The sequence below is a fragment of the Ensifer sp. CCNWLY38 genome (genome assembly GCF_037120565.1).
In the GTDB taxonomy this organism is placed as follows: Bacteria; Pseudomonadota; Alphaproteobacteria; order Rhizobiales; family Rhizobiaceae; genus Ensifer; species Ensifer adhaerens_H.
The window spans coordinates 391,061-446,585 of the sequence record NZ_JBBBBO010000001.1 but is presented as its reverse complement, the minus strand read 5'-3'; the positions used below and the strand labels follow the sequence as shown (position 1 = coordinate 446,585).

Genomic DNA, 55,525 nt, shown 5'->3' with positions numbered 1-55,525 from the left:
ACATACTGCCCCCTTTCTTATGGCGAACGCCGTTCGCAAGGTTCAGCCAAATCGGGCTGGTCTGGCGCCAAGGCAGCGCGAACAACTGCCGTCAAGGATCGATGATTGGTGAGTTTGGCGGGGCTGGAGCCTCTGACGAAGCAAAAAGCCAAGCTGGCCTAAGAACGACGTTTAATCTGTATCCGATGATTGAGGCTTTACCAAGATATTTTGGGAGTATTAAGCGGACTCATGAAAAATTATGGAGAATTCGACGCTAGTTGATATATATAAATCCAGCGAAAGAGCAAGAATTATGTATTTCTATAAATATTAATATCAATAATTAAATATAGAATATTTCACATTAACATCGATTCTTGGTTGTTTACATTGACGTTTTTAAAGCGCAAACTGGAAAATCTGGATTGCCATTGGCTCATGGTCCGAGCGCGGGCCTGTAACGATCCCGATAATCACCTGATTAGAGGGAACAAAGTCATGACACTCGATCGAATTTTTGAATGGACAAGACCCTACGCCATTGGTTTAGGCGTTGGGCTTTTCGCAGCGCCGATTGTCGGTTTCAATGCTGGATGGCTTACGACCACGACTGCCAGCACGCGGGCGGCGGAAACCGCTCAGGTGGATGCGTTTGCGGGCATCTGTTCAAGCGCGGCAGGACGAATGGCTGCTGCCAGAAGCACGGACCTCGCTGCAATCAAAGGCTTCGACAATCGTGCGAAACGCGATGAATTCGTAGCCGCGATTATGACCGATATCCAAGTTCCGGCAGGTCTCGCAGGCAAGGTCGGTACGAATTGCAGTCGCTCATTGTCCTGAGTTGCCGTGGACGCCGTGCACTGGCATCGCAACCAAAATGAAAATTAGGAGGTCGCCGTGAGGAACTTTACACTCGCTCGATTCTATACGTACGATTTCACCCGACTGTTCGTCGCGCTTGCGTTTACGCTCGCGATAGCCGTGATTGTCTATTCCGCGCTGTTTGGAAGCATCTTTTAGTCGTGTGGATGGCACATGGGCCTTGGTTCCGTATGGAGCCCTGACTGGCACTTCTGGTCGTCTGCCGCGAGGACGCCATCCTCGAGCTAAGCTGGTGCGCGTCGACGTCTCGGCGAGCGCTAGCTGTCAGCGCAGGTGCGTGCGGTCGGCGAGCAGCGTGCGAATGATCGCGTCAGCATCGCCTTGGAGTGTTCTCATAGGCGGGGCGAGGGGGTGTGATTTTGCATAGTAGTTTGCACCGTAGATGATGCCGATGCACCTGATAAGCGTTTGAAATCTAGAGAACCTATCGCAGTGTCGTCCCCACGCAACCGTACCATTCTCCTTATTTCTTCTCTTTCTCGTTTGAAGCGCGTCGGTGCGCCGCTCCCGTTGATCGTGCTCGCCCGCCCCGCGGACGCGCCGTCTCTCGTGCAACCTGGCCCGGTCCGGTCTCAGATGAAGATCTGGTGCTCCGCTGTCACCAGTTCCTGCAGGAAGGCCACTACCGTACGCACGCGCACGAGGTCCCGGGCGCTTTCGTGATAGGTGGTCCAATAGGCGCGGCGGATCGTCGTTTCCGGCAGGATGCGTTTGAGCTCCGGCGTGTGGCGGGCGATATAGTTGTGCAGGATGCCGATGCCGGCGCTGGAGCGCACGGCTTCCGTCTGGCCGGTGGCGCTGGAGATCTCGAACGAGGCGTCCCAGCTTCGCATGATCTCGGCGGAGAAATTCAGAGATGGCGTGAAGATCAGGTCCTCGACATAGCCGATGCGGCGATGTTCCCTCAGATCGTCGATCGTCTGCGGCGTCCCGTGTTTTTCAAGATAATCGGACGAGGCATAGAGGCCGAGCGTGTAGTCGGTGAGTTTTGACGAGACCAGGCGCCCCTGTTCGGGCCGCTCGATGGTGATCGCGATATCGGCCTCGCGTTGCGACAGCGAAAAGGAACGCGGCACCGGTACGAGTTGCAGTTTCAGTTCCGGGTAGCGGGCGGTCAGCCGCCCGAGCCGGGGCGCCAGGAAGGAAACGCCGAAGCCGTCGGGCGCGCCGATGCGCACCGTGCCGGCGATCGCCGTGTCGATCCGGCCGATCTGGGATTGGGCCGCCAGCATCTCCGTCTCCATCCGCTCGGCCGCCGCGAGGAAGATCTCGCCCTCGGCGGTCAGTTCGCATCCGTTCGGCCGGCGCACAAGAAGCCGCGTCTTCAGGGTTTCCTCGAGCGCCGTCACCCGGCGGCTGAGCGTGGCGTGGTTGACACCCAGCCGTTTCGAGGCGGCCAGGATCTGCCCGGTGCGCGCCACGGCTAGAAACATTCTGACATCGTCCCAATTCATAGTGCTGAGGCCCTGTTCGCGCCGTTGGGCATTAATTTTTGCACAACGGTTGCTGAATATCGGAAATTGCTTTGTTGAAATCGTAGTGCGATCATGCCGCCACAATCAAGGTCTGGAGGAACCAACCATGTACGAACTCGGTCATTTCATCGATGGCAAGCGCGTTGCCGGCAAAAGCGGCCGCGTTGCCAACATCTTCAACCCGGCGACCGGCGAAGTGCAGGGCACCGTTGCGCTCGCAAGCGAGGCGGAACTCGCGGCAGCGGTTGAAAGCGCCAAGGCGGCGCAGCCGAAATGGGCGGCCACCAATCCGCAGCGTCGCGCCCGCGTTTTCATGAAGTTCGTCGAACTTCTGAACACGCACATGAACGAACTCGCCGAGATCCTCTCGCGTGAACACGGCAAGACCGTCGAAGACGCCAAGGGTGACCTCGTCCGCGGCCTCGAAGTCTGCGAATTCGTCATCGGCATTCCGCATCTGCAGAAGAGCGAGTTCACCGAAGGTGCGGGTCCCGGCATCGACATGTATTCGATCCGTCAGGCCGTCGGCATCGGCGCCGGCATCACGCCGTTCAACTTCCCGGCGATGATCCCGATGTGGATGTTCGCGCCGGCGATCGCCTGCGGCAACGCCTTCATCCTGAAGCCGTCCGAGCGTGACCCGTCCGTTCCGATCCGCCTCGCCGAACTGATGATCGAAGCCGGCCTGCCGGCAGGCATCCTCAACGTTGTCAATGGCGACAAGGGCGCCGTCGACGCGATCCTGACCCATCCGGATATTGCCGCCGTCACCTTCGTCGGCTCGACCCCGATTGCCCGCTACGTCTATGGCACGGCAGCGATGAACGGCAAGCGGGCCCAGTGCTTCGGTGGCGCCAAGAACCACATGATCATCATGCCCGATGCCGACATGGACCAGGCCGCCAATGCGCTGATGGGCGCTGGCTACGGCTCGGCCGGCGAGCGCTGCATGGCGATCTCGGTTGCCGTCCCGGTCGGTGAAGAAACCGCCAACCGCCTGATCCAGAAGCTGACCCCGATGGTCGAAAGCCTGCGCATCGGCCCCTACACCGACGAAAAGGCCGACATGGGTCCGGTCGTCACCAAGGAAGCCGAACAGCGCATCAGAAGCCTGATCGACAGCGGTGTCGAGCAGGGCGCGAAACTCGTCGTCGACGGCCGCGACTTCAAGCTGCAGGGCTATGAAAACGGTCACTTCATCGGCGGCTGCCTGTTCGACCATGTCACGCCCGACATGGACATCTACAAGACGGAAATCTTCGGACCGGTGCTCTCGGTCGTTCGCGCCAAGAACTACGAGGAAGCCCTCGACCTGCCGATGAAGCACGAATATGGCAACGGCGTCGCGATCTACACCCGTGACGGCGATGCGGCCCGCGACTTCGCCTCGCGCATCAACATCGGCATGGTTGGCGTCAACGTGCCGATCCCGGTTCCGCTCGCCTATCACTCCTTCGGTGGCTGGAAGTCCTCGTCCTTCGGCGACCTCAACCAGCATGGCCCGGACTCGATCAAGTTCTGGACCCGCACGAAGACCATCACCGAGCGCTGGCCCTCGGGCATCAAGGATGGTGCCGAGTTCGTCATGCCGACGATGAAGTAACGACGGGACAAAGATCCTCCCGCCTCCAGGGCCTCCTTCGGGAGGCCCTTTTTTGTGGCGCGCCGGGGACCTCCCTCGGGAGCTCCTTTCCTGTTGCATGCCATACTGCGCTGCAACTAATTTGATATCCCCGAGGCGCTGAAAATTGATTCGCGCCTCGGTCGAATATTGCAGGCATTTCGATCGTTCTTTTGCATGGAAGGCTCATCCGGGGGGATAGCCACAGTTCGCTGGGTTCACAAATGGCGTCATCCTGTCGCAACGCGGCGCCTGTCTGTTAGCGGGCGGCCGCAAGCTGATTTCACTGAGAGAGGTTCTATCATGGTCGTGGCCGAAACGGCGTCGATGCAAGGGACGTCGACGCAGGGTACCGGACAATTTCCACCGCCTGTCGTTCAGCGGTAGCGGAAAAGAGTATTTTGGCATCTGGATCGTCAACGTGTTGCTGACGATCATCACGCTCGGCATCTATTCCGCCTGGGCAAAAGTCCGCCGCAACCGCTATTTCTATGGCAATACTGTGCTGCTCGGGCGCGCCTTCGAATATCATGCGAAGGGCAAGCAGATCCTGATCGGCCGGGTGATCGTGTTCGCCTACCTGATTTTCTACAACGTCATGCTGACCTTCGTGCCGATCGCCGGCATCATCCTTGCGCTGCTGCTGGTGGTCTTCGTGCCGTGGCTGGTCGTCAGGGGCCTGCGTTTCAGCGCCCGCGTCACCAGCTATCGCAATGTGCGGTTCGATTTCGTCGGCGGCGTCGGCGGTGCGTTCCTCGCCTTTATCGTCGGTCCGATCATCTCGGTTCTGACGCTCGGAATCCTGGTGCCGCTCGCCAGCCGCTGGTCCTACCGCTACATCGGCAGCAACCTGCGTTACGGACAAAGGGCATTTACAACCGATCCTTCGGTCGGTGCGATCTACAAGTCCTGGTTCCTGTCGGCGGCCATCATCGTTGCTGGCCTGCTGATCATCGCCTTTATCGGTTTCCTCAACCTAGCCGTGATCATGACGCTGTTCGACGGTTCCTATGTGGCCACCCCGGAAATGCAGGTTTCGATGATTGCGTTGTTCGTCATCGGCTACATCGCGTTCTTCTCGATCTTCGGGGTCGCGACGCTGTTCTATCGTGCTGGCGTTCGCAACGTCGCCTGGTCGGCAACGACCTTCGACGGCAAGCATCAGCTGACGAGCGATCTGTCGCGGGGCCGTTACGCCTGGATCGCGATCACCAACGTGATCGTCACCCTCTTCACACTGGGCCTGATGCGTCCCTGGGCTGCGGTGCGCATGACGCGCTATGTCAATGAACATACGGGTGTACATTTCGAAGGTAATGTCGGCGAGATGTTCGACAAGATCGCCCAGGAAGGTTCGGCCGTTGGTTCGGAGTTCATGGATTTCGAAGGCTTCGACTTTGGCTTCTAGCGTCACAGGGATTGCTGTTGGCGAGTGGCATCCGGCCGGTTCCAGCCGGTCGGTGCCCTCGCGGCTGATCGAAGATGGCGGCGGCGTCAAGGCCTTGGGTGAGGACGGTGTCGAACTTGCAGGCGGCGTGCTTGCCGCCGTCGACATTTCCGCGCGTGTCGGCGCCATTCCGCGTCGTGTCGAGTTTCCCGACGGTTCGCTGTTCGAGACGACCGACAACGACGCCATGGATCGCTTCCTCAAACGGAAGGGAAAAACCAGTCTCGTCCACGAGTGGGAGCGTTTCCACCCGCGCCTGATCGCGGTCGTTTTGGCGACCGTGCTCTGCGGCGTGGCCATCTATCGTTATGCCGTGCCGGCGCTCGTCGAAGTCGCCGTGCTGGTGACGCCGCCGATCGTGCCGAAGATCATGTCGGCAAGCACCTTGGAAACAATGGATCGAACGCTGCTCGACACGTCGGCGCTTGCAGCTGAGCGGCAGAACAAGATCCGTGACGGGTTCAACGCGATCGCGCGCCAGTCCGATCGCGGCGAGGGCGGATATAGCCTCAACTTCCGCAAGGGTGGCACCATCGGCCCGAATGCCTTCGCGCTACCCGACGGCACGCTGATTGTCACCGATGAGCTGATCGAGCTTGCCGGCGACGATACCGAAATGATCGTCGGTGTGCTGGCGCACGAGATCGGTCACGTCGAGCTCGAGCATAGCCTGCGGCAGATCTACCGTGCCGCCGGCGTCGCCGGGCTGATCATGATGATTGGCGGCGACATCGGGTCCGGTGCTGAAGACATTCTGGTGCAGGGCGCTGGCCTCCTTACGCTCTCCTATTCGCGTAGCGCGGAAGGGGCGGCGGATCGGCATTCGGTGGAACTGATGCTGAAGGCCAAGCGTGACCCAACGGCGATCGCACGGTTCTTCGACCTGCTCGAAAAGGAGCTTGGCGACAGTTCCGATACCAGCATCTTGGCGACCCATCCCGGCACGCCGGAACGGCGCAAGGCGATCCTGGATTATGCCGGCGAACTGAGGGCGCAGGGTCAGTAGGCCTCTGCCCGTCGAGCCGCGTCGCCACATAAGGCGCGATGCTGTCATCAAAACGAAAACAGCGGGCACACGGCCCGCTGCTTCCAATTCATGCGATGGTTTTGATCAGTCCTGCGGGCCGTCGTTGTAGCCGACCTTGTCGACCAGTTCCGAAGCCTTCTTGCGGTTCGCTGCGATGTCGGCGAGCGGCAGTTCGTCCGGCTTGATCGTGCCGAAGGACTTCACGACGTCAGATGGCTCGGCGCCCGGAAGAACCGGATACTCGAACACCTGCTCGGCGTAGATCGTCTGGGCTTCGCCTTCCGACAGGAATTCCATCAGCTTCAGCGCGTTGTCCTTGTTCGGGGAATTCTTGGCGAGCGCCATGCCCGAGATGTTGACGTGCGTGCCGCGGTCCTTGGCGTTCGGGAAGAGCACCTTGATGGCGGCAGCCCAATCCTTCTGTTCCGGCTCCTTCTCGTTGGTCAGCATCAGACCGACATAGTAGGTGTTGCCGAGTGCGAGGTCGCATTCGCCGGCGAGGATCGCCTTGGCCTGGTCGCGGTCGCCGCCGTCGGGCTTCTTGGCGAGATTGTTCTTGAGGCCCGTCAGCCACTTCTCGGCTTCGGCTTCGCCATGGTGGGCGATCATCGAGGCGAACAGGCCGATGTTGTAGGAGTGCTGGCCGTCGCGGGTGCAGATCTTGCCCTTCCACTTCGGATCGGCAAGTTCTTCATAGGTGATGTCGTCCTGGGCGACGCGGTCCTTGGAGGCGTAGACGACGCGGCCGCGCGTGGTGAGGCCGAACCAGTTGCCGTCAGGATCGCGGAAATGTGCCGGGATGTCCTTGTTGATCGTCTCGTTGACGACCGGCTGGGTGACGCCTGCGTCCTTGGCTTCGGTCAGGCGGCTGATGTCGACCGTCAGGATCACATCGGCAGGCGAATTGGCGCCTTCGGCCTGGATGCGCTCGACCAGACCCTTGTCGAGGAAGAGCACGTTGGTGGTGATGCCGGTTTCCTTGGTGAAGGCGTCGAGCAGCGGCTTGATCAGATCGGGCTGCCGGTAGGAGTAGATATTGACCTCACCGTCGGCCCAGGCGGCGCTCGTCGTAAGCAGGGTTGCCGTCAGGGACAAAACGCCCATCGCTGCTCTTGAAACGGACATCGCTTCCTCCATTTTCTTGTTTGAGCTAAGTTAACAAAAATGCTCATCTTTCTTGACCTCAGCGCCCAGAACAGTCAATCGGGAAACGGTTAACACTCAACAAGAAGTGACTTTTCGAGCTTTTTGGAATTGTTCCAAACTACGATCCGTCCTATATGAAGAACTCGTGAACCTCTCGAATGCCGGAGTGAATGATGCGTCTGACGAAACAAACGAACTACGCGGTTCGCATGTTGATGTACTGCGCCGCCAACGGAGACAAGCTCAGCCGCATTCCCGAAATCGCCAGGGCCTATGGCGTTTCCGAGTTGTTTCTCTTCAAGATCCTGCAGCCGCTGACCAGGGCCGGCCTTGTCGAGACCGTCCGCGGCCGCAATGGCGGCGTGCGCCTGCCGAAGCCCGCATCCGCCATCACCCTGTTCGATGTCGTCAAGGTCACGGAAGACAGCTTCGCGATGGCGGAATGTTTCGAGGCGGGTGAGATCGATTGTCCGCTCGTCGACAGCTGCGGCCTCAATTCGGCACTGCGCAAGGCGCTCAACGCCTTCTTCGAGGTGCTTCAGGGCTATACGATCGACGACCTCGTCAAGGCCCGTCCCCAGATCAACTTCCTGCTCGGCCTCGAAGAGACGAAGCGTCCGCAGACCACGGCTGCCTGACGATCCAAGACCTACTGCATGTCTCCTTAAATCGACCTCGATTTAAGGACTAAGACGCGCAGAGGTCGCTGTAGCGGAGCTTCGCTGGGTTTCACCCCTGCGGCAGATATTCCCGCAATATGAAATCGATCGCGGTAGGGTCGATTTCCGCCTTGTCGATGCGGAAGTCCGCACCATACTCCTCCAGTTTCTGAAAATAGGGATCGGCGAGCGACGCAGAAATCACCCCGATCGGCCCGATGTAACCTTGGTGGCGAAGCGCCGGCACGGTCTCGCGGAAATCGAGCTGCGGGTGAAGTCGGTTGTCCAGAAGGATCATCGACACCGGCTTGCCCGAGCGCAGGAATTCCAACGCGCCTTCCATCGTCTGGCAGTAATGCAGCTCGATCTCGATATTGCTCACCTTGCGGATCAAGGCGCGCAGGATCAGATTTTCAGTCGGATCGTCGTCAACGAGCAGGATGTGAGCTTTTTGCGTCATGACCGATACCCTTGCTGATTTGCAGGCGTCCTGTTCGTTGGGCGTGGTGCAATGGGACACCACGCATCGGCTGTCACTGGATGATCTGTTCTCGGATCGCCTTCGCCACCATCTGGGTGCGGTTGACGACATCAAGCTTCTTCAGGATCGTTGCGGTGTGGGAATTCACGGTGTGCTCCGACACGGAAACGATGAGAGCGATCTCGCTTGCCGTCTTCCCGTGCGAGATCCACTTGAGGATTTCGGTCTCCCGCGGCGTCAGGCCCATGCCGGTCTTGTTGGCCAGCGCGATGCGATAGAAGTAGTCGAAGGCTGAGACCGCGTCATAGGCGACTTCGACATGCTCGGCGCGGCCGATGTCATCGCCATCGCCGAGAAAGAGAACGGCGTAGCGCGCGCCGGTGGCAGCCGCATGCACGGGTACGCTGAGCAGCAGCTCGAAACCGAGCTGCACGAGCAAATTCTGGCTGGTGTCGCAGCCCGGGTCGTCCGTCCGCCAGACGGAGGAAATCGCCGACCGGTGCAGCGTCTTGTAGAAGATGGAGTCGCCGAAGCGGTGGCGCTTGTCGTATTCCTCGGCAAGCCCGGACGGAAGATCATGCAGCACCAGGCGGGTTGACAGCATGCACGCGTCGTTCTCGTTGCCGAGCTGAAGAATGCCGAAATGGCTGAAGCCGAACCTGAGCGCCATCGTGTGGAAGATGCGAAAGAAGTCTACGCGGTTCAGCGCTTTCTCAAGTTCGTCGCGAAGATCGTATCGCCTGTGATTTTCCAGCAAAGCCGCCACGGAATGGCTATCCCCTTGTCGTCGCGCGGCAGTCTATCCGGCGCGCCGGAGCAATCAACCGGCAAAGATCGGTGCCGGCATTGCTGGCAGCAAGCATCATGCCCGTCCCTCGGCAAACCTGCCGAAAGACGGCAAACTGTAAAAGGCGGCTGCCGGTCCCTCCCAAGGACGTCTAGGCACGTCGATTGTCTCCCCCGAGTTTGTATACGTTGTATTGCACAATCCTGTTGGTGATTTCTACCATACTATCTTGGGATTGACGGAAACCTGTCGGTACTGAATTGCGCCCGCATGTGGTGAATGATCGTGTATTCCGCCGGCCGGCTGTTCGCGCTAGAATAGAGGCGGGCATCCGGGGCGAGACTAGCCCCGGTGGAGGGACGAACAAGGCGCGTTGCAAACCCTGCGGAAGCAGCCGGGAAGCCTTGGTTCGAAGGTGTTGCGCTGCACTGATTCGTCAGTCGATTCTAAAACAGTGGACAGATGTCCCGGCTCTACCTGAGGACGAATTTTTCGCATAGACAAATTTATGCGGCGACTTATTGCAATGCGACGCCAAATGTCGTTCCATCCGGCCTTGACCGGGGGGCAACGGCATTCCGCGTCAGGAAAACACGAGAACAAAAACAAATCTGGGAAGCAAAGCTCATGAAAAAGCTCACTACTCTCTTTGCAGCGACGGCGCTTGCCACGCTGATGGCCGGCTCTGCCTGGTCGAAGACGTTCGTCTATTGCTCGGAAGGTTCGCCTGAGGGTTTTGACCCGGGCCTGTACACCGCCGGCACGACGTTCGACGCGGCTGCGCACACGGTTTACAACCGCCTGCTCGAGTTCAAGAAGGGCACGACCGAAGTTGAGCCGGGTCTCGCCGAGAGCTGGACGATCTCCGATGATGGCCTGGAGTACACCTTCAAGCTGCGTCCGGGCGTCAAGTTCCAGACGACCGAGTTCTTCACGCCGACCCGCGAGCTCACCGCAGATGACGTGGTGTTCTCTTATGAGCGCCAGCTGAAGGCTGATAACCCCTGGAACAAATACATCGCCGGCACCTCGTGGGAATATGCCGCCGGCATGGGCTTCCCGGAAGTTATCAAGTCGGTCGAGAAGGTTGACGACCTGACGGTCAAGTTCACCCTGACGCGCAAGGAAGCTCCGTTCCTCGCCAACATCGCGATGCCGTTCGCTTCGATCCTGTCGAAGGAATATGCCGACAAGCTGCAGGCTGACGGCAAGATGGAGCAGATGAACCAGATGCCGCTCGGCACCGGTCCGTTCGCGTTCGTCGCCTACCAGCAGGACGCCGTCATCCGCTACAAGGCGAACCCGGACTACTGGGGTGGCAAGCAGAAGATCGACGACCTCGTCTTCGCGATCACTTCAGACGCTTCGGTCCGCTACCAGAAGCTTCAGGCCGGCGAATGCCACCTGATGCCGTTCCCGAACGCTGCCGACGTTGCAAAGATGAAGGCTGACCCGAACCTGAAGGTCATGGAACAGGCCGGCCTCAACGTCTCCTACCTCGCCTACAACACGACCCAGGCTCCGTTCGACAAGCCGGAAGTGCGCAAGGCGCTGAACAAGGCGATCAACAAGCAGGCAATCGTTGACGCCGTCTTCCAGGGCGCAGCCCAGCCGGCCGTCAACCCGATCCCGCCGACGATGTGGTCCTATAACGACAAGCTCGAAGACGATACCTACGAGCCGGAAGTCGCCAAGAAGATGCTTGAGGACGCAGGCGTCAAGGACCTGTCGATGAAGCTCTGGGCAATGCCGGTATCGCGTCCGTACATGCTGAACGCTCGTCGTGCGGCTGAACTGATGCAGTCGGACTTCGCCAAGATCGGCGTCAAGGTCGAGATCGTGTCCTACGAATGGGCCGAATACCTCGACAAGTCCAAGGCCAAGGATCGTGACGGTGCCGTCATCCTCGGCTGGACCGGCGACAACGGCGACCCGGACAACTTCCTCGACACGCTGCTCGGCTGCAACGCTGTCGGCGGCAACAACCGCGCGCAGTGGTGCAACCAGGAATTCGACGCCCTCGTGAAGAAGGCGAAGGAGACCTCCGATCTGGCAGAGCGCACCAAGCTCTACGAAGAAGCTCAGGCCGTCTTCAAGCGCGAAGCACCTTGGGCCACGATCGACCACTCGCTCTCGGTCGTGCCGATGCGCAAGAACGTTGAAGGCTTCGTTCAGAGCCCGCTCGGCGATTTTGCCTTCGACGGCGTGGACATCACCGAGTAATTTAGTTAACTGATCCTTAAGGGGGCGTTTGCCAAGGGCAAGCGCCCCTCTTTGCATCCACTATAGCGACCCGAGCTCCATCTGGAGCACACAAGGTCGCTGTGGCATTTCGACTTGCTGCATGCTTCGCCGTTAAGTGGGAAAGCATGCAGTGGTGCCAGCGGCGGGATACAATGCCGCGGCAACATGGCGCGGGGTTTAACATGTTCCGATTTCTCCTGGGGCGATTGGCTGTCCTGATACCGACATTTGTCGGGGTCTCCATCATCGCCTTCTCCTTCATTCGCATGCTTCCGGGCGATCCGGTTGCGCTGCTTTCGGGCGAGCGCGTCATGTCGCCGGAGCGACATGCGGAAATTTCACATGCGCTCGGTTTCGACCGGCCGATCGTGGTGCAATACCTCGACTATCTCTGGGGCGTGCTCCACGGTGATTTCGGCACGTCGATCGTGACCAAGAAGCCGGTGATCGACCAGTTCTTCGAACTGTTCCCGGCAACCGTCGAGCTTTCGCTCTGCGCGATCCTGTTTGCGGTCATCCTCGGCATACCCGCCGGCGTGATTGCTGCGATCAAGCGCGGCTCGGCGGTCGACCAGGCGATGATGGGGACCGCCCTTGTAGGCTTCTCCATGCCGATCTTCTGGTGGGGCCTGCTGCTGATCATGCTGGTCTCCGGCATGCTGCAGTGGACGCCGGTCTCCGGCCGCATCTCGCTGATGTTCTTCTTCCCGCCGGTCACCGGCTTCATGCTGATCGACTCGCTGCTGTCGGGTCAGGCCGGCGCCTTCAAGTCGGCGGTCAGCCACCTGATCCTGCCGACGATCGTGCTCGGTACCATCCCGCTCGCGGTCATCGCGCGCCAGACCCGCTCGGCGATGCTCGAAGTTCTCTCCGAAGACTACGTGCGCACGGCGCGCGCCAAGGGGCTTTCGACCTTCCGTGTGGTCGGTGTGCATGCGCTGCGCAATGCGATGATCCCGGTGGTCACCACCATCGGCCTGCAGGTGGGCGTCATGCTCGCCGGCGCGATCCTGACCGAAACGATCTTCTCCTGGCCGGGCATCGGCAAGTGGATGGTAGATTCGGTGTCGCGTCGTGACTACGCCGTCATCCAGGGCGGTCTCCTGGTCATCGCGGCGGTGATCATGCTGGTCAACCTCATCGTCGACCTGATGTACGGTCTCATCAATCCACGCATCCGGCACTAAGGAGGGCGTCATGTCTCAAGCTGCTGCAACAAGCACCGTTTCGACCGATCCGTCCCGCCGGGCGCGTCTGGCCGAGTTCTGGTACTATTTTTCCGAGAACCGTGGCGCCGTCATCGGCCTGGTTTTCTTTCTGATCCTCGTTCTGCTCGCGCTCTTCGCACCGTGGATCGCACCGCATGATCCGGTGGCGCAGTACCGCGATGCGGTGCTGGTTCCGCCGATCTGGCAGGAGGGCGGCCGTGCAGGCTTCCTGCTCGGCACCGATGCCGTCGGCCGCGACATGCTGTCCCGTCTGATCTACGGCACGCGTTTCTCGCTCTTCGTCGGCGTCATCGTCACGACGCTGTCGCTCGTCGGCGGCATCGCGCTCGGCGTCATTGCCGGCTACTTCCGTGGCTGGGTCGATACCGTCATCATGCGCGTGATGGACATCATCCTGGCGTTCCCGTCGCTGCTGCTCGCCCTCGTGCTGGTGGCGGTTCTTGGCCCGGGCCTCGTCAACGCCATGATCGCGATTGCGCTCGTCTTCCAGCCGCACTTCGTGCGCCTGACGCGTGCCGCCGTCATGAGCGAAAAGACCCGTGACTATGTGGTTGCCGCCAAGGTCGCGGGCGCTGGTCATGGCCGCCTGATGTTCAAGACGATCCTGCCCAACTGCATGGCGCCGCTGATCGTCCAGGCGACGCTCTCCTTCTCGAGCGCCATTCTCGACGCTGCGGCCCTCGGCTTCCTCGGCATGGGCGCCCAGCCGCCGACACCGGAATGGGGCACGATGCTCGCCGAAGCTCGCGAGTTCATCAGCAGCCACTGGTGGGTGGTCACGCTTCCGGGTATCGCGATCCTGATCACGGTGCTGGCGATCAACCTGATGGGTGACGGCCTGCGCGATGCTCTCGATCCCAAGCTGAAGAGGTCCTGATCATGGCGCTTCTCGAAATCGAAAACCTGGTCGTCGAATTCCAGACGGCCGCCGGTCCCTTCCGCGCCGTCAACGGCGTCTCCATGAAGGTCCACGAACGCGAGGTTCTGGCGATCGTCGGCGAGAGCGGCTCGGGCAAGTCCGTGTCGATGCTGGCGGCCATGGGACTTCTGCCCTGGACGGCGAAGGTCACCGCCGACAAGCTGACCTTCAACGGCCGCGACCTCTTGGGCATGTCGGCGAACGAACGACGCAAGATCGTCGGCAAAGACATTGCCATGATCTTCCAGGAGCCGATCGCCAGCCTCAACCCATGCTTCACCGTGGGCTTCCAGATCGAGGAAGTGCTGCGCATCCACATGGGTCTCGACAAGGCCGGCCGCCGCAAGCGCGCGATCGAACTGTTCGAGGCGGTCGGCATTCCCGATCCGGCCGAGCGGCTCGGTCACTTCCCGCATCAGATGTCGGGCGGCCAGTGCCAGCGTGTGATGATCGCGATCGCGATCGCCTGCAACCCGAAGCTTCTGATCGCCGACGAGCCGACCACCGCGCTCGATGTGACGATCCAGAAGCAGATCCTCGACCTGCTGATGAGGCTGCAGGCCGAGCACAAGATGGGCCTGATCATGATCACGCACAACATGGGCGTGGTCGCGGAGACCGCCGACCGGGTGGTCGTGCAGTACAAGGGCCGCAAGATGGAAGAGGCTGACGTGCTGACGCTCTTCGAAAATCCGAAGAGCAACTATACGCGCGCACTTCTGGCGGCGCTGCCTGACAATGCCACCGGCGATCGTCTGCCGACGATCTCCGAACTCTTCGTCGATGAAGGAGCGGCCCAATGAGCGTGATCCTCGAAGCGCGCAACCTGGTGCGCGACTACCATATCCCCGGCGGCCTTATAAAGAAGGCAAAGACCGTTCATGCCTTGAAGGGCGTGAGCTTCAGCGTCGAACAGGGCAAGACCCTGGCGATCGTCGGCGAGAGCGGCTGCGGCAAGTCCACGCTCGGCCGCATCCTCACCTTGATCGACCCGGCGACCTCGGGCGAACTCCTGATCGAAGGCAAGAAGATCGACATCGCCAAGGGCGATATGACGCCGGAGATGCGCCGCAAGGTGCAGATCGTCTTCCAGAACCCTTACGGCTCGCTCAACCCGCGTCAGAAGATCGGCGACATCCTGATGGAGCCGCTGCTCATCAACACCGACACGCCCGCCGACGAACGTCGCGACCGGGCGATGACGATGCTGAAGAAGGTTGGTCTCACCGAACTGCACTTCAACCGCTACCCGCACATGTTCTCCGGTGGTCAGCGCCAGCGTATCGCCATTGCGCGCGCGCTGATGCTGAACCCGAAGCTGCTGGTGCTCGACGAGCCGGTATCGGCGCTCGACCTTTCGGTTCAGGCACAGGTCTTGAACCTGCTCGCCGATCTGCAGGACGAGCTCAAGCTCACCTACGTCTTCATCAGCCATGACCTCTCGGTCGTGCGTTACATCGCCGACGACGTCATGGTGATGTATTTCGGCGAAGCCGTCGAATATGGCAGCCGTGATGAGGTCTTCGCCGACCCGAAGCACAGCTATACCAAGACGCTGTTTGCCGCGACGCCGCGTGCGGACGTGGAGAGCATCAAGGCACGATTGGCGAAGAAGAAGCAGGCGGCCTGATCCACCACCGCTGATTTTCGCCGAGGAAACAAGAGAAGCCGGGCAGCCACTGCCCGGCTTCTTTGACTTCAAGACATGATGGTGTAGAGGTGTCGCGCCGCCTTCACTTCTCGCCTCTGGGCGGCGGGCAGCCGCTTTTCGGCCGGACGACCGTTCGGCCCAACCTCAGGAACACGATCATGGAAATCAAGCGTTTCGAAACCGGCCCCCGTATGAGCCAGGCCGTGGTCTACAACAACACCGTTTACCTCGCCGGCCAGGTCGGCAACGCCGGTGACGATGTCGTGACGCAGACGAAGCAGGCGCTTGCCGAAGTCGACCGTCTTCTGGCGCTCGCCGGCACCGACAAGACCCGCATCCTCTCGGCCACCATCTGGCTCGCCGATATGGCGGACTTCCCGAAGATGAACTCCGTCTGGGATGCCTGGGCTCCGCAGGGCCATACCCCCGCGCGCGCTACCGGCGAAGCCAAGCTTGCGACCCCGGAATACCTCGTCGAGGTCATCGTCGTCGCTGCTGCCTAAGCCCTGCGGTACGGGCTTTTCCGCATCACGCTTTCAGCGCCGTCGGACCTCCTGTCCGGCGGCGTTTTTCGTGGCGCCGCTTGGGTCGTGCAGGGAACCAATCGGCGAGCCCGAACGTTTAAAGTCCGAACCAAGAATCTGGCCAAAAAACCGGGCCAACTTTGGGAGGACTGTCTATGCTCTATTGGCTGCCACGGGTCTGTGTCCTTCTTTTTGCGGGCGTCCTGATCGCTTTCGGTCTCATTCCTGACACCGCCGCGGGTGTCGCCAACACCTTGCTCGTCATCATTCTCGGCCTCGGTCTGCTCTCGCTGACCCTGCATATCTTTCCACCGGAACGTCATTGATCGAGCGCGATCCAGGCGGCGTGCCGCAATCTGAGGCGAAGCGTGCGGCGGGGCAGTTCGATGTCCTGCCCGCAAGACCGGACGCCAGTCGCGCGTCCGTGCCTGAAGGACAGCGAGGCGTGATCTTGGAAACCTTGCGGCGAGTTGGCACCTCCCACGAGCGGAAGCGCGCGAGACGCATTGTCGACGAGGAGGCGGCGGTTGCGACGGCGGCGCCGTCGACCGCGCCGCGGCGTGACGGTATCGATCTGATGGTTGCCTGGAGCATCGTCGGCCTCTTCGTCATTGCCGGATCCGCTGCCATCTACACCATGGAGACGATCCTGCTGCCCATCACGTTCGCGATCGTTGTCGGCATCGTCCTCGGGCGCACGGCCGACGCGCTGGCGCGCTATGGTTTGCCGCCGATCTTCGGCGGCCTGCTGCTGGCGATGATTTTCGTGATCGGTCTATCCTTCCTCGTCAACGCATTGCTCGGCCCGCTGACGACGCTCGCCTCCGAAGCGCCGAAGCTTGCCGAAGGCGTCGTGGCGCGCATCATGCCCTTTGTCGACCGGTTTGAATGGTTGCGGCTGGCGGTCGCGCGGAGCGTAGGGAACGATGCAATTGCCGATACCGTTATGAAGAACGCCGGCCCGATGCTCGCTGCCACCGTCGGGGGGCTGACGCCGGCCCTCGTACAGACTTTGATCTTTCTCGCAGCGCTCGGTTTGTTTCTGCTTGGCCGGCTGGAACTGCGCAAAGCCATCATTCTCGCCTTTGCCGGCCGCGAGCAGCGCCTCAGCGCCATTCGCATCATGAATGCCATTGAAGATGCGCTGGCGCGGTACTTCTCCATCGCCAGCCTGATCTATCTGGCGCTCGGAACTGTGACGATGGTCATCGCACTCGTCGGTGGCCTCGCCATGCCGCCGCTCTGGGGCCTGTTTGCTTTTGTCTCGAGCTTCATTCCCTATCTCGGCGTGACGGTGATGACGCTGAGCCTCGTCGTCGGCGGGCTGATGACGCACGAGGTGCTGTGGCTGGCGCTGGCGCCGGCCGTGGCTTTCTTCGTCGTTCACCTCGCCATGGAAAATCTCGCCATTCCGGCCATCCTCGGCAGTGAACTCGAGGTGAATCCGTTCCTGGTGTTCATTGCGATCGTTTTCTGGACCTGGATGTGGGGCGCGGTCGGCGCCATGCTGGCGCTGCCGCTTTCTCTCATCGTCCTTGCAATCGTCGAAGAAATCCGTGAGCAGCCGCCGGAACGGCAACTGCCTGGCTGAAGGGGAAAGATCAGCGCCGCGCCGAGCGGGCGTGCTCGTCGAAGAACAACGCCTGGCTGATCAGAGCCTTCACCATGTCCGGATTGAACGGCTTGGTGACGAGGAAGGCCGGTTCCGGCCGCTTGCCGGTGAGCAGTCGCTCGGGGAAGGCGGTGATGAAGATCACCGGCACCGTCGCCTGAGTGAGGATTTCGTTGACGGCATCGATGCCCGAGCTGCCATCGGCGAGCTGGATGTCGGCGAGCACCATCCTCGGGGATGTCTTGCGATAGAGATCCAACGCCTCCGTATGGGTGCGGGCGATGCCCGTGACCCTGTGGCCGAGGCTTGTCACCATGTCTTCGATGTCGAGCGCGATCAGCGGCTCGTCCTCGATGATCAAGACGTCGGTGGCGACCTGGCGCGAGATGTCTTCCGAGGCAACCGTCAAGAGCTTCGAAAATTCGCCCTGGCTCAGACCCATGATCTCCGCCGCATCGGCGATCGAGAAGCCTTCGACCGAGACGAGCAGGAAGGCTTGGCGCGGCGCAGGCGCGATCAGCGAGAGGTTCGCGGCCGCCTGTTGTTCCCAGGCAAAGGGCGAGGCGTTTTCCGTCCGATCGATCGAGATTTTCTCGAACTGCGAGCAGAATAGCTTGTAGAGGCTGATTCGATCGTTCGACGTATCCGGGAAGAGGCCGATGTCTTCGATGAGGGCTTCGAGAACGGCGGCCACATATCCGTCACCCGCGGCCTGCGAACCGGTGACGGCGCGGGCGTAGCGGCGCAGGAAGGGCAGGTGTGGCGCGATCCGGGTCGAAAGTGACATCAACGACTTCCTTAGGTGCAATACGATTCGTTTGTTTTCTGAGGATAGGGGACATCTGGCGGAATACGTGAATGGTTTTGAACACGTTTTTCGGCCTAGAGCAAATCCGGCAAACTTGCGAAGCGGTCTTCTTTGCAGGTGGGTAGAAAACAACGGGAATACCGCAAGCGGCGGTAGATGCAGAACATGGACGACGGGACCGAAAGACGAGAAGGGCAGGGCGGTGGACCGGGTGTGGCCGCGGAAAATTCGGATGCCCACGGGCTGATCGGCGCCGGATTGAAGGCGCTCTATCAAGCGCTGGAACAGGAGCCGGTTCCTGACCTCTTCGTCGATCTTTTTGAAAAGCTGGAGAAAGCGGAAGCGGCGGCGGCTGACCGCAGGCCCCGCGCCTAACCCGCCTCAACGGAAGAAACGGGCCAAGGCCCGTTTCTCCCTTGCTGGTGCCGATCAGCAGGCGGCCTCATAGCGGCGGCCGTAGCGGTCGCGATAGATGCAGCGACCCGGTTCGTTGGCATTCCCGATGAGTGCACCGGCAACGCCGCCGATCGCTGCGCCCACGGCAGCACCTCTGACATTGCCCGTTGCTGCGCCGCCGACGATGGCGCCACCGGTTGCGCCGATTGCCGCCCCCTTTTCTGTTTGCGTGCAGGCGGCCAGCGGGAGAATGAGGCTTGCTACGATCAGTATCTTCTTCATGACGCGTTCCTATCCGGTTGCTCTGTTGAACATAGAATCGGTTACTCGAAATTGATTTGTCGGGACTGATGACGAACAGAATGACGACAATGAGGCATCTGTCGCACCCGGTGCCGCGTCATTGGCCAGCGTTGACTTGCTCGCAATGGGCGAGCTACGTGTGGTGTGTCCTTGCCTCCCAGCATCTCCTCCATCGCTCGGCCGCAGTCGCAGCACTTGTTATCGTTGCGAAAACGACGACTGCTGCGTTTTGTTCCATAGCCGCCGGTCGGGCATGGCATCTCTCGCCGGCAGCGACGGCTGCCGGGACGGCGTCCATGCGCATCTGAAGCGCGAGGTATGGGCGCGGCGAACGCGCTACGTGGGCAAAGGTTCCAACAAAAATTAGATCTCGTCCGGTGGAACAGGAGGGCAGTCGTCCCCGTTTTGCCGTTCTCAAGTTTGATGTTGGGGAGCATGCCCATGGAACACATAGCTGCCATCATGGTCCTGGGCGGCTGCATGCAGGCCACGGACGCCTGCCGCGAGGTGCCGGCGCCGACCGAGGCGTTCGAAACCGTAGACGAATGCCGCGAACTGCTTTCGCCGGCGATCGAGGCGACCGTCGGGGCCTTCAAGCACGCCTACGGCGCCTGCGCCGAGGTCGATCCCGCTCTGTTTGTCGAGGACGCGACCATCGAATGGCACGTCACTCCTGCGGGCCGCTTGCAGGTCAAGGTGCAGGTCGATGACGGCAGTTACACCGTTGCCGCACGCCGCGACAACGATGGGAAGACCCGAAACTGAGTTCGTTGGCTGCCCGTGTGGCGCCCCATCAACCGAAAAGGCAAAGCAATGAATTGGGATATCGTCGAAGGCAAATGGCATGAACTGAAAGGCAAGGTGCAGGCGCAATGGGGCAAGCTCACCAACGACGATCTCGATGTTATCGATGGTCGCCGGCAGGAGCTTGCGGGGCGTATCCAGGCCCGCTACGGGGTCGCACGCGACGAGGCGGAGCGTCAGATCGACGAGTGGATGTCACGGCGCTAAAGCCTGTCGCGCAAAAGTGCCCAGCGGTTTGCGACAACGACATGCGAAATATCAAGAACTTACAGCGCAAGGAGCGAATCTGAAGGATCGCGACGCGCTTTAGGGAAATTCTGGATGCGACACAACTTCGATAACCAGACCGCGCTAAGTTGCGGACAGAATGAAGACAGATCTTGAAATGAGAAAAGCCGCCCGGCTCTGGCCGCGGCGGCTTTTCAATTGTCTTTTTTTCAATTGTCTGGCGGAAGCTTGGCTATTTCTTCTGTGCCATTCGTTCGCGCCGGCGAAGCTCTTCGAGAAGATGTTCGAGCTTCGCACTCTGATCTTCGCTGCTATTGACGTAAAGATCGCGCATCGTCTTACCGATGTGAAGATTGCCAGCCCGGAGATCTTTTCTCTCCCGACCCGCTTCAACCGCCACTTTCCAGATATGTGCTGTCGGCATCTTCATTTCGACCCTGCATATTCCATGGAGGAGGAACGTCAGAGTATCTCGAATGTTCCGGGCATTTCCGGTACAAAGCGTCTCGATTTGGGACTCTTTTGTCTATCGTGGTAAATGAATGGTTAATTTCCGTGGGAATGAAGATTTTCTCGGAGCGCATTTCATAAGATATTTGGAACAAAGTGATAGTTGTGGCGTTTGTTTTGCAGTAATCCTGGCAAGGAGAATTGCTATGTTATACTATGCGCTTGTCTTCCTCGTTGTGGCAATCATAGCGGGTGTACTTGGTTTTGGTGGCGTTGCGGGTACCTCGGCGGGTATCGCGCAGGTCCTTTTCTTCCTCTTCCTCGTCTTCTTGGTAATTTCGCTGGTCGCGGGTCTGGTGCGTCGAGGCTGACGGGAGCGGTCGCAAACGCAAGGAAGTTGGACATGGGCGGCGGCAACGTCGCCCTTCCTGCATCCGCAGGTCCGCTCAGTCGGCGCGCCTTGCTTGCCCTTGCAGGCCCGCTTGGCTATTGATGCCGAAAGCGCCGCTTTTGCCTTGAGGATACCGAGATCATGAAATCGCTGGAACTGCTCGTCGAGCGGATCATCCTCTCAGCCGCTCGCTGAAGAAGAAGTGACGTTGGCGCCGTGGCTTCAAGCGAAGCCGCAGCTTGTCTTGATCGGAAAACGGGGCAGCCGCAAATGAAGACTGACGTAGTGGTTCTCGGCGCCGGCATCGTCGGCATCTCCACCGCCATCCATCTGGCGCGGCGCGGCAAGTCGGTGGTGCTGCTCGACCGTCGCGGCGCCGGCGAGGAAACCTCCTACGGCAATGCGGGCCTGATTCAGCGCGAGGGTGTGTTTCCCTATGGCTTCCCGCATGATTTCGGTGCGCTCTTCCGCTACGCGCTGAACAACACCATCGACGCCCACTACCACCTCCGCGCCCTGCCGGGTCTGGTGCCGTTCCTGGCGCGCTATTGGTGGCATTCGGGCTTTAGCCAGCACCAGCGCATCGCCCATCTCTATGCGCCGCTGATCGAGCATTCGATCAGCGAACACCAGGACCTGATAGAGGCGTCAGGCGCCGGCGAACTCATCCGCAAGGACGGCTGGATGAAGGTTTTCCGCACCGAGAAGCAGCGGGATGCCGCCTACAAGGAGGCAGAAAAGCTTTCGGCCGGCTTCGGCGTCAACCACCAGAAGCTCTCGACGAGCGAACTGAAGACGATAGAACCGTCGATCAGGGCCGATCTCGTCGGCGGCCTGCGTTGGAGCGATCCCTGGTCGATCCGCGACCCGCACAGCCTCAACAAGGCCTATCTCGCCTATTTCCAATCGCTCGGCGGGCGCCTGGTGTCCGGCGACGCAGCCACGACCGAACATGTGCTCGAAGGTCCGGGCTGGCGCGTGGCGACACCGGAGGGCCCGCTCGAGACCCGCGAAGTGGTCGTGGCGCTCGGTCCATGGGCGGACACGGTTACCCGCAAGCTCGGCTATCATATCCCGCTGGCGGTCAAGCGCGGCTACCACATGCATTACGGCATGCAGGAGGGTGCGCAGCTCAACAACTGGGTGCTCGACGCCGAGAAAGGCTATTTCCTGGCGCCGATGCTGCGTGGGGTGCGCCTCACCACCGGCGCTGAATTTGCCTGGCGCGACGCGCCGAAGACGCCGGTGCAATTGACGCGCGCCGAGCGGGTGGCGCGCGAATTCTTTCCGCTCGCCGAACGCCGCGACGAAGAACCGTGGATGGGCGCGCGTCCCTGCACGCCGGACATGATGCCTGTCATCGGCAAGGCACCGCGCCACGAAGGCCTGTGGTTTGCCTTCGGCCATGCGCATCACGGCATGACGCTCGGCCCGGTGACCGGCCGGGCGCTGGCGGAAGCCATGACCGGAGAAAAGCCGGTCATCGACATCGCGCCTTACCGCCCGGAGCGCTTCCTGGGGTAAAGCAAGTCCAGGAAAAGTGCGAAGCGGTTTTCCGCCCGGAATTGCGCCATTTCAAAGAGAACAAGCCAAGTGCGGGAGGCTGCCTGGCAATGTTTGAACAAGGCCGGAGTAATGCGTCCGGCCTTGTTCGTGTCTGACAAGCCGGTTCAGGCGTTGGTGCCGCCGTCGATGGTGAATTCGGCGCCGGTGACACTGCGGCCGTCGGGGCCTGCAAGCCAGGCGACAACGCCTGCCACATCGCTTGCCTCGTTGAAGCGGGGGATCGCCATCAGCCCGCGTTGCGGACCGGCAAGCTCGCCATCGGCGGGGTTCATGTCCGTATCCGTCGAGCCGGGATGGACGACGTTGACGGTAATCCCTCTCGGACCGAGGTCGCGCGCCACCGCCTTGGTAAAGCCGACAAGTGCGCTCTTGCTCAGCACATAGAGGCTCATGCCGGGCCAGGGAACGCGGGCGGCAAGGTTGCTGCCGATCGAGATGACGCGCCCGCCCTCGGGCATGTGCGCCGCTGCAGCGCGCGTTGCAAGGAACACGGCCTTCACATTGACGTCGATCGTCCTGTCGAAATCCTCGGCAGTCACCTCCGTCACCGTTCCGGCATCGAACACGCCGGCATTGTTGACGAGGATGTCGATGCGGCCGTGCTTCTCGGCAACCGCGCCGACAGCAGCCTCGACCGCGCCCGGATCGCGGTTGTCCGCCTGGATTGCCAGCGCCCTGCCGCCGCCCTTGGTGATCTCCGCCACCAGTGCCTCGGCCTTTGCCTTGGACTGGCTGTAGGTCACCGCGACGGTTGCGCCTTCATCGGCCAGGCGTTTTGCGATCGCCGCGCCGATGCCGCGGCTACCACCCGTCACCAGAGCCACCTTGTTTTTTAAGCTCGTCACTGGTCTCTCCATATCTGTAATGATCGATACATATATGGAGAGACGACTTGCCAGCCGCTGTCAAGCAATTTATGTATTGATCGATACAGAAAGGAATTGCTCCATGTCGAGCCGCGGCCGTCCACGCAATTTTTCCCGAGAGGAGGCGCTCGCCAGCGCCATGCACCTCTTCTGGGACAAGGGCTACGACAACACGTCGCTAACCGATCTGACCCAGGCGATGGGGCTGAAACCGCCGAGCCTCTACGCGGCCTTCGGCAGCAAGGCACAGCTGTTCATCGAGGCGGTCGATCTCTATGGCCGGACGGACGGCGCTGGCATCTGGGATGAGCTGGAAACGGCCCCATCGGCCAAGGCGGCGGTATATGACCTTCTGAGGCGCACCGCCGAGAACTTCACCCGCGGCGGCGAACCGCGCGGCTGCATGGTCGTGCTTTCGGCGCCGCAGATGGCGGGCGGGGACCCGCAGGTCTGTGACGCGTTGAAGGTGCACCGGCTTGAAAAGCAGGTCGCACTGGAGCGGCGGTTTGAGCGCGGCATTGCGGACGGCGATCTGCCTGACGGCACGCCGTGCGCGGCAATCGCGGCCTATGTCGCCTCGCTCCAGCATGGCATGTCGATCGAGGCTCGCGACGGGGCAACACGGGAAACCTTGATGGCGATCGCCGACTGCGCCGCCGCCGGCTGGGACGCCATGGTCGCGGCATCGATCAAAACGAACTGAGCGCTTGTCTTAAGCGCCAATGACCGGAGGGAGAGCCCTCCAGCCATGGCCGTCGGTCAGCCGTTACTGTGCCGGCTGCGTCATGCCGGGCGTGGTGCCCGGCGTCGAGTTCGGGGTCGAACCCTGCGTTTCGGGCGTCGGGGTGCCCTGCTGCGGCGTCGCTTCGGGCGCCGGCTGGGTCGCTGTTCCACCAGAGGGCGCCGTGCTGTTATCGGCCGGCGGAGGTGTAGCCTCACCCGTCGTGCCTGGTGTCGCGGTACCCGGTGCCGTCGTATCCGGCGTTGCCTGGCCCGTTGCCGGCTGATCGGTTGTCGGCGGCGGTGCTGCGGTATCGGCGGTATCCCGGCTCAGTTCAGCCGGCAGCCAGGCGATCAGAGCCAACACCAGACCGGCGAGCAAGATGATGACGATCGGCCAGTTGCTGCGACGGGCCGGAGGCACATCGCTCATCTGCGTCGGAGGCACATCGCTCATCTGCGTTTGCGTCGGCGGCATGGGCTGCCCGGTCACCGGATCGATCACCGGCTTTTCCTTGAACTCTTCGTGCTGGTTCATTGCGTTCATCCTTTTCTTGGCGTCCTCCTGGCCTCAGGCGACTGCCTCCTGAACCTGCCGGGCAGCCGTAGGCAGCGGATTTCGCGCCGTCGCGAAGCGACAAGGGCGCCCGGAGGGCGCGTGGCATAACCGTAAACGCGTGAAAATATGCAATGTTCCGGGCGCTACAACCCAAGGGACGTTTGCGCGTCGCCATCGGCTTTACAGCCGAGGTATCGACTGCAAGAAATAGAGCGCGCACGGAGGATGGGCGGCATGACCGATACAGCGTTTGGCAAGGGCACTTTTGTCGGTCGCGTCTGGCGTCCCGATCTCCGCGGGCCGTCGCTTGTCACGATCCGTGACGGCGCTCTGTTCGACACCACCTCGAAAGCGACGCCGACGATGCGCGACCTGCTTGAGCTCCCGGATCCGGTCGCGCATGTGCGCTCCGTCTCCGGCGAGCGGCTTGCCTCGCTTGAGGAGTGTCTCGCGCGGAAAGCGGATGCATCGACCCTCCATCTCATCGCGCCCTCGGACCTGCAGGCAGTGAAGGCCTGTGGCGTCACCTTCGCGCGCTCGATGATCGAGCGCGTCATCGAGGAGAGGGCGGCGGGCGATGCGTCCCGCGCCGAAGCAATCCGCAGCCGCGTCACCGCCGTCATCGGCGACAGCCTGCGCAACCTCAAACCCGGCTCGGCGGAAGCGGCCCGCGTCAAGGCCGCGCTTCAGGAGGAGGGCGTCTGGTCGCAATATCTGGAGGTGGGCATCGGCCCGGATGCCGAAGTCTTCACCAAGGCCCAGGTGCTTTCGGCGGTCGGCCCTGGCGCCGATGTCGGTCTGCACCCTGCCTCACGCTGGAACAATCCGGAGCCGGAGATCGTGCTCGCGGTCTGCTCCAGCGGCCAGGTCAAGGGCGCAACACTCGGCAACGACGTCAACCTGCGCGACATTGAGGGCCGCTCCGCGCTGCTTCTCGGCAAGGCCAAGGACAACAATGCCTCCTGCGCCATCGGCCCCTTCATTCGCCTTTTCGACGAAACTTACACGATCGACGATGTCCGAAAGGCCGAGCTTACCCTGTTTGTCGAAGGGGAGGACGGCTACCGGCTCACCGGCCGAAGCTCGATGGCGGAGATCAGCCGCGATCCGCTCGACCTCGTCGCCCAGACCATCGGTCCGCACCACCAGTATCCCGATGGCGTCATGCTGTTCATGGGCACGCTCTTTGCCCCTGTCGAAGACCGCGACGAACCCGGCCAGGGTTTTACCCACAAGCTTGGCGACGTGGTGACGATCTCCAACGCCGAACTCGGCCGGCTGACCAACACCGTCAGGCTCTCGACGGAATGCGCGCCCTGGAATTTCGGCGCGGCGGCGCTGATGCGCAACCTGGCGGGACGCGGCCTGCTTTAGCGCGACCGGCCGCTTCCTTTGCCCGACCTGTTCCGGTCTCGGGCAGCTACGTCATCTTCCGCATGACCCAGAGAGCCCGGCCGGGGTGGGCGATGTCGGGCACGACTTGAAGCCGCGCATCGTCCTTCAGCCGTTCCGCCTCCGCGGCGTCGAGAAACAGGATCTGCCGATCGGTTTCGTTCGCGTTCGGCGTAATCCACCAGCGCCGATCCTCGCAACAAAGACCGGCTTCCGGATTTTCCTGGATATACTCGATGGCATATTCGGCGTCCGTCTTTCTGCCAGCATCGAACATGGGCCGTCCTCCGCCTGTGATCGCTTGCAAGGGGGCGATTATGCGCCTGCTGCGGAGCTTTGGGCAGCCCGGAAGTGTTCTCCCGCCAATCGCCCCTGCAGCAAGGGCCGCACCAGTCCCCCGGCGCGTCAACGTCGGTCTTTCCATCCGCCCGGCAGGCGCATAGGCTCGCGAGCCTGAGTTGTCCTTGTGTCCTTGGAGTTCCCGTTCCATGCGTGATCTGCACTTGCCTGGCCGTTCCGTCGTCATGGGCCGGCATGGCGCCGCCGCCACGTCGCACGCCCTTGCCACGCTCGCCGCCATCGAGATCCTGCGTCGTGGCGGCAATGCCGCTGACGCCGCGATTGCCGCCTGCGCCGTGCAATGCGTGGTCGAGCCGGGCTCGACCGGCATCGGCGGTGACAATTTCGCTCTCTTCGCCCCCGCCGGCACCAATCTCGCCGACGGCGGTCGGGTTTATGGCCTCAACGGTTCGGGTCGTGCGCCCGAGGGGCTCACCGCCGAACACCTGCTGAAGCAGGGACTGAACGAGATCCCGCTCACCTCGGTGCATGCCGTCACCATCCCCGGCGCGGTCGATGCCTGGAGCAAGCTGAACCGGCGTTTCGGTTCCATGCCGCTCGGTGAGCTGCTGCAAGCCGCCATCCGTCATGCGGAAGAGGGATTTGCGGTCACCGAACGGGTCGCCGTCGATTGGAACCGCAACGAACACAAGCTGAAGGCGGACGCCAACAGTGCCCGCATGTGGCTGAAGGAAGGTCGAGCCCCTCGAGCTGGCGAAATCTTCCACCAGCCCGAGCACGCGAAAGTCCTGCGAGAGATCGCCGCCAAGGGCCGCGATGGTTTCTATTCAGGCTGGGTCGCCGAGGACATGGTGGACTACCTGCGCAGCCTCGGCGGCATGCACGCGCTCGACGATTTCGCCACGCAGGAGGCCTTCTGGGTCGATCCGATTTCCACGACCTATCGCGGCGTAGAACTTCTGGAAATCCCGCCAAGCGGCGTCGGCATCACCACCTTGCTGATGCTCAATATCCTGAGCGGCTTCGATCTGAAAAAATACGATCCGGTCGGCGTCGAGCGTTTCCATATCGAAGCCGAGGCCACGAGGCTGGCTTTCCAGGCGCGTGACAAGTATGTCGCCGATCCTGATTTTGCCGATGTGCCGGTGCAAAAGCTGCTTTCGCCTGCCTTTGCCGACGAACTGCGCGGTCGCATCGACCCGAAGAAGGCCATGCCGGTGGTTGGTCCAGCCGGTGCCACCACCTATCGCGACACCGTCTACATCAGCGTCGTCGACGAAAAGGGCAACGCCTGCTCCTTCATCAATTCGCTGTTCTGGCCTTACGGCACGGGCATCAGCAGCCCTAAGACCGGTGTTCTGCTTCAGAACCGCGGCGTAGGTTTTCGCATCGATCCCGCCCACCCCAATTGCGTGGGACCGCGCAAACGCCCGCTGCACACCATCATTCCGGCGATGGCGATGAAGGATGGCAGGCCGTGGCTCGCCTTCGGGGTGATGGGCGGCGGCTTCCAGCCGGTTGGGCAGAGCCACGTGCTGACCAACATCGTCGACTTCGGCATGAACGTGCAGGAAGCGATCGACTGCGCCCGCGGCTTCCACCAGATGGGCCGCTTCGAGGCAGAACGCGGCATCCGCGAGGACGTACTGAAAGGGCTCGCCGCACTCGGCCACGAGGTCACGATGGCCGAGATGCCGCACGGCGGCGGCCAGGCGATCCTGATCGATTCGGTCAACGGTGTGCTGCAGGCGGGCTCGGACCCGCGCAAGGACGGCTGCGCCCTGGCTTTCTAGGCTTGGCGGACTGCCATCGGGCAGATTACGAGCGAGACAAGGCGGGATGCCGCTGGGCCGCGGGCACTCGTTTCGCCGTAAATTTGGTTCTATTGCAGGAAGAGTTTGGCTGGAAAACCTGTATTATTACATGATTTCAATGGCTTAGAAAAATCGCCTTTGAATTCCCTCTGTTTTCCCATCGCGAGCGACCGTCGATGCCACCTTTGTGCCCTGGGATTGGGCCTCAGTCAACAGAGGGAGGAGCGGCAATAATTTCCGCTTCTGGACCGGAGCGCGCCTTTGCTGGCTGGTTAGCATCAGCAAGGATGGGTGGGCAGCGGAATTAGATGGCCAAAGGGTTGAATGGTCGCATTCCCAATCAGAAGCCGTCATTGCTTCGTGCTGGAGCGCGTTCACGGTGTCCCAGCAGGAGATGAGTTCAGGCTGGTGCCTGGAACCGGACTGCCCCGTCGCGGTCAGGCTCTCCTGAACAGAGCTGCACATCCGACGGAACTTGATGAGCGGTTATTCGACGATTGAGGACGCCGGTGCGGAATCGTTTCAGGCAACGGAGCGCTGCAACCGGATTGCGTGCTCGGGGCACGCTGACCTGACGGCCGCCATCGTCGACTTGCTTTTTCCGGCCGAGGAAGAGGCCAAGCTCCTCGCTATCACGCATAAAAATTTCCTTCTGGAAGGCTCTCGCTATCACCTGGTTCAGGAAATGTAAGAAGCGCAGACAGGCGCCAGCACGAGTAGCTTAGCTGCTGCCTCGGTAGTGTCGCGGGCGGCTTTGCCGGCAGTGCGGGCCATCACTCTGTTACTGGCAAGCAGGAGCGATCGGCGGCATGACGCTGCCGTCAGAGACAGATGTCGCACAAAGGATTTTCAGGGTCCGTGGCGGTCCATGAACTCATCGGATTGCCGCAGTGGATGCATCTTGTAACCGCCTGCTGCAGCCAAGCATTACACCATGCTTCTGTGGCTTCCTCTCGCAGTTTAATGGCATGGTCGCAGTGCTTCAGTTCGGCCGCACGCTCTTCTTCAGTAAAGCTGCTCAGCCACCATGCGCTGGGCATACAATCCCGCTCCAGTGGCGTGTACCTCATCCTATAGACGCTCATCGGTTCCCCCCGCGCACCACAACCTAGACATTTCAGCGTCTCATAATGCAAGCTACAGTCAAGGCTTATTTAGTTTTTACTAAACTGAGGCGTGTGCTATCGTCCGGCGGGAGGGGGATGACATGGGGAAGGTTGTCGACTTCGATCCGCAGAAGCGTCGCAAGTGGAAGACGGGGCGTAACGCGCCAGGTCAACGTAGGCCCCATGCGCAGCGGCGATCGCCGCACCGCAAGAACAGCAGTTGGATCCCCGGCATTGCCATGATCGCAGCGATTGGTCTCTTCGGTACTTCTGAGTACGTGCCGCTGATCCCTGGCTGCGACATAAAGGGCAACATCAGCTACAGCACTGGGGACCGGATCTACCATCTCCCAGGGCAGGAATATTACAGCGAGACGCGCGTCAATTACTTGGACGGGGGCGGTGGTTCTGTTCTGAGGAAGCGGCTCGGGAAGCCGGGTGGAGAAGAGCCTACAAGTAGCTTTCGCGAGAACATGCCAGGCAGCGTCATCATCTCGATCGCGGCGATCTCCAGGCGGTAGGGGCATGCCATCCATCCAGGCGCCGCTCATCACCACCAAGTAGAAATACGGCTCATCGTGTCGCCGACCCGTTTGATCTGACGATCCGGATAGAGGTCGTTGTAACGCCGACGAGCGGCCTCGAGATCATCTTCCATCACGAATAGATGATGAGCCCTAGGCAACAAAAAAGGCCGGGCTAACCCGATCTTTCGTTGTCGCACCATGCCGCTGCCAGTACATCCGTGGTCAACGGCACAGTGTGACCTGTGCATCCAATGCAGGCGCCGATTGAAATTTAATCAAACCGGAATTCGGCTATAGGCCCGGCTCCGAGATAATCGCGTTGGCGATGCAGCCGGTCACGGTGCTGTGATACATGCCAAAGTGTTGCAGTTGGAACTCGCCATCATATCGGCCTTCGAAAGCCCCGCTCTCTGCAAATAACCGCATACTCGAAGACGGGGAAACCGCCCGTGTTGGCGAGACCCTCAAGGTCTTCCAGGATGTGCCGACTCGGACTCATCTCGCGTTCCGCCAGCGAGTGGACCCAGACAATTGCGTTGGTCTGCAACGTTTCCGAGATCGTGAGCGCGGTGTCCGAATACGATATCATTTCCGGGTTGGGGCCGATGACAACCATTCGCATATGCCTCAAACCGAAGATACCTCAGCCCGATCCGTTGCCGACCTACTTCGATCGTATCGCCGTCCGAACCAGACGAGCGCGCCCGTGGGAAAATCAAGGAATTAAGGGGACTTCGAGAGAATTGGCTGGGGAACCTGGATTCGAACCAGGACTAACGGAGTCAGAGTCCGCTGGTCTACCGTTAACCTATTCCCCAAGGTCGCTGGCGGGCGCTGCCCGTCGCGTCGGTGTGGCGGGCTTATAAACAAAAGCGCGACCAATGCAAATACCTTTTGGCAAAAAAATGCGAACTCGATGTGGCGGCGGGATTTTTGCACCGATTTGCCGGTACCGACGGTACGTCGTGGTGCCGCCCATTTGCGGCCGGGCGGCGGCGCTGGACACGATTGCGAGGGGGTGTAGATCGCCATCGCCGTCCGCAGTGTTGACCGTATCCGGCCTTACCCCTTGGCAGCACAGTCAAAAACAGTTTGGCGAACGGGGCTTGCGCTGGTACAGTCGCGCCAACGAAAAATCGAGAGAGCGCCTTGAGCGGCCCTTAGGGCTTGCGCGGCGCCATGGTTGAGACAAGTGAAAGACCCCGATCACGGCGAAAAGCCGTCCGAATCCGGGGCGTCGGCAGCAGGCCGCAGTGATGGATCGAAGCTCGGTCCGCGCAACGGCAAGGGCAAGCGGAAACGACGCAAGTCGTCTCCTTCGCCGTCTGCAATTGCCAGCCAGCCCGGCACTGCCGGCATGGCAGGGCGTCCCGCAGGAGAGAACGAGGCGGAACCGGCGCGCAAGCGCAAACGGCGTCGTCGTTCGAAATCCGCAAAACAACAGGCCGCAGTCGCGTCCGCGCCGCAGGGCGGCAGCGCACAACTCGTTGAGTCGTCGCTCGGCGAGCGCAAGGGCCACAAGCGCAGCAAGAAGGCGCGGCATCGCCGTGGGCTCCAGGGTCGTCCACTCACAAGCGGCGAGCGCCAGCCAGCCCAGCAAAGAGCTGCCGATGGCGGCAATGCGCGATCGGGGCCCTCCGCTTCCAACGGGCAGACGGCGTCACAGCAGCGGCCCGGCCAGCGCGCCGATCAACCGCGCGCGCCCTATGTTGCCGCCAGCGAACCGCCGGCGCCGCTCTATGCCGCGCTCGACCTCGGCACCAACAATTGCCGCCTTTTGATTGCGCAGCCGACTCGCCCCGGCCAGTTCCGGGTGGTCGATGCCTTTTCGCGCATCGTTCGCCTGGGCGAGGGGCTCGGTGCCAGCGGCCGGTTGTCGGACGAGGCGATGGAGCGCGCGGTCGAAGCGTTGAAGGTCTGCGCCTCGAAGCTCGGCGCCCGCACGATTCGCCGCAGCCGCCTGATCGCGACGGAGGCCGCGCGCGCCGCCGAAAACGGCGAAAGCTTCCTTGAGCGTGTGGCGCGGGAGACCGGCCTTGATCTCGAGATCATCAACCGCGAGACCGAAGCACGGCTTGCCGTCTCCGGCTGCTCGTCGCTCGTCGATCGCGAGACCCGTTCGGTCGTGCTCTTCGATATCGGCGGCGGCTCGTCCGAGATCGCCGTCATCCGCATCGGCGATTCCAGGTCGAACCGGCTTGCCAATCACATCACCCACTGGACCTCGCTGCCGGTTGGCGTCGTCACGCTCTCGGAGCGCCATGGCGGGCAGCACGTGACGCCGGCAAGCTTCGAGGCGATGGTGCAGGAGGTTGAGGGCATGCTCGCTCGCTTCGACAGCCCACCGGTCGAGGCGCTGGCAAACGGCGCCTCCGGCAGCGGCTTCCACCTGATCGGCACATCCGGCACGGTCACGACACTTGCCGGCGTGCATCTCGACCTGCCGCGCTACGATCGCCGCCGCGTCGATGGCCTGTGGCTCACCGATGACGAAGTCTCGGCCATGCAGGCGCGCCTGCTCTCCTGGGATTTCAATGCGCGCGCCGCCAATCCCTGTATCGGTCCGGATCGTGCCGACCTCGTGCTGGCCGGCTGTGCGATCCTCGAGGCGATCCGCCGCCGCTGGCCGTCGACGCGCATGCGTGTCGCCGATCGCGGCCTGCGCGAAGGGCTGCTCACCGATATGATGGCGGATGATGGAGCCTGGCGCCGCTCGCGGCCGCGCCGTCACCAGCGCGGCGCCAACGCCGGCAGCCAGGAAGGAAACAAGGCATGACGAAACCCCCTGTTGGCGGCAACCGCAGCGGCCGCAAGCTTGGCCAGAAGGTCAAGAAGGGCAAGCTCAAGGCATCCTCCCGCCGCTGGCTGGAGCGCCACATCAACGATCCCTATGTGCAGCGCGCCCAGCTCGAGGGCTATCGCGCCCGTGCGGCGTTCAAGCTTTTGGAGATCGACGAGAAGCACAAGATCCTGACCGGCGCCCGCCGCATCATCGACCTCGGTGCCGCCCCCGGAAGCTGGACGCAGATCGCCGCCAAGGTCACCAATTCGACCGACGCCGATCCGCGCGTCGCGGCGATCGATTTCCTCGAAGTGGACCCGATCCCGGGCGTGCGTATCCTGCAGATGGATTTCCTCGATCCCGAAGCGCCGGGGAAGCTCATGGAAGCCATCGGCGGTACGCCGGATCTCGTGATTTCGGACATGGCGGCACCGACGACCGGACACCGCCAGACCGACCACCTGCGCACCATGCATCTCTGCGAAGTCGCGGCCTATTTCGCCGTCGACGTGCTTGCCGAAGGTGGGCATTTCCTGGCGAAGACCTTCCAGGGCGGCACGGAGCGCGAACTGCTCAATATGCTCAAGCAGAATTTCCGCCAGGTCATCCATGTGAAGCCGGCATCGTCGCGGTCCGAATCGGTCGAAATGTTCCTGCTCGCCAAGGGCTTCAAGGGGCGCCAGAAGGCCGGAAACGAAACGGAAACCGAAGACGAGGCGGCGGAATAGCATGCTGCTCTACGTGACCGTCGGTACAAACGATCTCGAACGCGCCGGCGCGTTCTATGACGCGGTGCTGCCGGCGCTCGGCTATCACCGCCAACGGCAGGACGAGACCGAGATCGGTTACGGTGCTGCGGGCGACCGCATCCGCTTCTGGGTAGTGACGCCCTTCAATCGCGCGCCCGCCACCTATGGCAACGGCGTGAGCATCGCGCTTGACGCCAAGACGCGCTCAGCCGTCGATGCCTTCCACGCGGCAGCCCTTGCCAATGGCGGTATCGATGAGGGCGCACCGGGGCTTCGCCCGTTCCACGCGAACTTCTACGGCACGTGGGTTCGCGATCTCGACGGCAACAAGATCGCCGCCGTGTGCGAGCGCCCGGAATAGTTCGCGCTATTGGCGCCGTTCTTTCGGACGGAAAGTCGCCGCGCGTTTCCCTGAAATATCCTTACTTCCCCGCAGCCGACTCGACTTCGCGCACCGGCAGCCGGTGCCCGGAAACCGAGGCACCGGCGTTCTTTGCCATGGTCAGGAACGGGATCGCTGCGATCAGGTTGGCGCCGGCGAAGATCATGAAGGCGGTGTGGAAATCGTCGAGCTGCAGCGGGCCGCCGCTGAGCTTGGTCTCGATCTCCAGGATCGCGCCGGCAACGGCAACGCCGAGCGCCAGGCTGATCTGCTGCAGCACCGCGCTCATCGAGGTCGCCTTGCTGGCGTCCGCATCGTCGATATCGGCGAAGGAAAGCGCGTTGACGCTGGTAAAGAAGAAGGAACGGGCGAAGCCTGCAATCAGCAGGATGGTGATCATCACCAGATAGGGCGTCGCCGGCGTGAAGAAGCCATTGGCGAAGGTGGTGATCGCGGCGAGGATTGCTGCGAGGATCAGTGTCGTACGGAAGCCGGCGAAGGCGAGCACGCGCCGCGCGTAGAACTTGGTGGTGATGGCTCCGACCGCGCCGATGAAGGTGATGAGGCCGGACTGGAACGGGTTGAGCCCGAAGCCCACCTGCAGCATCAAGGGCATCAGGAAGGGTACCGCGCCGACCGAGATGCGAAAGATCGTGCCGCCGATCGAGGCGGCGCGAAACGCGCTGTCTTTAAAGAGATTGAGATCGAGAACCGGTGCCGGATGGCGGCGGGCATGGCGGATATAGAGCAGGGTCGCGACCGCGCCGACGACGACCGAAGCGATGCCGACGATCGGCGGTAGCGCCGGTAAGCTGATCACCGACAGGCCGAAGACGATGCCGGAGGCGGCGATGCCGCCGAGCAGGAAACCGAGAGCGTCGACCGGTGGCGGATCGCGCGGCTCCATGGCCGGCAGATAGATGCCCGAAAGGATGTAGCCGGCGATGCCGACAGGCACGTTGATCAGGAAGATCCAGTGCCAGGAGAAATAGGTGGTGATGAAGCCGCCGAGCGGCGGTCCGGCGAGCGGCCCGACAAGCGCCGGGATCGTCAAAAGCGCCATGGCCGAGACGAGTTCGCTGCGCGGCGTGCCACGCACCAGCACGAGGCGGGCGACCGGCGTCATCATCGCTCCGCCCATGCCCTGCAGGAAGCGTGAGAAGACGAAGGCGACGAGGCTGTTGGAGATGGCGCAGAAAATGGAACCGGCGATGAAGACGAGGATCGCCGCGCGGAAAATCTTCTTGGCGCCGAAGCGGTCCGCCATCCAGCCGCTCAAGGGAATGAAGATCGCCAGCGACACCATATAGGCGGTCAGCGCCAGCTTGAGCGTGATCGGCCCGACGCCGATGTCGCGGGCGATTGCCGGCAGCGACGTGGAGATTACGGTCGAATCCATCTGCTCCATGAAAAGAGCGACGGCAAGGATCATCGGGACGATACGGTTCATGGAATGTGCTTCGAAGACGGCCAGCGATAGTGTGAAGCTAATGCTGGTGATGGCTTTTGTCGGGGCGAAACCGGTGATTGCGGATCAAAAGCCTGTGATCCCGGCTGGCCTTTGCTGTCAAGACGCTAGTTCTGGCCGAGTTGCCTTTCCCGGCAACGGATCCAACAGGGCAAGAGGGATTGGACCATGAGTGAAATGTCGATGAAGCGCCGGACCTTGATGGGGGCGGGCACGTTTGGGGTGCTGGCGGCGCCGTCGCTGCTGACGGGCGTTGCGGTGGCTGAGGAAAAGGTGGAAAAAACGCACATGAAAAGCGCTCCTCCGATCCGATCTCTCAAGCTCGGCGCTTTCAAGCTCGTCGTCGTCAATGACGGCACACGCGTCACCGAGAAACCGCATGAGATCTATGGCACCAACCAGTCGCAGCAGGCGGTGGCGGAACTGCTGCAACAGAACTTTCTGCCGACCGAAGCGTTGGTCAACAGTTTCTCGCCGGTTCTCGTCGATACCGGAACGGATGTCGTGCTCTTCGACACCGGCATGGGCGAGGGCGGTCGCGAAGCCGGCCTGGGGCGTCTCGTCGAAGGTATCCGCGCCGCCGGCTATGCGCCGGAGCAGGTCTCGGTCGTGGTGGTCACCCATATGCATGGCGATCACATCGGCGGTCTCATGGAGGCCGGCAAGCCGGCTTTCGCCAATGCGCGCTACGTGATGGGCGAAACGGAATATGCCTTCTGGAAGGATCCGGCACGCGCCGGCACGCCGGCGGAAAACGGCCACAAGGCGGTGCTGGAGAAAGTGGTTCCGCTGGCGGAAAAGACGACCTTCATCGCCGACGGCGCCGAGGTCGTGCCGGGTATCTCGGCGATTGCCGCCTTCGGCCACTCCCCGGGGCACATGGTGTTCCGCCTCGATTCCGACGGCAAGGGCATGATGCTGACGGCCGATACCGCCAACCACTATGTGCTGTCGCTGCAGCGCCCCGATTGGGAAGTGCGCTTCGACATGGACAAGGCGAAGGCGGCCGAGACCCGCCGCAGGATTTTCGACATGATCGCCAGCGAGCGGCTGCCCTTCATCGGCTACCACATGCCGTTTCCGGCTGTCGGCTTCATCGAGAAGCAGGGCGAAGGCTACCGCTTCGTTCCCGCCAGCTATCAGCTCGATATCTGATCGACTGGCCGGTCGGCAGCCGAGAATTGCTGCCCTGCAACAAATATCGGCCGGAGGCGGGACATTTCCCGACTCTGGCTATTTTCATCCTGACATATCCGTGTTACGAGCCCTCGCCAACTTCCAAGACACGCTTTGAAGTCGCCCGGTGGACAAATCGCAGCCCGTCCCCGGGGGTTTTCGTTTATTGAAGGGAATTGGCCATGGCGCGCATCATCGAAACGGCAACTGGTCTGGAGGCTTTGACCTTCGACGACGTTCTGCTCCTGCCCGGACATTCCGAAGTCATGCCGGGTCAGACCAATATCGCAACCACCATTGCCCAGGACATCGACCTCAACCTGCCGATCCTGTCGTCGGCGATGGACACGGTGACCGAAGGGCGCCTCGCGATCGCCATGGCGCAGGCCGGCGGCATCGGCGTCATCCACCGCAACCTGACGCCGGCCGAGCAGGCCGAAGAGGTCCGCCAGGTCAAGAAGTTCGAAAGCGGCATGGTCGTCAATCCGGTGACCATCGGTCCCGACGCCAAGCTTGCCGATGCACTGGGCCTGATGAAGCAGCACGGCATCTCCGGCATCCCGGTTGTTGAAAATGGCGGCGCCGGCGGCCAGAAGCAGGGCCGTCTCGTCGGCATCCTCACCAACCGTGACGTCCGCTTCGCTTCCGATCCGAACCAGAAGATCCATGAGCTGATGACCCATGAGAACCTGGTCACGGTCAAGGAAAGCGTCGACCAGCAGGAAGCCAAGCGCCTGCTGCACGCGCACCGCATCGAAAAGCTTTTGGTCGTCGACGCCGACGGCCGCTGCGTTGGCCTCATCACCGTCAAGGACATCGAGAAGGCCCAGCTCAACCCCAACGCCTCCAAGGATGCGCAGGGCCGCCTTCGCGCCGCCGCCGCCATCTCGGTCGGCGATGACGGCTTTGAGCGCGCCGAACGGCTGATCGACGCCGGCGTCGACCTGATCGTCGTCGACACGGCCCACGGCCATTCGCAGCGCGTGCTCGATGCCGTCGCGCGCGTCAAGAAGCTCTCGAACTCGGTTCGCATCATGGCCGGCAACGTCGCCACCGCCGCCGGCACCAAGGCGCTGATCGATGCCGGTGCGGATGCGGTCAAGGTCGGTATCGGCCCGGGCTCGATCTGCACCACGCGCATCGTCGCCGGCGTCGGCGTTCCGCAGCTGGCCGCGATCATGAGCGCCGTCGAGGCTGCCCAGGCCGCCGGCATTCCTGTTATCGCCGACGGCGGCATCAAGTTCTCCGGCGACCTTGCCAAGGCGATCGCCGCCGGAGCTTCGGCCGTCATGATCGGCTCGCTGCTTGCCGGTACCGATGAAAGCCCGGGCGAAGTGTTCCTCTACCAGGGCCGTTCCTTCAAGGCCTATCGCGGCATGGGTTCCGTTGGCGCCATGGCCCGCGGTTCGGCAGACCGTTACTTCCAGGCGGAAGTGCGCGACACGCTGAAGCTGGTTCCCGAGGGCATCGAAGGCCAGGTTCCCTACAAGGGTCCGGTTGCGGGCGTGCTGCACCAGCTCGCCGGCGGCCTCAAGGCGTCCATGGGCTATGTCGGCGGCCCGACCATCAAGGAATACCAGGAGCGCGCCCAGTTCGTGCGCATCTCGGGCGCCGGCCTTCGCGAAAGCCACGCCCACGACGTGACGATCACCCGCGAGAGCCCGAACTATCCGGGCGCGCACTGATTTCGATTGCATCCGAAGGGCGCCGCGTCATTTCGCGGCGCCCTTCGCCTTTTCAGATTAAGTATTTTTCAGAATAAGCTTTCTTCAGGGAGCAGCGCATGACGGGTTTCGAGATCTTCTGGCCGATCGTGGTGCATGTCCTTCTCGTCTTCTGCCTCTACGCTCTCCTATCCTTCCGCCGGGTGAGGCTGGTGCGCGCCGGCAAGGTGCATGCGGCCCAGTTTCGGGAGAACCGTGACGAGCCGGGCGAAAGCCTGGTGGTGAAGAACAGCATCGCCAACCAGTTCGAGCTGCCCGTTCTCTTCTACGTCTCCTGCGTGCTGCTTTATATCACCGAGGCCGACAACATCGTCTCCCTCGCCCTTGCCTGGCTTTTCGTCGTCTTGCGCTACGTGCACGCCTTCGTACATGTCACGAACAACCGCATCCGCTATCGTCGCCCGCTGTTCATGGGGGGCGTCGCGACGCTTTTTGCCATGTGGGTGTGGCTTGCCGTCTGGATGGCGATGAGCTGATCCCGGTTCGCGCCCCAAGCGAAGTGGCGCAAATCTGAGACAGTCTGCGCGAACGATCCACGCGCTTTGATGCGTATCAAGTACCCGATGCCGCCTTTGCAGGTAGTCTTTCCGACGTTGGACGACAACGCATCGGAGGAGGACGAGATGACCGCAACGATGAAAGCCGCCGTGGTACGCGAATTCGGCAAGCCGCTGGTAATCGAGGATGTGGCGATACCGGAGCCGGGCCCCGGCCAGGTGCTGATCAAATACGAAGCGACCGGCGTCTGCCATACGGACCTGCATGCCGCCAACGGCGATTGGCCGGTCAAGCCGAAGCCGCCCTTCATCCCAGGACACGAGGGCGTCGGTTATGTCGCCAAGCTCGGCAGCGGCGTCACACACCTGAAGGAAGGCGACCGTGTCGGCGTGCCGTGGCTGCACACGGCCTGCGGCGGCTGCACGCCCTGCCGCACCGGCTGGGAGACCCTTTGCGGCAGCCAGCAGAACACCGGCTATTCCGTCAACGGCACCTTTGCCCAGTACGGTCTTGCCGATCCGGATTTTGTCGGGCGTCTGCCGGCAAAGCTTGAATTCGGACCGGCCGCACCGATCCTCTGCGCCGGCGTCACCGTCTATAAGGGCCTGAAGGAGACCGAGGTGCGTCCCGGCGAATGGGCGCTGATTTCCGGCATCGGCGGGCTCGGCCACATGGCGGTGCAATATGCCAAGGCAATGGGCATGCATGTCGCCGCCGTCGATATCTTCCCGGACAAGTTGGCGCTTGCGCGAAAACTCGGTGCCGACCTCGTCGTCGATGCGCGTGACAAGGACGCGGTCGAGCAGGTTCAGAAGGCGACCGGCGGCGTGCATGGCGCACTGGTGACGGCGGTGGCACCCAAGGCGATGGAGCAGGCGTTCAACATGCTGCGCTCGAAGGGGACCATGGCGCTCGTCGGCCTACCGCCCGGCCAGATGTGCCTGCCGATCTTCGATACGGTGCTGAAGCGCATCACCATCCGCGGCTCGATCGTCGGCACGCGCCAGGATCTCGAGGAGTCGCTGGAGTTTGCCGGCGAAGGCAAGGTCGCCTCGCACTTCACCTGGGACAAGATTGAGAACATCAATGCGATCTTCAAGCGTATGGAGGAAGGCAAGATCGACGGCCGGATCGTGCTCGATCTCAACGGCTGATCGGCCAAAACGAAACACGCAGAAGTAACGCAAGTTTGTATGTTCGCGACCGCCCGCCGACTTATTCTGTCGCGGGCGGTTCTGTCTGCCGCCGCGGGACAACGAACCGAAGGAGGCTGACATGCAGGAACCGACAATCACACAGGCGATGATCGACGCCTATGACGAATACACGCATCTGACCCTCGATCGCCGTCGCTTCATGGAAAAGCTCACCGGACTGGCCGGTTCCGCGGCCGCGGCCGCGGCGATCGCGCCGCTGCTTGCCGCCAACGGCGCCAAGGCGGAAATCGTTGCGTCGACCGATACCCGTATCACCGGCGAGGATATCTCCTACCCTGGGGCAGGCGGCGACATGAAAGGTTACCTCGTTCGCCCGGCCGACGTCAGCGGAAAACTGCCGGCGGTGATCGTCATTCACGAGAACCGCGGGCTCAATCCGCATATCCGCGACGTTGCGCGCCGCATGGCGCTCGAAGGCTTCCTGGCGCTTGCGCCGGACTTCCTGTCGCCGTCGGGTGGAACGCCTACGGACGAGGACAAGGCACGTGAGATGATCGGCGCGCTGGATGCGGCAGCAACGACGGCGAATGCAGTTGCGACCGTGGCCTTCCTGGAAGGGCACCAGCAATCGACAGGGAAGGTTGGTGCCATTGGCTTCTGCTGGGGAGGCGGTCTTGTCAACCGGCTCGCGGTCGGCTCGCCCGATCTCAAGGCCGGCGTCGCCTATTACGGCGCGCAGCCCAAGGCGGAGGATGTGCCGAAGATCAAAGCCGCCCTGCTGCTGCACTATGCCGGGCTCGACGAACGCATCAATGCCGGCATCGACGCGTACCAGAAGGCGCTCAAAGACGACGGCAAGGACGCGACGTTCTATGTCTATGACGGCGTCAACCATGCCTTCAACAACGACACCTCGGCCGCGCGCTACGACAAGGCTGCCGCCGATCTCGCCTGGGGCCGGACGGTGGAATTCCTGAAGGCCAAGCTCGCCTGAGCCCGACTTAACTCAGGCGGCAGCCGCCCGGATAATATCGTCGGCGCAGTCGCTGATTGCCGTTGCGAGCGCTTCCATGTCGCGCTCGCGCGGGCTGCTGCGCCGCCAGACGAGGCCGATCTCGCGGGCCGGCTCGGGTGCGGCGAAGGGCACGATGCGGATCGAATTGCGTGCGGCCTCGGTCGCGATGGCGATTTCAGGGATCAGCGTCATGCCCATGCCATTGGCAACCATCTGCAGGAGCGTCGTCATCGAGGTCGCGCCGAACGAGACGAGGCGGCGTTTGCCCGCGGTGCTGCAGACGGCGAGTGCCTGGTCGCGCAGGCAATGGCCTTCTTCGAGTAGGAGCAGCTGTTCGACATCCACCTGATCTTCGGTCAGCGGCGACATCAGGATGTTTCGCTCGTCGTCCGCCATCGCCATGTAGAAGCGGTCGGAAAAGAGCGGCTTCGTCGAAAGCCCGTCGGTTTCGATCGGCAGGGCGGCAACGACGGCGTCCAGAAGACCTTCGCCGAGATCGGCGACCAGCCTTGATGTCACCGATTCCTTCAACTCGATCTCGATCGCCGGATAGACGCGGCGTAAGTGCGGCACCAGCCGTGGCACGAGATAGGGCGCAAGTGTCGGAATGACGCCGATGCGGATCCGCCCTTCGAGCGTGCCGGAGCTAGCGCGTGCGCTCTGTTCCAGCATGTCCACCTCGGCGAGGACGGTGCGGGTGCGGGCCAATATCTCTTCGCCCTTGCGGGTGAGGAAAACGCCGCCGCGGCTGCGCTCCACCAGTTTCACCCCCAGGTGGTTTTCCATTTCCATGATCTGCGCGGAAAGCGCCGGCTGGCTGACATGGACCAGTTCGGCGGCCTTGCCGAAGTGGCGAGCGGAGGCAAGAGCCTCGAAATAGCGCATCTGTCGGAGTGTAAGCATGATAAGAAAATCCTATCGATTTTTAATTTTTATGCAATTGGAGATTATCGAAGCCCTGTGGGAAAACCGTCTGGCCAAGGCGTCCGGGCTTTGAGCGCCGCCGAAGTGGCGGCTGGCAGCCTTCTCAGGCTGCTGTCGGGAAGGCGGTTCGGCCTGTCCGATCTCCCGGGCGCGAACCCTTTGACAGGAGGACGCGATGTCAGATCGACCCATATTGACGACGAGTGCCGGAGCGCCGGTGCCCGACAACCAGAATTCGCTGACGGCCGGTCCGCGCGGCGGCGTCATGATGCAGGACTACCAGCTTATCGAGAAGCTGTCGCATCAAAACCGCGAGCGCATTCCCGAGCGCGCCGTGCACGCCAAGGGCTGGGGCGCCTTTGGCACGCTGAAGATATCAGGCGATATCTCCAAATACACCAAGGCCAAGGTTCTGCAGCCGGGCACTGAGACCCCGATGCTGGCGCGCTTCTCCACCGTTGCGGGTGAACTGGGCGCCGCCGATGCCGAACGCGACGTGCGCGGTTTTGCGCTGAAGTTCTATACGCCTGAAGGCAATTGGGACCTCGTCGGCAACAACACCCCGATCTTCTTCGTCCGCGATGCCTACAAGTTCCCGGACTTCATCCACACCCAGAAGCGCCACCCGAAGACCAACCTGCGCTCGGCCACCGCCATGTGGGATTTCTGGTCTCTGTCACCGGAAAGCCTGCACCAGGTCACGATCCTGATGTCGGACCGCGGATGTCCGGTATCGGCGCTGCACATGAACGGCTACGGTTCGCACACCTTCTCCTTCTGGAACGACGCCGGCGAGCGCTATTGGGTGAAGTTCCACTTCAAGACCCAGCACGGCCACAAGTTCTACACCAATGCGGAAGCCGAAAAGGTGATCGGCCGGACGCGCGAAAGCTATCAGGAAGCGCTCTACGGAGCGATCGAGGAGGGCAACTATCCGCGCTGGACGCTGCAGGTGCAGATCATGCCCGAGCTCGATGCGGAAAAGACCCCCTACAATCCTTTCGACGTCACCAAGGTCTGGCCGCATGCGGACTATCCGCCGATCGAGGTCGGCGTGCTGGAGCTCAACCGCAACCCGGAGAACTATTTCGCCGAGGTCGAGAACGCCGCCTTCTCGCCGTCGAACATCGTGCCCGGCATCGGCTTCTCGCCGGACAAGATGCTGCAGGCGCGGCTCTTCTCCTATGCCGATGCCCACCGCTATCGGCTCGGCACACACTACGAGCACATCCCCGTCAACCGGCCGAAATGCCCGGTGCATCACTATCACCGTGATGGCCAGATGAACACGTTCGGCGGCATCCAGACCGGCAACCCGGATGCCTACTACGAGCCGAACTCGTTCAACGGCCCGGTCGAGCAGCCTTCCGCGATGGAGCCGCCGTTGCGCATCAGCGGCGACATGGCCCGCTACGACCACCGCGAAGGCAACGATGACTACAGCCAGCCGCGGGCGCTCTTCAACCTGTTCGATGCCGGTCAGAAGGCGCGCCTGTTTGCAAACATCGCCGCCGCGATGGGTGGCGTGCCGGGCCTGATCGTCGAGCGTCAGCTTGCGCATTTCAAGCTTGTCCACCCGGACTATGAAGCCGGCGTACGTGCGGCCCTTCGCGTGGCGCACGGCTATGAGGCGGAGGCGGTCAGCACCGCTGCCGAATAGGCGGGGCGGGCGCTCGATCAGCCCTGAAATGAAAAAGGCCACGTACCTGTCGGTGCGTGGCCTTTTTTGGTTTCTACCGGCTCTTACCAGCCCGGCAGCATGTGGCTCTGCCGCAGGCGCGGATAGCGCGGGAAGCCCTTGATATCGGCTTCGAGGTCGTCGTTGGCGCTGATCGGCGTGATGTTGTCGAGGCAGGCGGTGATGTGGTTGCTGATCGCGTTGGAGAGCGAGGGCGAGAGGCCGGGACGCTTCATGATGCCGATCTGCACCGGTGCCAGCGCCGGGAAGCCGTCGGCGAGCGTCAGCACCTTCATGCCGGGGCGAAGAGCCGACTCCGGCAGGACCGATACCGCCATCCCTGCAAGCACGGCCGCGGCGACGACCGTCGACGACCAGCTTGTGAACAGGATCTGGTATTCGCGGCCGGTCGCATCGAGCGCTGCGCAGGCGGCTTGCCGCCAGAGGCAGTCCCGCCGGCCGACCGCAAGCGGGATCGGCGCGTTTTCCGGCAGCGGATGATTGATCGAGCTCACCCAGCAGAGAGGCTCGGTCCGCACGACATCCGAGGCGCGTGCACGCGGATTGTGCGTGACGAGCGCGATGTCGAGGTCGCCCTTCGCCATCTTCTCGGCGAGATCCACTGAAGGTTCGCAGATGATATAGAGCTCGACATTCGGATGCGTTTTGGCAAACCGCATGATGATCTCGGGCATGTAGCGGTCGGCGTAATCGTCGGGCGTGCCGATGCGGAGCGTTCCTTCAAGGCGGTTGTCGTCGAAGGAAGCGATCGCTTCATTGTTGAGGCGGATCATCCGGCGGGCGAAATTGAGCAGCCGGTCGCCCTCGACCGTCAGCCGGTTGCCGCGGCCATCCTTCATGAACAGCGCCTTGCCGATGCGCTCTTCCAGGCGGCGCATCTGCATCGACACGGCGGATTGAGTCTTGAAGACCCGGTCGGCCGCCTTGGTGAAACTGCCCGTGTCGGCGATTGCGACAAAGGTCTGGAGCTGGTCGATATCGAGCGGTGCGGACATGGCCGTGATGCATCCATAAAATTGTTTGATGAATATCATTAAAAACATTCGTTGGACTGATCAATAAGGATTTGCGATCAATTAGGGGCAAATTCATCGATCCCGGGCCGGCAATTTCGCCGGCGATTCCCAAAGTCTTTGGCCCGCCCCTGCGTTTGACCTCCCCGCAGGGGATGGGCCTCTTCGTGCCTGAAAGGAGAATTGTCATGCGCACGACACAGCACGTCCTCGATCTCGACCTCGTAGCAGGAAAGCAGCCCCATGCCTCCCGCGCCGTCGGCGTGACAGGCATGCTCACGTCCGCATGGCACCAGCTCCGAAACCGATATGCGATCGGCCGTCTGAATGACATGGATGACCGCCAGCTCCTCGATATGGGGCTGAAGCGAGAAGACGTGCGCGAGGCGATCACCTCGCCCTTCTTCGACAATCCGGCGAGTTACCTGACGCGCGCCTCGCGAAACCGGGCGAGCCTCTTCTACAAGGGGACCCGCCACGACTGACCGTTGACGAGTTGGAGCGGGATGAAAGCGGGAAACCGCATCCTCGGCCCGCTTCACGGCGCATCCCGCCGCTTAGGGTGTGCCAGTCGAGCATGATCCGCGAAAGCCAGCCGCCGCCGCGGATCATGCTGCGAACTTCAGAGTTTCGGCGCTGCTGATCTTAAGAGGTCGCGCCCAAACGTTCCCCGCAGGGTAGAGCCAATAGACCCTGCCGCTTGGCCCGGTGCATGACCAAGACATGTACCGGGCCTTTTTCTTTTGAGATTTGCTCAGGCAAGCGCGCACCCTCTCAGGCGCAGAAGGTTGCGGCGTCCAACGGGGGCATGGATAGGGAAGGGGCGTTTCAGCTCTTTGCGCCGGGTCCGGTCTTGTAGATGTCGAACAGGGCGTCGACGTTCTTCTGGTATTCTTTCTGCATTTCCAGCCCGGTGTCGAACATGCTGTTCATCACCTGGGAGAACTGGGCAAGGGCCGGATTGTCCGGTGCCGGCTTCTGCGCGCCGGTGGCGCCCGCCTGCATCATGTCCTGAAATGCCTTGACGAAGGGGTTGTCGGCAAAGACGTCCGATGTCTTGGCCTTCTCTTCCTTCTTGGCCATGCCGAAGAAGCCCTGCATCGCCTGCGTGAAGGGGTTGTCGAAGGGGTTCGGCTGCGGCTCCGGCTTCTTGGCAAAGCCGGCCGCTTCCATCCATTGGCGCATCGCCGTGGCCATCGGGTTGTTGGCGAAGGCGTCGCTTGCGGCGGCGAATTGCCCGGTCGTCTGCTTGAACAGCCCGCCCATCAGCGTATCTGCCATGACCGGCAGCATCTGCTTGTAGATCTCCTGGCTGATGCCGGTGACCTGCGCGGCCTGCGCGGCGATCGCGCGCGACATTTCCTTCGATCCGAACAGCTGTCCGAGAACACCGTTGCCGTCGACCATGCCCTGTGGCGTGAAGGCCTGGCTCATGTCTTCGAAGTATTTGGCGTAGTTGCCGCTGCCGAGCGCCGTGAGCAACGCGCCGAAATCATATGGATTGGCCGTGTTGCGCTTGAAGGCGGCCGAGAAGGCGGGCAGCAACGCTGCCGTCGCCTTCGTCATCTGCTCCTGCGCGAGGCCGAATTGTTGAGCCATCAGTTCGATGGCCTTACCGTTCTGCGCCTGTGCGAACATGTCAAAAAGCGGTGCCATCCCAGTTCCCCTTCGGCATCTCGACGCGCGGCGCTGTAAGCGACGCATATCCTTGCACTATAACGGGAAATCGGGGGCTGGAAACCGCTTTTTGAGAGCGTCTGGCGGGCACCTTAATATTGGTATTCGGCGAAAACCGGTTCGACCGAACCGTTCCAGCGACCATTGTAGAGTGCCAGCAGATCTTCGGCGAGCGTCGCCTTCTTGGCGAGCACCTCGTCGAGCGGCGCCAGGAACTGGCTTTCGTCGACGCCGTCGCCGTTCAGCCGGTTGCGGCGCTTCAGGCCGCCGCGCGAAATGGCGATGACTTCGCGAGCCATGTCGTAGAGGGTGCCTGTGCGGAACCTTGTCGCAAGCGCCTGAGCCGGAACGGCGTCGCGCATCGCGCTCACCTCCTCGAAGGTCCAGTCGCGCGTCAGGGTCTCGGCGGCATCGAGCGCTTCGCGATCATAGAGCAGACCGACCCAGAAGGCCGGCAGCGCACAGATCCGCCGCCACGGGCCGCCGTCGGCGCCGCGCATTTCGAGGAAGCGCTTCAGCCGAACGTCGGGGAACAGCGTCGAAAGGTGGTTCGTCCAGTCGCCCATGTTCGGCTGCCAGTCGGCGATCTCGCCCTTGAGCGCGCCACCCATGAACTGGCGGAAGGTGACGTGCGTGCAGTCGTGATAGTGGCCGTCGCGCATGACGAAATACATCGGCACGTCGAGTGCCCATTCGACATAGTCGGCAAAACCGAAATCCGGACCGAAGGCGGAGGGCAGCAGGCCGGCGCGCTGATTGTCGGTGTCGCGCCAGATATCGCCGCGCCAGGAGAGCAGGCCGTTCGGCTTGCCGTCGGTAAAGGGCGAGCTCGCAAACAGCGCCGTCGAAAGCGGCTGCAGCTTCAAGGACACCTGCATCTTGCGGCGCATGTCCTCTTCCGAGGAGAAGTCGAGATTCACCTGGATCGTGCAGGTGCGGTACATCATGTCGAGGCCCCTGGTGCCGACCTTCGGCATGTAGCGGCTCATGATGCCATAACGCGATTTCGGCATGCGCGGCGTCTCGGCGAAGGTCCACTTCGGACTGCCGCCGATGCCGAGGAAACGGATGCCGAGCGGTTCGGCGACTTCGCGCAGAACCGCGAGGTGCTGGTTCGATTCCTTGCAGGTCTGGTGCAGGTTTTCGAGCGGCGCGCCGGAAAGCTCGAACTGGCCGCCCGGCTCCAGCGAGATGGCGCCATTGCCCGACTGCTCGGCAAGGCCGATGATGTTGCCTTCGTCGACGATCGGTTCCCAGCCGCTCTTTGCGGCCATTCCATTCAGAAGCGCCTGGATGCTGGCCTCGCCGAAATAGGGGACGGGGCTGTTGTCCGCCTTAAAGAAGGCGAACTTTTCGTGCTCCGTGCCGATCCGGAACCGCTCCTCCGGTTTCGAACCTTCTGCCAGATAGGCGGTCAGGTCAGCGACAGAGGTTACCGGCGTCTGGTCGGTGGTATCTCGGGCCATGAGCGTCTTCTTTTGTTTGGGCGCCTCCCACTGGATAGCGGGAGTTGATGAAGGCTGCTTGAACCGTAATCAGGTGCGGTGCAAGTCAATTTCTTTCAAGATCTCATCAAAAAAAGTAGGACGATTGCTTGCGCTGGAGCAAGCTCAGTGGAACTGGGTATCATCGACCCAACCATACCTTGTTTTAAGAAGTCCCTCTTCTTCTAGGAGCCATCTTCTAGGAGAAAGAGCGGCATCCGGTCAGCTCCGGAGCGACCGGCTATCGCCAGTCGCCGACAGTCGCCTGGATGACCGCCATGGCTGCGACAGCGGCGGTGTCGGCCCTGAGGATCCGCGGTCCAAGCGGAATGCTGCTGACGAAATCGAGGCTGCGCAGCAATGTTCGCTCTGTCTCGGAGAAACCGCCTTCCGGACCGATCAGCAAGGCGAGTTTCTTCTCCTTGACGGCGGAGAGAATTGGCAACGGGTTCTGGCTGTCGCTGCCTTCGTCGCAGAAGATGATGCGCCGGTCGGTGGGCCAGGTGGCCAGCACGTCCTCCAGTCGTCGCGGCTCCTCGACATCGGGAATGCCGAGCACACCGCATTGTTCGGCCGCCTCGATGACGTTGGCGCGCACGCGCTCGGTGCTGCCGAGCTTGCCCTGCACATGCTGCGTCATGACCGGCTGCAGCACGCCTGCGCCCATTTCGACGGCCTTCTGCACGAGATAGTCGAGCCTGCCGACCTTCAGCGGCGCGAAAAGATAGACGAGATCGCAAGGTTCGGGCTGCGGGCGCGTCTGCTCGACTGCGGTCAGCACCAGCTTTTTCCTGCTGGCGAAGGAGAGTTCCGCACGCCACTCGCCGTCACGTCCGTTGAAGACGAGGATCGAGGAGCCTTCCTCGTAGCGAAGCACGTTGATCAGATAGTTGAACTGCTCCTTGGTCGCCTCGCGGGCGGAGCCCGCATTGAGGGCATGTTCGACGAACAGTCGCTGCATGCGAAAATTGGCGCGCATATCGGGGCCTTCACATGAAAATGCTGGAGAGGATGAGGTAGAGGACGGCCGATAGCGCGGCCGAGGCGGGAACGGTGATGACCCAGGCACCGACGATCGTCAGGAAATGCGAGCGGCGTACGAGGCGCCGGCGCCGAACTTCGGCGAAGTTGGTTTCCGCCGTTTCCATGAAGTCGGCCTGCCCTGTCCGCTGGCGGACATATTGCAGGCGACGCTTGGAATTGCGGATGTACCATTCACGGAAGAAGCCGACGCCGAAGACGGCGCCAACCGCCGTGTGCGTCGAACTGATCGGCAGTCCGAGCGCCGATGCCAAAAGCACCGTGACCGCGGTGGCGAGCGCGACGCAGAAAGCGCGCATCGGGTTGAGCTTGGTGATCTCCTGGCCGACGACGCGGATAAGCTTCGGACCGTAGAGCAGCAGGCCGATCGAAATGCCAAGCGCGCCGATCGCCAGTTCCCAGAGCGGGGCCGGCGACTTCTCCGTTGTGATGACCCCGTCGAGCGCCGAGACGATTGCCGCCAACGGGCCGATCGCGTTCGAGACGTCGTTGGCGCCGTGAGCGAAGGAGAGCAGGGCCGCCGCCACGATCAATGGCAACCGGAAGAGCCGCCGCAATGACTGGTTTCGGTTGTCCAGGCCTTCCGATTGCCCGACGATCCAGGGCTTGGCCTGCAGATAGACCGCGAAGCCGGCAACCAATCCGGCGGCAAGACCTGTTGGCAGAGTGATCGCGGCAACCTGCACCAGGGCGATAGCAGCGAGGTAGGCGGTAAAGCAGCCGGCCGTGACACCGAGGATAACAGGCATCCATCGCCTTGCAGCGGCGATCTTGTCCTCGCGGTAGATGATGAATTCCTTGAGGAAGGCGAGGAGGGCTGCGGCGATTGTGCCTCCCAGCAGCGGCGAGACCGACCAGCTGAGCGTGATGCCGGCAAGCGACCACCATTGCACGCTGGAAAAGCCGGCAGCCGCGATGCCCGCGCCGACGATGCCGCCGATGATCGAATGCGTGGTCGAAACCGGCGCCCCGGAATAGGTGGCGATGTTGATCCAGGCGGCTGAAGACGCGAGCGCGGCCATCATGATCCAGATGATCGTCTGCGGACCGAGCACGTCTTCGCCGTAGACGATGCCCGCCTCGATCGTCAACGCGACCTGCCGCCCGGCAAGCAGCGCGCCGGCGATCTCGAACACGGCGGCGATGGCAAGTGCCGTGGCCATCGACATCGCCTTGGCGCCGACGGCCGCGCCGACGTTGTTGGTCACGTCGTTGGCGCCGATGTTCATGGCCATGTAGCCGGCAATCGCGGCCGCGGCGATGATGATCGGCGCGCTCGCAGAACTCGTCACGAAGCTTGCGGCAAAGGCCATGCTGAGCAGTAGAAAGAGCCCGGCGAGCGCTGGAGCCGCCAGGCTGCGGCGGACATGCTGCGACGCCTCTTCGGCAAGGCTCAGCTTGTCGAGGTCTTTGTCGATCGTCTGTTTTGCGAGGCGTATGCGCGGCTGTGCCACTGCCTGGAACTCCATTGTCACCATGGCCACTAAGGCCACTGCAACAAGCATTCAAGTGGATTTGATGGACAGCGGTGCCGCGTGCGTCCGGAACCCGCGTTCAGGGGGCATTGCGTGCCCGGGGGGATGCCCGGAAGGCTAGCCGTTCGCAGCCTTCGGCATCGGCGCAGGCGGCGCCGCCATGCGTTCGCCAAAGGCGAGGATGAGGTCCTTCAACGACGGCTCTGCCACCCGTGAAGCGGCCTCCTTGTAGTCGACCCATTCGAGTTGCCTGCGGCCTTCCTCGGGGAAGTGCTTTGCGAGATCGTCGACTTCCAGCGCGTGGACCTGCACCTTGACCGAGATCTTCAGGCCATGGTCCATGCGTTTCTGGTAGAGATAGAATCCGATCGTCGACTTCTGCACGTGCCCTTTGACGCCGGCCTCTTCGTAGGCCTCGCGCTCGGCCACCTCGTGGGCGCGCTTGCCCTGCATCGGCCATCCCTTGGGAATGACCCAGCGGCCGGTGTCGCGGCTGGTGATCATGAGGATTTCGAGGGCCTTGGTCTTCTTGCGGATCCGATAGCAGAGCGCGGCATATTGCATGCGCGCCGGGCGGCGCAACATCAGTTGGACATCGGATGCGAGTCTGTTCAAGAAGTTCAAGGTCGTCTGCGCTCCTCTCGGCGAATCAGTGTTCCCATTTTCTGTTAAAGCCAGTATGGCAGCGTCCTGTTGCGTGTAAATGTCGCGGTCAGCGGGCAGCCGGATATGCAGTCAGCTTTCCGCTGAACTGTGGTCCAGATACGACAGGATATGGTGTTTCCGCGGCGGTTTGCCAATCGCGGGCAACTGGGCGTAGGTCTGCTTCTTCAGTTCGCGCGGTCTCGCTGCTGCAAGCGCAGGCGGGCGATACGGTTCCATTCGCCGGTGCGCTCCGCCTCGCGGGTTGCGGCGGCAACGAAGTCGATATGGTTCTGCGACGCGGCCTTTGCTTTCGCCGGATCCCGCGCCATGATCGCGTCGTAGATCGCCTCGTGCTGGCCAAGCAGCCGATCGCGGGCGCCCGGCGCATCGAAAACCGAGTTGCGGTGAAAGAAGATGCCCTGCTGAAGCAGCCGATAGCAGGCGCGCAGCGTATGCATCAGGATGATGTTGTGGGCGCTCTCACCGATTGCCTGGTGCAGCTCGATATCGGCCTCGAGCTCCGCGTCGAAGTCGCCGGCGGCGTGCGCCGTACGCATGCGCTCGATGATCCTGGTCAGGATGTCCCGGTCGAAATCCGTGGCGCGGGTGGCGGCCAGTTCTGCGGTCAGGCCCTCCAGCTCGCGCCGGTATTCGAGATAATCCTGGGTCGCCTTGTGATGACGGGCAATCAGGTCGATCAGCGGCCTGGAGAAAATCTTCCCTACGACATCGGCGACGAAGGTGCCGCCGCCATGGTGGCTTTCGACCAGGCCGCGCCCTTCGAGTTCCTTGAGCGCCTCGCGCAGGATCGGCCTCGATACATCGAAGCGTTTGGAAAGCTCCCTTTCGCCCGGCAGCCGATCCCCGTCGCGCAACACGCCTTCGAGGATCAGGAGCTCGATCTGATGTACGACTTCGTCCGCCGTGCGGCTGTGGCTGATGCGGGCGAAGAGGTCGATCTGGTCGTCGGTCACGTCTTGGTCTCCCGGATCATGACGGTTTTCGGTCGGTTCGGCCTAAAAAGTATCGTGATTTTGATAGGTTAGAGCAGGAAGGGACGGCCAGTCGCACACAGGTTTGCCCTCCTGCCTTGTGCCGCAATCTAGGCAGTCGGCGGCAAGTGGTCAATTTGCTTGTCCACTTTGCGCTGGATGACAAAAGTCAAACTGCGGCAATGCGTCCTTTTTCTTTTGCTCGTTCGATTGATAAGAGAGTCGTGATGAACGCGTGAGGGGGACAAGAGCGCTTCATGGCAAAGGGTAGTTTTGCATTTCCGGTGGCGCCGATGCGCGCCTTGGCCTTGGGCGAGGTTCATTCGCGCCCCTATGCGCTGGTCACCACGCCGCGGGTGATCTTTCAGCTCGCCTTCCTGACGGATGGCGGCTCGATCGTCGATCATGCCGTGTTGTCGGAGCTGTCGCGCGCACGCGGCATCGCACCGCCGGGGCGGGACGCGAACCATCATGCGATGCCCTGGGGGCAGGGCACGCTGCGCTGGGAGCGTCACACCGAATTCTCCACCTATTTCTGGGACGCGCCGCCGCCGGAGCAGTTCGGCGGCGACGTGCCGATCCATCCCTTCGGCGACGGCTTTTCGCCGCCAGGCTCGCTGATCTCGGGGATCCGCCTGGAGATCCGGCCGGACACGCCTGAAACCCGTGATGCGATCGGGCTCTTCGATCCGACAAGCCTCTGCTACAGCGAAACCAAGAACGGCCAGGCGGTGATCGTCACCGACTTCCGCCAGAACGGTGACGGCCTGACCCAGATCCTGGTCATCGACCGTGGCATGACCGAGGCGGGCACCGGCGCGCTCGTTCAGCGCCTGCTCGATATCGAGACCTACCGGACACTGGCGATGATGGGCCTGCCGCTCGCCCAGTCGCTGTCGCCAGAGATCCGCCGGACCGAGGATGGCTTGACCGGAATCACTCAGCGCATGAAGGAAAATGTGCGCGAGGAGGCCGACGACATGCTGGCCGAGATCACCCGGCTTGCCGCCGACCTCGAGGCGGGTGCCGCGCTCAGCCTCTATCGCTTCGGCGCCAGCCGCGCCTATTACGGCATCGTGCAGGAGCGCATTCGCACGCTCTCCGAGACGCCGCTGCCGGGCTACGAGACCATCGGTACCTTCCTCGAACGCCGCCTCGCGCCGGCGATGCGCACCTGCCAGTCGGTCGAAGAGCGCCAGGCCAACCTGTCGCGCAAACTTGCCCGCGCCACCGCTCTGCTTCGAAGCTGGGTCGATGTCGAACTCGAACGGCAAAACAGTGCGCTTTTGAACTCGATGGACCGACGCGCCAAGCTGCAGCTACGCCTGCAGCAGACCGTCGAAGGCCTGTCGGTCGCCGCCATCTCCTACTACGTCGTTGGCCTGTTCGGCTATCTCGCCAAGGCCGTCAGCCACGAGCTGCCGATCGATCCGGGCCTCTTGACTGGCCTTGCCGTTCCCTTCGCCGTTGCCGGTGTCTGGCTGATCGTGCGCCGCATCCGCCGCCATCACGAGGAAGGTGAACACAAGTAAGCAATTCCAGCAAAAGTGCGTAGCGGTTTTGCGTCCGGAATTGCGAGAAACAGGCAATTCCAGCAAAAGTGTGCAGCGGTTTTGCGTCCGGAATTGCGAGGAACAAAGAGACAGTCCTGGAAACTACTGCTCCCAGTAAGGGATCGGCCCGTAAAGCCCGGCCAGGTAGTCGATGAACAGCCGCACCTTGGCCGGCAGGAACTGGCGGCTCGGATAGACGGCGGAGAGCGTCAGCTGCTTGGAGCCTTCCCATTGCGGCAGCACCTGTACCAGCTGGCCGCTGCGCAATTCCGGGCCGATATCCCAGGTGGAGCGCAGCGCAATGCCCGCGCCGGCGATGACGGCGGCGCGCACGATCTCGGAGGAATTGGTCACGAGCGGCCCCTCCGGGTGCCAGACCAGCGCCCCTTCCGGCCCTTCGAGCTTCCAGTTGTCGTTGTTGTGCGCCGGCAGGCAGAGGTGGTTGGCGAGGTCGCCGATCTCCTTCGGTTCGCCGTTGCGGGCGATGTATTCCGGCGAAGCGCAGAGCAGCCGGCGGACGGGCGCAAGTTTCCGAGCGACCAGGGACGAATCCACCAGCTCGCCGATCCTGACCGCCATGTCGAAGCCGTCCGCGACGATATCCGTGAATTCGTCCGTCAGCACGATGTGCAGTTTCAGGTCCGGATGGTCCTTCATGAACTTCGTCAGGTGCGGCGCGATGTGCATCCGGCCGAAGGAGGTGGGCGCTGAGATTCTGAGCACGCCGAGCGCATGCGACGAGCGTCCGGAGGCATAGGCCTCGGCCTCCTCGATGCCCGAGAGAATGCCGAGTACGCGATCGTAGAACCCCTGGCCGGCTTCGGTCAGAGAGATCTGGCGTGTCGTGCGCTGCAGAAGCCGCGTGCCGAGACGATCTTCGAGCCTTTTGATGCGCTTGGAGATGACAGCTGGGGAAAACCCCAGCACCCGACCTGCGGCCGACATGCTGCCTGTGGAAACGACCCGTGCAAAAATCTCAAGATCGCCTAAATTCGTCATCAATCGTTGCCATTGTTTCCAAAACGGAAAAGCTCAATAGCATTTGCAGGGACTCTAGCCTAGTGGTAAAGAAAATAGACCAATTGACATGCGGCGGGAGAAACTGATGGCGGAGACGATCGGTTTTCTGCAACCGAAACAGGCTGTTATCGCCCGGCGCCGCGAGATCGTCGCCGACCTCGCTGACCTCTTACCCGAGGGCTGCCTGATCAGCGACGAGCGCGGGCTGAAGCCCTTCGAGACCGACGCCTTTATCGCCTATCGCCGCATGCCGCTCGCGGTCGCACTGCCGGAGACGACCGAGCAGGTCGCAGCCCTTCTCAAATATTGCAGCCGCTATGGCATCCCGGTCGTACCGCGCGGCGCCGGCACCTCGCTTTCGGGTGGCGCCATCCCGCAGGAGGATGCGGTCGTCATCGGCCTTTCGAAGATGTCGCGCATTCTCGATATCGACCTCTTCAATCGCGCTGCCACCATCCAGGCGGGCGTCACCAACCTCAATATTTCCGAAGCCGTTTCCGCCGACGGCTTCTTCTATGCGCCGGACCCGAGCTCGCAGCTTGCCTGTACGATCGGCGGCAATATCGGCATGAATTCCGGCGGCGCCCATTGCCTGAAATACGGCGTCACCACCAACAATCTGCTCGGCGTGAAGATGGTGCTGTTCGATGGCACGGTCATCGAGCTCGGCGGCAAGGCGCTGGATTCGGCGGGCTACGATCTGCTCGGCCTCGTCTGCGGTTCCGAGGGGCAGCTCGGCATCGTCACCGAGGCGACGGTGCGGCTGATCGCCAAGCCGGAGGGGGCTCGCCCCGTGCTCTTCGGCTTTGCCTCTTCGGAAGCGGCCGGCGCCTGCGTCGCCGATGTCATCGGCTCCGGCATCATCCCCGTCGCGATCGAGTTCATGGACAAGCCGGCGATCGAGATCTGCGAAGCCTTCGCCCATGCCGGCTATCCGCTCGACGTGGAAGCGTTGCTGATCGTCGAGGTCGAAGGCTCCGAGCCGGAAATGGATGCGACGCTCGCCGGTATCGTCGCTGTCGCGCGCCGTCACGGGGTGGCGACGATCAAGGAATGCCAGTCGGCCATGGAAGCGGCGGCGATCTGGAAAGGCCGAAAATCCGCCTTCGGCGCCACCGGCCGCATCGCCGACTAT

56 protein-coding genes and 1 tRNA gene (2 of these 57 cut by a window edge) are annotated in these 55,525 nt (G+C 62.1%); 36 read left to right on the top strand and 21 right to left on the bottom strand.

Annotation, left to right across the window (positions count from 1 at the left end; all coding sequences use genetic code 11):
• Positions 1-4, bottom strand: partial view of a hypothetical protein gene (locus V7S54_RS02265; RefSeq protein ID WP_065372842.1) — the beginning only. 284 nt of this gene lie to the left of the window's left edge; 4 of the gene's 288 nt are visible here — the first part of the coding sequence; its start codon is at positions 2-4; the stop codon falls past the left edge of the window.
• A gap of 476 nt (positions 5-480) precedes the next feature.
• Here V7S54_RS02265 and V7S54_RS02260 point away from each other — a divergent pair, with 476 nt between their 5' ends.
• Positions 481-822 (top strand): hypothetical protein, encoded by a 342-nt coding sequence (locus V7S54_RS02260; protein ID WP_065372841.1) that lies wholly within the window; start codon positions 481-483, stop codon positions 820-822.
• A gap of 614 nt (positions 823-1,436) precedes the next feature.
• Here the strand turns inward: V7S54_RS02260 and V7S54_RS02255 are convergent.
• Complete coding sequence (locus tag V7S54_RS02255; protein ID WP_065372764.1) at positions 1,437-2,318, bottom strand: LysR family transcriptional regulator; 882 nt, start codon at positions 2,316-2,318, stop codon at positions 1,437-1,439.
• Between the two features lie 127 nt (positions 2,319-2,445).
• On the opposite strand from V7S54_RS02255, the gene V7S54_RS02250 reads away from it, so the two are divergent.
• The 3 genes from V7S54_RS02250 to V7S54_RS02240 all read left to right on the top strand — a co-directional run bounded on the left by V7S54_RS02250 (position 2,446) and on the right by V7S54_RS02240 (position 6,413).
• A complete protein-coding gene (locus V7S54_RS02250; protein WP_065372763.1) occupies positions 2,446-3,942 on the top strand; it encodes a CoA-acylating methylmalonate-semialdehyde dehydrogenase in 1,497 nt (498 codons plus the stop codon).
• A 388-nt stretch (positions 3,943-4,330) separates the two neighbouring features.
• Positions 4,331-5,368: a YjgN family protein gene (locus V7S54_RS02245; protein WP_065372762.1), complete on the top strand. Its 1,038-nt coding sequence runs from the start codon at positions 4,331-4,333 to the stop codon at positions 5,366-5,368.
• The gene (locus V7S54_RS02240) at positions 5,358-6,413 is read left to right on the top strand and encodes a M48 family metallopeptidase (RefSeq protein WP_065372761.1); all 1,056 of its coding nucleotides are present in this window, start codon (positions 5,358-5,360) and stop codon (positions 6,411-6,413) included. The genes V7S54_RS02245 and V7S54_RS02240 overlap by 11 nt, the downstream gene beginning before the upstream one ends.
• Positions 6,414-6,518: 105 nt before the next feature.
• On the opposite strand, the gene V7S54_RS02235 is transcribed toward V7S54_RS02240, so the two are convergent.
• Positions 6,519-7,538 (bottom strand): Fe(3+) ABC transporter substrate-binding protein, encoded by a 1,020-nt coding sequence (locus V7S54_RS02235; protein WP_065372760.1) that lies wholly within the window; start codon positions 7,536-7,538, stop codon positions 6,519-6,521.
• Between the two features lie 215 nt (positions 7,539-7,753).
• On the opposite strand from V7S54_RS02235, the gene rirA reads away from it, so the two are divergent.
• A complete protein-coding gene (gene rirA / locus V7S54_RS02230; RefSeq protein ID WP_065372840.1) occupies positions 7,754-8,218 on the top strand; it encodes an iron-responsive transcriptional regulator RirA in 465 nt (154 codons plus the stop codon).
• A gap of 91 nt (positions 8,219-8,309) precedes the next feature.
• Here rirA and V7S54_RS02225 read toward each other — a convergent pair whose 3' ends face one another.
• A complete protein-coding gene (locus V7S54_RS02225) occupies positions 8,310-8,699 on the bottom strand; it encodes a response regulator (RefSeq protein ID WP_065372759.1) in 390 nt (129 codons plus the stop codon).
• Between the two features lie 73 nt (positions 8,700-8,772).
• Entirely contained in the window at positions 8,773-9,486 is a 714-nt protein-coding gene (locus V7S54_RS02220; protein WP_065372758.1) for a helix-turn-helix transcriptional regulator, read from the bottom strand.
• 648 nt (positions 9,487-10,134) lie between these two features.
• Between V7S54_RS02220 and V7S54_RS02215 the strand changes: the two genes are divergently transcribed.
• The 8 genes from V7S54_RS02215 to V7S54_RS02180 all read left to right on the top strand — a co-directional run bounded on the left by V7S54_RS02215 (position 10,135) and on the right by V7S54_RS02180 (position 17,665).
• Positions 10,135-11,730 (top strand): ABC transporter substrate-binding protein, encoded by a 1,596-nt coding sequence (locus V7S54_RS02215; RefSeq protein WP_065372757.1) that lies wholly within the window; start codon positions 10,135-10,137, stop codon positions 11,728-11,730.
• Positions 11,731-11,933: 203 nt separating this feature from the next.
• Entirely contained in the window at positions 11,934-12,938 is a 1,005-nt protein-coding gene (locus V7S54_RS02210; protein WP_065372756.1) for an ABC transporter permease subunit, read from the top strand.
• Between the two features lie 10 nt (positions 12,939-12,948).
• Positions 12,949-13,857 carry an ABC transporter permease subunit gene (locus tag V7S54_RS02205; protein WP_065372755.1) on the top strand — a complete coding sequence of 303 codons (909 nt, stop codon included), beginning with the start codon at positions 12,949-12,951 and terminating at the stop codon, positions 13,855-13,857.
• A 2-nt stretch (positions 13,858-13,859) separates the two neighbouring features.
• On the top strand, positions 13,860-14,702 hold the full coding sequence (locus tag V7S54_RS02200) for an ABC transporter ATP-binding protein (protein ID WP_083203468.1): 843 nt from the start codon (positions 13,860-13,862) through the stop codon (positions 14,700-14,702).
• Positions 14,699-15,529 (top strand): ABC transporter ATP-binding protein, encoded by an 831-nt coding sequence (locus tag V7S54_RS02195; RefSeq protein ID WP_065372754.1) that lies wholly within the window; start codon positions 14,699-14,701, stop codon positions 15,527-15,529. The genes V7S54_RS02200 and V7S54_RS02195 overlap by 4 nt, the downstream gene beginning before the upstream one ends.
• 179 nt (positions 15,530-15,708) lie before the next feature.
• A complete protein-coding gene (locus V7S54_RS02190; RefSeq protein WP_057250950.1) occupies positions 15,709-16,053 on the top strand; it encodes a RidA family protein in 345 nt (114 codons plus the stop codon).
• 176 nt (positions 16,054-16,229) lie between these two features.
• Entirely contained in the window at positions 16,230-16,400 is a 171-nt protein-coding gene (locus tag V7S54_RS02185; protein ID WP_093231984.1) for a hypothetical protein, read from the top strand.
• Positions 16,401-16,534: 134 nt separating this feature from the next.
• Entirely contained in the window at positions 16,535-17,665 is a 1,131-nt protein-coding gene (locus tag V7S54_RS02180; protein ID WP_419178147.1) for an AI-2E family transporter, read from the top strand.
• 10 nt (positions 17,666-17,675) lie between these two features.
• Here the strand turns inward: V7S54_RS02180 and V7S54_RS02175 are convergent, their stop codons facing one another.
• Positions 17,676-18,473 carry a response regulator gene (locus V7S54_RS02175; RefSeq protein WP_057250945.1) on the bottom strand — a complete coding sequence of 266 codons (798 nt, stop codon included), beginning with the start codon at positions 18,471-18,473 and terminating at the stop codon, positions 17,676-17,678.
• 186 nt (positions 18,474-18,659) lie between these two features.
• Between V7S54_RS02175 and V7S54_RS02170 the strand changes: the two genes are divergently transcribed.
• Complete coding sequence (locus V7S54_RS02170) at positions 18,660-18,869, top strand: NepR family anti-sigma factor (RefSeq protein ID WP_065372838.1); 210 nt, start codon at positions 18,660-18,662, stop codon at positions 18,867-18,869.
• Between the two features lie 54 nt (positions 18,870-18,923).
• Here the strand turns inward: V7S54_RS02170 and V7S54_RS02165 are convergent, their stop codons facing one another.
• Positions 18,924-19,172, bottom strand: coding sequence for a glycine zipper domain-containing protein (locus V7S54_RS02165; RefSeq protein WP_034800856.1), 249 nt, complete (start codon positions 19,170-19,172; stop codon positions 18,924-18,926).
• Positions 19,173-19,634: 462 nt separating this feature from the next.
• On the opposite strand from V7S54_RS02165, the gene V7S54_RS02160 reads away from it, so the two are divergent.
• The 5 genes from V7S54_RS02160 (at position 19,635) to V7S54_RS02140 (ending at position 22,590) form a co-directional block, all read left to right on the top strand.
• Complete coding sequence (locus tag V7S54_RS02160) at positions 19,635-19,958, top strand: hypothetical protein (protein ID WP_336408035.1); 324 nt, start codon at positions 19,635-19,637, stop codon at positions 19,956-19,958.
• 48 nt (positions 19,959-20,006) lie between these two features.
• Positions 20,007-20,204 (top strand): CsbD family protein, encoded by a 198-nt coding sequence (locus tag V7S54_RS02155; RefSeq protein ID WP_057250941.1) that lies wholly within the window; start codon positions 20,007-20,009, stop codon positions 20,202-20,204.
• A 160-nt stretch (positions 20,205-20,364) separates the two neighbouring features.
• Positions 20,365-20,763, top strand: coding sequence for a hypothetical protein (locus tag V7S54_RS02150; protein WP_065372752.1), 399 nt, complete (start codon positions 20,365-20,367; stop codon positions 20,761-20,763).
• A gap of 118 nt (positions 20,764-20,881) precedes the next feature.
• Positions 20,882-21,046: a DUF1328 domain-containing protein gene (locus tag V7S54_RS02145; protein ID WP_065372751.1), complete on the top strand. Its 165-nt coding sequence runs from the start codon at positions 20,882-20,884 to the stop codon at positions 21,044-21,046.
• 290 nt (positions 21,047-21,336) lie between these two features.
• Positions 21,337-22,590: an NAD(P)/FAD-dependent oxidoreductase gene (locus V7S54_RS02140; RefSeq protein ID WP_065372750.1), complete on the top strand. Its 1,254-nt coding sequence runs from the start codon at positions 21,337-21,339 to the stop codon at positions 22,588-22,590.
• A gap of 146 nt (positions 22,591-22,736) precedes the next feature.
• Here V7S54_RS02140 and V7S54_RS02135 read toward each other — a convergent pair whose 3' ends face one another.
• The gene (locus V7S54_RS02135) at positions 22,737-23,489 is read right to left on the bottom strand and encodes a 3-oxoacyl-ACP reductase family protein (protein WP_065372749.1); all 753 of its coding nucleotides are present in this window, start codon (positions 23,487-23,489) and stop codon (positions 22,737-22,739) included.
• 91 nt (positions 23,490-23,580) lie between these two features.
• Here V7S54_RS02135 and V7S54_RS02130 point away from each other — a divergent pair, with 91 nt between their 5' ends.
• Positions 23,581-24,201: a TetR/AcrR family transcriptional regulator gene (locus V7S54_RS02130; RefSeq protein ID WP_065372748.1), complete on the top strand. Its 621-nt coding sequence runs from the start codon at positions 23,581-23,583 to the stop codon at positions 24,199-24,201.
• A 63-nt stretch (positions 24,202-24,264) separates the two neighbouring features.
• On the opposite strand, the gene V7S54_RS02125 is transcribed toward V7S54_RS02130, so the two are convergent.
• On the bottom strand, positions 24,265-24,756 hold the full coding sequence (locus V7S54_RS02125; protein ID WP_083203476.1) for a hypothetical protein: 492 nt from the start codon (positions 24,754-24,756) through the stop codon (positions 24,265-24,267).
• 255 nt (positions 24,757-25,011) lie between these two features.
• Between V7S54_RS02125 and V7S54_RS02120 the strand changes: the two genes are divergently transcribed.
• On the top strand, positions 25,012-26,151 hold the full coding sequence (locus tag V7S54_RS02120) for a fumarylacetoacetate hydrolase family protein (protein WP_065372746.1): 1,140 nt from the start codon (positions 25,012-25,014) through the stop codon (positions 26,149-26,151).
• A 46-nt stretch (positions 26,152-26,197) separates the two neighbouring features.
• Here V7S54_RS02120 and V7S54_RS02115 read toward each other — a convergent pair whose 3' ends face one another.
• Entirely contained in the window at positions 26,198-26,446 is a 249-nt protein-coding gene (locus V7S54_RS02115; protein WP_057250937.1) for a hypothetical protein, read from the bottom strand.
• Positions 26,447-26,657: 211 nt separating this feature from the next.
• Between V7S54_RS02115 and ggt the strand changes: the two genes are divergently transcribed.
• The 3 genes from ggt (at position 26,658) to V7S54_RS02100 (ending at position 29,910) form a co-directional block, all read left to right on the top strand.
• Positions 26,658-28,262 carry a gamma-glutamyltransferase gene (ggt, locus tag V7S54_RS02110; protein ID WP_065372745.1) on the top strand — a complete coding sequence of 535 codons (1,605 nt, stop codon included), beginning with the start codon at positions 26,658-26,660 and terminating at the stop codon, positions 28,260-28,262.
• A gap of 499 nt (positions 28,263-28,761) precedes the next feature.
• Positions 28,762-28,974 (top strand): hypothetical protein, encoded by a 213-nt coding sequence (locus V7S54_RS02105; RefSeq protein ID WP_065372743.1) that lies wholly within the window; start codon positions 28,762-28,764, stop codon positions 28,972-28,974.
• A 516-nt stretch (positions 28,975-29,490) separates the two neighbouring features.
• A complete protein-coding gene (locus tag V7S54_RS02100) occupies positions 29,491-29,910 on the top strand; it encodes a hypothetical protein (protein ID WP_176707516.1) in 420 nt (139 codons plus the stop codon).
• 750 nt (positions 29,911-30,660) lie between these two features.
• On the opposite strand, the gene V7S54_RS02095 is transcribed toward V7S54_RS02100, so the two are convergent.
• Positions 30,661-30,734 (bottom strand) — tRNA-Gln (locus V7S54_RS02095).
• A gap of 374 nt (positions 30,735-31,108) precedes the next feature.
• On the opposite strand from V7S54_RS02095, the gene V7S54_RS02090 reads away from it, so the two are divergent.
• From V7S54_RS02090 to V7S54_RS02080, 3 genes are read left to right on the top strand one after another with little or no spacing between them, the layout of a single operon-like run.
• Complete coding sequence (locus V7S54_RS02090; RefSeq protein WP_065372741.1) at positions 31,109-32,692, top strand: Ppx/GppA phosphatase family protein; 1,584 nt, start codon at positions 31,109-31,111, stop codon at positions 32,690-32,692.
• Entirely contained in the window at positions 32,689-33,426 is a 738-nt protein-coding gene (locus V7S54_RS02085) for an RlmE family RNA methyltransferase (RefSeq protein WP_058325426.1), read from the top strand. Before V7S54_RS02090 ends, V7S54_RS02085 begins: the two co-directional genes overlap by 4 nt.
• A gap of 1 nt (position 33,427) precedes the next feature.
• A complete protein-coding gene (locus V7S54_RS02080) occupies positions 33,428-33,808 on the top strand; it encodes a VOC family protein (protein WP_065372740.1) in 381 nt (126 codons plus the stop codon).
• Positions 33,809-33,869: 61 nt separating this feature from the next.
• Here V7S54_RS02080 and V7S54_RS02075 read toward each other — a convergent pair whose 3' ends face one another.
• On the bottom strand, positions 33,870-35,279 hold the full coding sequence (locus tag V7S54_RS02075; protein ID WP_336408034.1) for a DHA2 family efflux MFS transporter permease subunit: 1,410 nt from the start codon (positions 35,277-35,279) through the stop codon (positions 33,870-33,872).
• Between the two features lie 186 nt (positions 35,280-35,465).
• Between V7S54_RS02075 and V7S54_RS02070 the strand changes: the two genes are divergently transcribed.
• The 5 genes from V7S54_RS02070 to V7S54_RS02050 all read left to right on the top strand — a co-directional run bounded on the left by V7S54_RS02070 (position 35,466) and on the right by V7S54_RS02050 (position 40,846).
• Positions 35,466-36,452 (top strand): MBL fold metallo-hydrolase, encoded by a 987-nt coding sequence (locus tag V7S54_RS02070; RefSeq protein WP_141679274.1) that lies wholly within the window; start codon positions 35,466-35,468, stop codon positions 36,450-36,452.
• 203 nt (positions 36,453-36,655) lie between these two features.
• A complete protein-coding gene (gene guaB, locus V7S54_RS02065) occupies positions 36,656-38,158 on the top strand; it encodes an IMP dehydrogenase (protein ID WP_057250925.1) in 1,503 nt (500 codons plus the stop codon).
• A gap of 98 nt (positions 38,159-38,256) precedes the next feature.
• Positions 38,257-38,673 (top strand): MAPEG family protein, encoded by a 417-nt coding sequence (locus tag V7S54_RS02060; protein ID WP_065372737.1) that lies wholly within the window; start codon positions 38,257-38,259, stop codon positions 38,671-38,673.
• 147 nt (positions 38,674-38,820) lie between these two features.
• Positions 38,821-39,849 (top strand): alcohol dehydrogenase AdhP, encoded by a 1,029-nt coding sequence (gene adhP, locus V7S54_RS02055; RefSeq protein ID WP_065372837.1) that lies wholly within the window; start codon positions 38,821-38,823, stop codon positions 39,847-39,849.
• Positions 39,850-39,970: 121 nt separating this feature from the next.
• Complete coding sequence (locus V7S54_RS02050; protein ID WP_065372736.1) at positions 39,971-40,846, top strand: dienelactone hydrolase family protein; 876 nt, start codon at positions 39,971-39,973, stop codon at positions 40,844-40,846.
• A 12-nt stretch (positions 40,847-40,858) separates the two neighbouring features.
• Here V7S54_RS02050 and V7S54_RS02045 read toward each other — a convergent pair whose 3' ends face one another.
• Positions 40,859-41,770: a hydrogen peroxide-inducible genes activator gene (locus V7S54_RS02045; RefSeq protein WP_065372735.1), complete on the bottom strand. Its 912-nt coding sequence runs from the start codon at positions 41,768-41,770 to the stop codon at positions 40,859-40,861.
• A gap of 196 nt (positions 41,771-41,966) precedes the next feature.
• Here V7S54_RS02045 and katA point away from each other — a divergent pair, with 196 nt between their 5' ends.
• Entirely contained in the window at positions 41,967-43,451 is a 1,485-nt protein-coding gene (katA, locus tag V7S54_RS02040) for a catalase KatA (RefSeq protein ID WP_065372734.1), read from the top strand.
• An 83-nt stretch (positions 43,452-43,534) separates the two neighbouring features.
• On the opposite strand, the gene V7S54_RS02035 is transcribed toward katA, so the two are convergent.
• The gene (locus V7S54_RS02035) at positions 43,535-44,485 is read right to left on the bottom strand and encodes a LysR substrate-binding domain-containing protein (RefSeq protein WP_034800917.1); all 951 of its coding nucleotides are present in this window, start codon (positions 44,483-44,485) and stop codon (positions 43,535-43,537) included.
• 206 nt (positions 44,486-44,691) lie between these two features.
• On the opposite strand from V7S54_RS02035, the gene V7S54_RS02030 reads away from it, so the two are divergent.
• Positions 44,692-44,988: a DUF1127 domain-containing protein gene (locus tag V7S54_RS02030; RefSeq protein ID WP_336408033.1), complete on the top strand. Its 297-nt coding sequence runs from the start codon at positions 44,692-44,694 to the stop codon at positions 44,986-44,988.
• A gap of 343 nt (positions 44,989-45,331) precedes the next feature.
• Here V7S54_RS02030 and V7S54_RS02025 read toward each other — a convergent pair whose 3' ends face one another.
• The 6 genes from V7S54_RS02025 to V7S54_RS02000 form a co-directional block, all read right to left on the bottom strand.
• On the bottom strand, positions 45,332-46,159 hold the full coding sequence (locus tag V7S54_RS02025; protein ID WP_065372732.1) for a DUF937 domain-containing protein: 828 nt from the start codon (positions 46,157-46,159) through the stop codon (positions 45,332-45,334).
• A 113-nt stretch (positions 46,160-46,272) separates the two neighbouring features.
• On the bottom strand, positions 46,273-47,646 hold the full coding sequence (locus V7S54_RS02020) for a glutamate--cysteine ligase (protein ID WP_065372731.1): 1,374 nt from the start codon (positions 47,644-47,646) through the stop codon (positions 46,273-46,275).
• A 259-nt stretch (positions 47,647-47,905) separates the two neighbouring features.
• The gene (locus V7S54_RS02015; RefSeq protein ID WP_065372730.1) at positions 47,906-48,643 is read right to left on the bottom strand and encodes a 16S rRNA (uracil(1498)-N(3))-methyltransferase; all 738 of its coding nucleotides are present in this window, start codon (positions 48,641-48,643) and stop codon (positions 47,906-47,908) included.
• 10 nt (positions 48,644-48,653) lie between these two features.
• A complete protein-coding gene (locus tag V7S54_RS02010) occupies positions 48,654-50,159 on the bottom strand; it encodes an inorganic phosphate transporter (RefSeq protein ID WP_065372836.1) in 1,506 nt (501 codons plus the stop codon).
• Positions 50,160-50,297: 138 nt separating this feature from the next.
• Positions 50,298-50,804, bottom strand: coding sequence for an NUDIX hydrolase (locus V7S54_RS02005; protein ID WP_065372729.1), 507 nt, complete (start codon positions 50,802-50,804; stop codon positions 50,298-50,300).
• Between the two features lie 206 nt (positions 50,805-51,010).
• The gene (locus tag V7S54_RS02000; protein ID WP_065372728.1) at positions 51,011-51,799 is read right to left on the bottom strand and encodes a FadR/GntR family transcriptional regulator; all 789 of its coding nucleotides are present in this window, start codon (positions 51,797-51,799) and stop codon (positions 51,011-51,013) included.
• Positions 51,800-52,074: 275 nt separating this feature from the next.
• On the opposite strand from V7S54_RS02000, the gene V7S54_RS01995 reads away from it, so the two are divergent.
• Positions 52,075-53,349: a DUF3422 family protein gene (locus V7S54_RS01995; protein ID WP_065372727.1), complete on the top strand. Its 1,275-nt coding sequence runs from the start codon at positions 52,075-52,077 to the stop codon at positions 53,347-53,349.
• A 123-nt stretch (positions 53,350-53,472) separates the two neighbouring features.
• On the opposite strand, the gene V7S54_RS01990 is transcribed toward V7S54_RS01995, so the two are convergent.
• On the bottom strand, positions 53,473-54,369 hold the full coding sequence (locus V7S54_RS01990) for a LysR family transcriptional regulator (protein ID WP_065372726.1): 897 nt from the start codon (positions 54,367-54,369) through the stop codon (positions 53,473-53,475).
• A 106-nt stretch (positions 54,370-54,475) separates the two neighbouring features.
• Between V7S54_RS01990 and V7S54_RS01985 the strand changes: the two genes are divergently transcribed.
• Positions 54,476-55,525, top strand: partial view of an FAD-linked oxidase C-terminal domain-containing protein gene (locus V7S54_RS01985; protein ID WP_065372725.1) — the 5' portion only. The gene runs 390 nt beyond the window's last position; the window shows 1,050 of its 1,440 coding nt (coding positions 1-1,050); the start codon lies at positions 54,476-54,478; the stop codon falls past the right edge of the window.

Bases quoted from the DNA above. Each gene is read 5' to 3' on its own strand.
- V7S54_RS02195 (WP_065372754.1), top strand. From the start codon at position 14,699: ATGAGCGTGATCCTCGAAGCGCGCAACCTGGTGCGCGACTACCATATC.
- V7S54_RS02200 (WP_083203468.1), top strand. From the start codon at position 13,860: ATGGCGCTTCTCGAAATCGAAAACCTGGTCGTCGAATTCCAGACGGCC.
- V7S54_RS02155 (WP_057250941.1), top strand. From the start codon at position 20,007: ATGAATTGGGATATCGTCGAAGGCAAATGGCATGAACTGAAAGGCAAG.
- V7S54_RS02035 (WP_034800917.1), bottom strand. From the start codon at position 44,485: ATGTCCGCACCGCTCGATATCGACCAGCTCCAGACCTTTGTCGCAATC.
- V7S54_RS02025 (WP_065372732.1), bottom strand. From the start codon at position 46,159: ATGGCACCGCTTTTTGACATGTTCGCACAGGCGCAGAACGGTAAGGCC.
- V7S54_RS02015 (WP_065372730.1), bottom strand. From the start codon at position 48,643: ATGCGCGCCAATTTTCGCATGCAGCGACTGTTCGTCGAACATGCCCTC.
- V7S54_RS02050 (WP_065372736.1), top strand. From the start codon at position 39,971: ATGCAGGAACCGACAATCACACAGGCGATGATCGACGCCTATGACGAA.
- V7S54_RS02075 (WP_336408034.1), bottom strand. From the start codon at position 35,279: ATGAACCGTATCGTCCCGATGATCCTTGCCGTCGCTCTTTTCATGGAG.
- V7S54_RS02020 (WP_065372731.1), bottom strand. From the start codon at position 47,646: ATGGCCCGAGATACCACCGACCAGACGCCGGTAACCTCTGTCGCTGAC.
- V7S54_RS02255 (WP_065372764.1), bottom strand. From the start codon at position 2,318: ATGAATTGGGACGATGTCAGAATGTTTCTAGCCGTGGCGCGCACCGGG.
- V7S54_RS02130 (WP_065372748.1), top strand. From the start codon at position 23,581: ATGTCGAGCCGCGGCCGTCCACGCAATTTTTCCCGAGAGGAGGCGCTC.
- V7S54_RS02190 (WP_057250950.1), top strand. From the start codon at position 15,709: ATGGAAATCAAGCGTTTCGAAACCGGCCCCCGTATGAGCCAGGCCGTG.
- V7S54_RS02165 (WP_034800856.1), bottom strand. From the start codon at position 19,172: ATGAAGAAGATACTGATCGTAGCAAGCCTCATTCTCCCGCTGGCCGCC.
- guaB (WP_057250925.1), top strand. From the start codon at position 36,656: ATGGCGCGCATCATCGAAACGGCAACTGGTCTGGAGGCTTTGACCTTC.
- V7S54_RS01990 (WP_065372726.1), bottom strand. From the start codon at position 54,369: ATGACGAATTTAGGCGATCTTGAGATTTTTGCACGGGTCGTTTCCACA.
- V7S54_RS02135 (WP_065372749.1), bottom strand. From the start codon at position 23,489: ATGGAGAGACCAGTGACGAGCTTAAAAAACAAGGTGGCTCTGGTGACG.
- V7S54_RS02170 (WP_065372838.1), top strand. From the start codon at position 18,660: ATGGACGACGGGACCGAAAGACGAGAAGGGCAGGGCGGTGGACCGGGT.
- V7S54_RS02085 (WP_058325426.1), top strand. From the start codon at position 32,689: ATGACGAAACCCCCTGTTGGCGGCAACCGCAGCGGCCGCAAGCTTGGC.
- V7S54_RS02160 (WP_336408035.1), top strand. From the start codon at position 19,635: ATGGAACACATAGCTGCCATCATGGTCCTGGGCGGCTGCATGCAGGCC.
- V7S54_RS02185 (WP_093231984.1), top strand. From the start codon at position 16,230: ATGCTCTATTGGCTGCCACGGGTCTGTGTCCTTCTTTTTGCGGGCGTC.
- V7S54_RS02235 (WP_065372760.1), bottom strand. From the start codon at position 7,538: ATGGGCGTTTTGTCCCTGACGGCAACCCTGCTTACGACGAGCGCCGCC.
- V7S54_RS02210 (WP_065372756.1), top strand. From the start codon at position 11,934: ATGTTCCGATTTCTCCTGGGGCGATTGGCTGTCCTGATACCGACATTT.
- rirA (WP_065372840.1), top strand. From the start codon at position 7,754: ATGCGTCTGACGAAACAAACGAACTACGCGGTTCGCATGTTGATGTAC.
- V7S54_RS02080 (WP_065372740.1), top strand. From the start codon at position 33,428: ATGCTGCTCTACGTGACCGTCGGTACAAACGATCTCGAACGCGCCGGC.
- katA (WP_065372734.1), top strand. From the start codon at position 41,967: ATGTCAGATCGACCCATATTGACGACGAGTGCCGGAGCGCCGGTGCCC.
- V7S54_RS02250 (WP_065372763.1), top strand. From the start codon at position 2,446: ATGTACGAACTCGGTCATTTCATCGATGGCAAGCGCGTTGCCGGCAAA.
- V7S54_RS02145 (WP_065372751.1), top strand. From the start codon at position 20,882: ATGTTATACTATGCGCTTGTCTTCCTCGTTGTGGCAATCATAGCGGGT.
- V7S54_RS02215 (WP_065372757.1), top strand. From the start codon at position 10,135: ATGAAAAAGCTCACTACTCTCTTTGCAGCGACGGCGCTTGCCACGCTG.
- V7S54_RS02100 (WP_176707516.1), top strand. From the start codon at position 29,491: ATGGGGAAGGTTGTCGACTTCGATCCGCAGAAGCGTCGCAAGTGGAAG.
- adhP (WP_065372837.1), top strand. From the start codon at position 38,821: ATGACCGCAACGATGAAAGCCGCCGTGGTACGCGAATTCGGCAAGCCG.
- V7S54_RS02225 (WP_065372759.1), bottom strand. From the start codon at position 8,699: ATGACGCAAAAAGCTCACATCCTGCTCGTTGACGACGATCCGACTGAA.
- V7S54_RS02120 (WP_065372746.1), top strand. From the start codon at position 25,012: ATGACCGATACAGCGTTTGGCAAGGGCACTTTTGTCGGTCGCGTCTGG.
- V7S54_RS02115 (WP_057250937.1), bottom strand. From the start codon at position 26,446: ATGTTCGATGCTGGCAGAAAGACGGACGCCGAATATGCCATCGAGTAT.
- V7S54_RS02150 (WP_065372752.1), top strand. From the start codon at position 20,365: ATGAAGACAGATCTTGAAATGAGAAAAGCCGCCCGGCTCTGGCCGCGG.
- V7S54_RS02260 (WP_065372841.1), top strand. From the start codon at position 481: ATGACACTCGATCGAATTTTTGAATGGACAAGACCCTACGCCATTGGT.
- ggt (WP_065372745.1), top strand. From the start codon at position 26,658: ATGCGTGATCTGCACTTGCCTGGCCGTTCCGTCGTCATGGGCCGGCAT.
- V7S54_RS02105 (WP_065372743.1), top strand. From the start codon at position 28,762: ATGAGCGGTTATTCGACGATTGAGGACGCCGGTGCGGAATCGTTTCAG.
- V7S54_RS02070 (WP_141679274.1), top strand. From the start codon at position 35,466: ATGAGTGAAATGTCGATGAAGCGCCGGACCTTGATGGGGGCGGGCACG.
- V7S54_RS01995 (WP_065372727.1), top strand. From the start codon at position 52,075: ATGGCAAAGGGTAGTTTTGCATTTCCGGTGGCGCCGATGCGCGCCTTG.
- V7S54_RS02205 (WP_065372755.1), top strand. From the start codon at position 12,949: ATGTCTCAAGCTGCTGCAACAAGCACCGTTTCGACCGATCCGTCCCGC.
- V7S54_RS02045 (WP_065372735.1), bottom strand. From the start codon at position 41,770: ATGCTTACACTCCGACAGATGCGCTATTTCGAGGCTCTTGCCTCCGCT.
- V7S54_RS02125 (WP_083203476.1), bottom strand. From the start codon at position 24,756: ATGAACCAGCACGAAGAGTTCAAGGAAAAGCCGGTGATCGATCCGGTG.
- V7S54_RS02175 (WP_057250945.1), bottom strand. From the start codon at position 18,473: ATGTCACTTTCGACCCGGATCGCGCCACACCTGCCCTTCCTGCGCCGC.
- V7S54_RS02060 (WP_065372737.1), top strand. From the start codon at position 38,257: ATGACGGGTTTCGAGATCTTCTGGCCGATCGTGGTGCATGTCCTTCTC.
- V7S54_RS02140 (WP_065372750.1), top strand. From the start codon at position 21,337: ATGAAGACTGACGTAGTGGTTCTCGGCGCCGGCATCGTCGGCATCTCC.
- V7S54_RS02030 (WP_336408033.1), top strand. From the start codon at position 44,692: ATGCGCACGACACAGCACGTCCTCGATCTCGACCTCGTAGCAGGAAAG.